The 57,163-nt window shown below is 73.7% G+C and carries 49 protein-coding genes (1 of these 49 cut by a window edge); 15 read left to right on the top strand and 34 right to left on the bottom strand.

Annotation, left to right across the window (positions count from 1 at the left end; genetic code table 11):
• Positions 1–1,126, top strand: partial view of a SpoIIE family protein phosphatase gene (locus ACZ34W_RS13420; RefSeq protein ID WP_465603730.1) — the final stretch only. 1,478 nt of this gene lie to the left of the window's left edge; only the last 1,126 of its 2,604 coding nucleotides appear in the window; its start codon lies beyond the left edge, outside the window; the stop codon is at positions 1,124–1,126.
• A gap of 121 nt (positions 1,127–1,247) precedes the next feature.
• Here ACZ34W_RS13420 and cobA read toward each other — a convergent pair whose 3' ends face one another.
• The 17 genes from cobA to ACZ34W_RS13335 all read right to left on the bottom strand — a co-directional run bounded on the left by cobA (position 1,248) and on the right by ACZ34W_RS13335 (position 23,089).
• Positions 1,248–2,525, bottom strand: coding sequence for a uroporphyrinogen-III C-methyltransferase (cobA, locus tag ACZ34W_RS13415; RefSeq protein WP_329486849.1), 1,278 nt, complete (start codon positions 2,523–2,525; stop codon positions 1,248–1,250).
• A gap of 107 nt (positions 2,526–2,632) precedes the next feature.
• Positions 2,633–6,412, bottom strand: coding sequence for a nicotinate-nucleotide--dimethylbenzimidazole phosphoribosyltransferase (gene cobT / locus ACZ34W_RS13410; protein WP_465603727.1), 3,780 nt, complete (start codon positions 6,410–6,412; stop codon positions 2,633–2,635).
• A 496-nt stretch (positions 6,413–6,908) separates the two neighbouring features.
• The gene (gene cbiE / locus ACZ34W_RS13405; protein WP_329486851.1) at positions 6,909–8,174 is read right to left on the bottom strand and encodes a precorrin-6y C5,15-methyltransferase (decarboxylating) subunit CbiE; all 1,266 of its coding nucleotides are present in this window, start codon (positions 8,172–8,174) and stop codon (positions 6,909–6,911) included.
• A 217-nt stretch (positions 8,175–8,391) separates the two neighbouring features.
• A complete protein-coding gene (locus ACZ34W_RS13400) occupies positions 8,392–9,075 on the bottom strand; it encodes a GNAT family N-acetyltransferase (protein ID WP_465603724.1) in 684 nt (227 codons plus the stop codon).
• A gap of 203 nt (positions 9,076–9,278) precedes the next feature.
• Positions 9,279–10,106, bottom strand: coding sequence for a MetQ/NlpA family ABC transporter substrate-binding protein (locus tag ACZ34W_RS13395; RefSeq protein WP_329486853.1), 828 nt, complete (start codon positions 10,104–10,106; stop codon positions 9,279–9,281).
• 58 nt (positions 10,107–10,164) lie between these two features.
• Positions 10,165–10,902: a methionine ABC transporter permease gene (locus ACZ34W_RS13390; protein ID WP_329486854.1), complete on the bottom strand. Its 738-nt coding sequence runs from the start codon at positions 10,900–10,902 to the stop codon at positions 10,165–10,167.
• Positions 10,899–11,939: a methionine ABC transporter ATP-binding protein gene (locus ACZ34W_RS13385; RefSeq protein ID WP_329486855.1), complete on the bottom strand. Its 1,041-nt coding sequence runs from the start codon at positions 11,937–11,939 to the stop codon at positions 10,899–10,901. Before ACZ34W_RS13385 ends, ACZ34W_RS13390 begins: the two co-directional genes overlap by 4 nt.
• Positions 11,940–12,497: 558 nt before the next feature.
• Positions 12,498–13,001 carry a GNAT family N-acetyltransferase gene (locus ACZ34W_RS13380; protein ID WP_329486856.1) on the bottom strand — a complete coding sequence of 168 codons (504 nt, stop codon included), beginning with the start codon at positions 12,999–13,001 and terminating at the stop codon, positions 12,498–12,500.
• A 311-nt stretch (positions 13,002–13,312) separates the two neighbouring features.
• A complete protein-coding gene (locus ACZ34W_RS13375; protein ID WP_329486857.1) occupies positions 13,313–13,570 on the bottom strand; it encodes a hypothetical protein in 258 nt (85 codons plus the stop codon).
• Between the two features lie 115 nt (positions 13,571–13,685).
• A complete protein-coding gene (gene argH / locus ACZ34W_RS13370) occupies positions 13,686–15,125 on the bottom strand; it encodes an argininosuccinate lyase (protein WP_329486858.1) in 1,440 nt (479 codons plus the stop codon).
• A 97-nt stretch (positions 15,126–15,222) separates the two neighbouring features.
• On the bottom strand, positions 15,223–16,416 hold the full coding sequence (locus ACZ34W_RS13365; protein ID WP_329486859.1) for an argininosuccinate synthase: 1,194 nt from the start codon (positions 16,414–16,416) through the stop codon (positions 15,223–15,225).
• A gap of 171 nt (positions 16,417–16,587) precedes the next feature.
• Positions 16,588–17,136 (bottom strand): arginine repressor, encoded by a 549-nt coding sequence (locus tag ACZ34W_RS13360; protein ID WP_329486860.1) that lies wholly within the window; start codon positions 17,134–17,136, stop codon positions 16,588–16,590.
• A 17-nt stretch (positions 17,137–17,153) separates the two neighbouring features.
• Positions 17,154–18,398 carry an acetylornithine transaminase gene (locus ACZ34W_RS13355; protein WP_465603719.1) on the bottom strand — a complete coding sequence of 415 codons (1,245 nt, stop codon included), beginning with the start codon at positions 18,396–18,398 and terminating at the stop codon, positions 17,154–17,156.
• Complete coding sequence (gene argB, locus ACZ34W_RS13350; RefSeq protein ID WP_329492049.1) at positions 18,395–19,270, bottom strand: acetylglutamate kinase; 876 nt, start codon at positions 19,268–19,270, stop codon at positions 18,395–18,397. Before argB ends, ACZ34W_RS13355 begins: the two co-directional genes overlap by 4 nt.
• 112 nt (positions 19,271–19,382) lie before the next feature.
• A complete protein-coding gene (argJ, locus tag ACZ34W_RS13345; RefSeq protein ID WP_465603717.1) occupies positions 19,383–20,552 on the bottom strand; it encodes a bifunctional glutamate N-acetyltransferase/amino-acid acetyltransferase ArgJ in 1,170 nt (389 codons plus the stop codon).
• Positions 20,549–21,577, bottom strand: coding sequence for an N-acetyl-gamma-glutamyl-phosphate reductase (gene argC / locus ACZ34W_RS13340; RefSeq protein WP_329486863.1), 1,029 nt, complete (start codon positions 21,575–21,577; stop codon positions 20,549–20,551). Before argC ends, argJ begins: the two co-directional genes overlap by 4 nt.
• A 240-nt stretch (positions 21,578–21,817) precedes the next feature.
• Positions 21,818–23,089 carry a methyltransferase gene (locus tag ACZ34W_RS13335; RefSeq protein ID WP_465603715.1) on the bottom strand — a complete coding sequence of 424 codons (1,272 nt, stop codon included), beginning with the start codon at positions 23,087–23,089 and terminating at the stop codon, positions 21,818–21,820.
• Between the two features lie 98 nt (positions 23,090–23,187).
• Here ACZ34W_RS13335 and ACZ34W_RS13330 point away from each other — a divergent pair, with 98 nt between their 5' ends.
• Positions 23,188–23,589: a VOC family protein gene (locus ACZ34W_RS13330; protein WP_329486865.1), complete on the top strand. Its 402-nt coding sequence runs from the start codon at positions 23,188–23,190 to the stop codon at positions 23,587–23,589.
• Positions 23,590–23,665: 76 nt separating this feature from the next.
• Positions 23,666–24,040: an RNA-binding S4 domain-containing protein gene (locus ACZ34W_RS13325; RefSeq protein ID WP_465603712.1), complete on the top strand. Its 375-nt coding sequence runs from the start codon at positions 23,666–23,668 to the stop codon at positions 24,038–24,040.
• Positions 24,041–24,080: 40 nt separating this feature from the next.
• Here ACZ34W_RS13325 and ACZ34W_RS13320 read toward each other — a convergent pair whose 3' ends face one another.
• A complete protein-coding gene (locus ACZ34W_RS13320; RefSeq protein ID WP_465603710.1) occupies positions 24,081–24,587 on the bottom strand; it encodes an FBP domain-containing protein in 507 nt (168 codons plus the stop codon).
• A 188-nt stretch (positions 24,588–24,775) separates the two neighbouring features.
• Entirely contained in the window at positions 24,776–25,654 is an 879-nt protein-coding gene (locus ACZ34W_RS13315; RefSeq protein WP_465603708.1) for an SAM-dependent methyltransferase, read from the bottom strand.
• 256 nt (positions 25,655–25,910) lie between these two features.
• Between ACZ34W_RS13315 and ACZ34W_RS13310 the strand changes: the two genes are divergently transcribed.
• Entirely contained in the window at positions 25,911–26,849 is a 939-nt protein-coding gene (locus ACZ34W_RS13310) for a polysaccharide deacetylase family protein (protein ID WP_465603706.1), read from the top strand.
• A gap of 247 nt (positions 26,850–27,096) precedes the next feature.
• Positions 27,097–27,966: a 3-hydroxybutyryl-CoA dehydrogenase gene (locus ACZ34W_RS13305; RefSeq protein WP_329486870.1), complete on the top strand. Its 870-nt coding sequence runs from the start codon at positions 27,097–27,099 to the stop codon at positions 27,964–27,966.
• Positions 27,967–28,370: 404 nt separating this feature from the next.
• Here ACZ34W_RS13305 and ACZ34W_RS13300 read toward each other — a convergent pair whose 3' ends face one another.
• The 9 genes from ACZ34W_RS13300 to infC all read right to left on the bottom strand — a co-directional run bounded on the left by ACZ34W_RS13300 (position 28,371) and on the right by infC (position 37,958).
• Entirely contained in the window at positions 28,371–29,102 is a 732-nt protein-coding gene (locus ACZ34W_RS13300) for a DUF7873 family protein (RefSeq protein WP_465603704.1), read from the bottom strand.
• 93 nt (positions 29,103–29,195) lie between these two features.
• The gene (locus ACZ34W_RS13295) at positions 29,196–30,035 is read right to left on the bottom strand and encodes a chitosanase (protein ID WP_380387938.1); all 840 of its coding nucleotides are present in this window, start codon (positions 30,033–30,035) and stop codon (positions 29,196–29,198) included.
• Between the two features lie 226 nt (positions 30,036–30,261).
• Positions 30,262–32,763, bottom strand: coding sequence for a phenylalanine--tRNA ligase subunit beta (pheT, locus tag ACZ34W_RS13290; protein WP_465603701.1), 2,502 nt, complete (start codon positions 32,761–32,763; stop codon positions 30,262–30,264).
• Positions 32,763–33,884: a phenylalanine--tRNA ligase subunit alpha gene (gene pheS, locus ACZ34W_RS13285; RefSeq protein WP_329486873.1), complete on the bottom strand. Its 1,122-nt coding sequence runs from the start codon at positions 33,882–33,884 to the stop codon at positions 32,763–32,765. The genes pheT and pheS overlap by 1 nt, the downstream gene beginning before the upstream one ends.
• Positions 33,885–34,161: 277 nt before the next feature.
• Positions 34,162–35,265 carry a sensor histidine kinase gene (locus ACZ34W_RS13280; protein ID WP_329486874.1) on the bottom strand — a complete coding sequence of 368 codons (1,104 nt, stop codon included), beginning with the start codon at positions 35,263–35,265 and terminating at the stop codon, positions 34,162–34,164.
• Positions 35,266–35,390: 125 nt separating this feature from the next.
• Positions 35,391–36,257, bottom strand: coding sequence for a TrmH family RNA methyltransferase (locus ACZ34W_RS13275; protein WP_329486875.1), 867 nt, complete (start codon positions 36,255–36,257; stop codon positions 35,391–35,393).
• Positions 36,258–36,396: 139 nt separating this feature from the next.
• Entirely contained in the window at positions 36,397–36,792 is a 396-nt protein-coding gene (gene rplT, locus ACZ34W_RS13270; protein ID WP_329486876.1) for a 50S ribosomal protein L20, read from the bottom strand.
• Positions 36,793–36,901: 109 nt separating this feature from the next.
• Positions 36,902–37,096 carry a 50S ribosomal protein L35 gene (rpmI, locus tag ACZ34W_RS13265; RefSeq protein ID WP_329486877.1) on the bottom strand — a complete coding sequence of 65 codons (195 nt, stop codon included), beginning with the start codon at positions 37,094–37,096 and terminating at the stop codon, positions 36,902–36,904.
• Between the two features lie 139 nt (positions 37,097–37,235).
• Complete coding sequence (gene infC, locus ACZ34W_RS13260) at positions 37,236–37,958, bottom strand: translation initiation factor IF-3 (protein ID WP_465603928.1); 723 nt, start codon at positions 37,956–37,958, stop codon at positions 37,236–37,238.
• A 483-nt stretch (positions 37,959–38,441) separates the two neighbouring features.
• On the opposite strand from infC, the gene ACZ34W_RS13255 reads away from it, so the two are divergent.
• Entirely contained in the window at positions 38,442–38,819 is a 378-nt protein-coding gene (locus ACZ34W_RS13255; protein WP_329486878.1) for a DUF1844 domain-containing protein, read from the top strand.
• Positions 38,820–38,902: 83 nt separating this feature from the next.
• On the opposite strand, the gene ACZ34W_RS13250 is transcribed toward ACZ34W_RS13255, so the two are convergent.
• Positions 38,903–39,646: an SseB family protein gene (locus ACZ34W_RS13250; RefSeq protein ID WP_465603697.1), complete on the bottom strand. Its 744-nt coding sequence runs from the start codon at positions 39,644–39,646 to the stop codon at positions 38,903–38,905.
• A gap of 117 nt (positions 39,647–39,763) precedes the next feature.
• Here ACZ34W_RS13250 and ACZ34W_RS13245 point away from each other — a divergent pair, with 117 nt between their 5' ends.
• The 3 genes from ACZ34W_RS13245 (at position 39,764) to ACZ34W_RS13235 (ending at position 42,725) form a co-directional block, all read left to right on the top strand.
• Positions 39,764–40,996 (top strand): amino acid deaminase/aldolase, encoded by a 1,233-nt coding sequence (locus ACZ34W_RS13245; RefSeq protein WP_465603695.1) that lies wholly within the window; start codon positions 39,764–39,766, stop codon positions 40,994–40,996.
• Between the two features lie 97 nt (positions 40,997–41,093).
• Positions 41,094–41,552, top strand: a complete 459-nt coding sequence (locus tag ACZ34W_RS13240; protein WP_465603693.1) for a hypothetical protein — start codon at positions 41,094–41,096, stop codon at positions 41,550–41,552.
• A gap of 249 nt (positions 41,553–41,801) precedes the next feature.
• The gene (locus tag ACZ34W_RS13235; RefSeq protein WP_329486882.1) at positions 41,802–42,725 is read left to right on the top strand and encodes a lytic polysaccharide monooxygenase auxiliary activity family 9 protein; all 924 of its coding nucleotides are present in this window, start codon (positions 41,802–41,804) and stop codon (positions 42,723–42,725) included.
• Positions 42,726–42,864: 139 nt separating this feature from the next.
• On the opposite strand, the gene ACZ34W_RS13230 is transcribed toward ACZ34W_RS13235, so the two are convergent.
• The 4 genes from ACZ34W_RS13230 to ACZ34W_RS13215 form a co-directional block, all read right to left on the bottom strand.
• Entirely contained in the window at positions 42,865–44,040 is a 1,176-nt protein-coding gene (locus tag ACZ34W_RS13230) for a DUF2510 domain-containing protein (RefSeq protein ID WP_465603691.1), read from the bottom strand.
• A gap of 121 nt (positions 44,041–44,161) precedes the next feature.
• Entirely contained in the window at positions 44,162–44,968 is an 807-nt protein-coding gene (locus tag ACZ34W_RS13225) for a 3-oxoacyl-ACP reductase (protein ID WP_329486885.1), read from the bottom strand.
• A gap of 9 nt (positions 44,969–44,977) precedes the next feature.
• A complete protein-coding gene (locus tag ACZ34W_RS13220) occupies positions 44,978–46,345 on the bottom strand; it encodes an aldehyde dehydrogenase family protein (protein ID WP_329486886.1) in 1,368 nt (455 codons plus the stop codon).
• A gap of 5 nt (positions 46,346–46,350) precedes the next feature.
• Positions 46,351–47,745: a glutamine synthetase family protein gene (locus ACZ34W_RS13215; RefSeq protein ID WP_329486887.1), complete on the bottom strand. Its 1,395-nt coding sequence runs from the start codon at positions 47,743–47,745 to the stop codon at positions 46,351–46,353.
• Between the two features lie 155 nt (positions 47,746–47,900).
• Here ACZ34W_RS13215 and ACZ34W_RS13210 point away from each other — a divergent pair, with 155 nt between their 5' ends.
• From ACZ34W_RS13210 to ACZ34W_RS13200, 3 genes are all read left to right on the top strand, one after another.
• On the top strand, positions 47,901–48,641 hold the full coding sequence (locus ACZ34W_RS13210) for a gamma-glutamyl-gamma-aminobutyrate hydrolase family protein (RefSeq protein WP_329486888.1): 741 nt from the start codon (positions 47,901–47,903) through the stop codon (positions 48,639–48,641).
• 282 nt (positions 48,642–48,923) lie between these two features.
• Positions 48,924–50,003 carry a cation diffusion facilitator family transporter gene (locus tag ACZ34W_RS13205; protein WP_465603687.1) on the top strand — a complete coding sequence of 360 codons (1,080 nt, stop codon included), beginning with the start codon at positions 48,924–48,926 and terminating at the stop codon, positions 50,001–50,003.
• A gap of 103 nt (positions 50,004–50,106) precedes the next feature.
• Positions 50,107–51,009 carry a 5'-3' exonuclease gene (locus ACZ34W_RS13200; RefSeq protein ID WP_329492052.1) on the top strand — a complete coding sequence of 301 codons (903 nt, stop codon included), beginning with the start codon at positions 50,107–50,109 and terminating at the stop codon, positions 51,007–51,009.
• A gap of 64 nt (positions 51,010–51,073) precedes the next feature.
• Here ACZ34W_RS13200 and ACZ34W_RS13195 read toward each other — a convergent pair whose 3' ends face one another.
• Positions 51,074–53,929: a DEAD/DEAH box helicase gene (locus ACZ34W_RS13195; protein WP_329486891.1), complete on the bottom strand. Its 2,856-nt coding sequence runs from the start codon at positions 53,927–53,929 to the stop codon at positions 51,074–51,076.
• 259 nt (positions 53,930–54,188) lie between these two features.
• Between ACZ34W_RS13195 and ACZ34W_RS13190 the strand changes: the two genes are divergently transcribed.
• From ACZ34W_RS13190 to ACZ34W_RS13180, 3 genes are all read left to right on the top strand, one after another.
• A complete protein-coding gene (locus ACZ34W_RS13190) occupies positions 54,189–54,563 on the top strand; it encodes a hypothetical protein (RefSeq protein ID WP_329486893.1) in 375 nt (124 codons plus the stop codon).
• Positions 54,564–54,591: 28 nt separating this feature from the next.
• Positions 54,592–54,924, top strand: a complete 333-nt coding sequence (locus ACZ34W_RS13185; RefSeq protein ID WP_329486894.1) for an ArsR/SmtB family transcription factor — start codon at positions 54,592–54,594, stop codon at positions 54,922–54,924.
• Positions 54,925–55,036: 112 nt separating this feature from the next.
• The gene (locus tag ACZ34W_RS13180) at positions 55,037–57,103 is read left to right on the top strand and encodes a S9 family peptidase (protein ID WP_465603685.1); all 2,067 of its coding nucleotides are present in this window, start codon (positions 55,037–55,039) and stop codon (positions 57,101–57,103) included.
• Positions 57,104–57,163 lie beyond the last annotated feature (60 nt).

The following is a 57,163-nucleotide window of genomic DNA, read 5'->3' as shown; positions in this document are numbered from 1 at the left end:
CAACGCGCGCCGGTACACCCGCGAGCACGCGATGGCGGTGACGCTGCAGCACAGCCTGCTGCCGCGCAACCTGCCCGCGCAGAACGCGCTGGACGTGGCGCACCGGTACCTGCCGGCGCAGGCGGGGGTGGGCGGCGACTGGTTCGACCTGATCCCGCTGCCGGGCGCGCGGGTCGCGCTGGTGGTCGGGGACGTGGTGGGTCACGGCCTGCACGCGGCGGCGACGATGGGCCGGCTGCGGACGGCGATCCACAACTTCTCGACACTGGACCTGCCGCCGGACGAGTTGCTCGGGCACCTGGACGAGCTGGTGAACCGGATCGACCAGGAGGAGTCGGCGACCGGCGGGGCGGCAGCGGTCACCGGCGCGACCTGCCTGTACGCGATCTACGACCCGGTGACGCGGCGCTGCACGCTGGCCAGCGCGGGGCACCCGCCGCCGGCGCTGGTCGGTCCGGACGGCCGGGTGGAGATCCCGGAGCTGCCGACCGGGCCGCCACTGGGACTGGGGGCGCTGCCGTTCACGACCGCCGAACTGGAGGTCGCCGAGGGCAGCCGACTGGTGCTCTACACCGACGGACTGGTGGAGGACCGCGACCGGGACATCGACGAGGGGCTGGAGATGCTGCGGGCCGCGCTCACCGGGCCGCCGCGCACTCCCGAGCAGACCTGCGCGGACGTGCTGGGCGCGATGCTGCCGGCACGGCCGCAGGACGACATCGCGCTGCTGGTGGCGCAGACCCGGGCGCTGGCGTCCGACCAGGTGGCGGAGTGGGAGGTGCCGTCCGACCCGGCCGCGGTCGGGGAGGTGCGGGCGGCGGTGGCGGAGCGGCTGGCGCAGTGGGGGCTGGACGAGGCCGCGTTCGTCACCGAGCTGATCCTGAGCGAGCTGGTGACCAACGCGATCCGGTACGGGCGCGGGCCGATCCGGGTCCGGCTGCTCCGCGACCGGGCGCTGATCTGCGAGGTGTCCGACGCCAGCAGTACGTCGCCGCATCTGAAGTACGCGGCCACCACGGACGAGGGCGGGCGCGGGCTCTTCCTGGTCGCGCAGTTCGCGGACCGCTGGGGCACCCGCTACACGGCCGGCGGCAAGGTGATCTGGACCGAGCAGCCGTTGGAGTGAGGCCGGGCGCGCGGGTCGCGGTGCGGGGTGGGAAGTCGGCCGGGCCGACTTCCCACTCCTCGGTCGATCAAGCGCGCAGGGTTGATCAGGCGTGCAGGGTTGATCAGGCGTGCAGGGTTGGTCAGGCGTGCACGGCGGGGGCCAGGACGTTGACCACGTCACCGATGACGATCACGGCGGGGGGCTTGATCCGCTCCGCCTCGACGGTGGCCGCGACCGTGGCGAGGGTGGCGTCCACCCGGCGCTGGGCCGAGGTGGTGCCCTCCTGGACGACCGCCACCGGGGTGTCGGCCGGGCGGCCGCACTCGATCAGCTTGTCGGCGATCGCGCCGATCTTGTCGACGGCCATCAGCAGCACCAGGGTGCCGGTCATCCGCGCGACGGCCTCCCAGTTGGTCAGCGAGCGCTCGTCGGCCGGGCCGACGTGCCCCGAGATCACGGTGAACTCGTGCGTCATCCCGCGGTGGGTCACCGGCACGCCGGCCGAGGCCGGCACGCTGATCGAGCTGGAGATGCCCGGCACCACGGTGACCGGCAGCCCGGCCTCCGCGCAGGCCAGCAGCTCCTCGCCGCCGCGCCCGAACACGTACGGGTCGCCGCCCTTGAGCCGGACGACGAACTTGCCGGCCTTGGCGTGCTCGATGAGCGTCCGGTTGATCGCCTCCTGGGCCATGAACCGGCCGTACGGGATCTTGGACGCGTCGATCACCTCGACGTGCTCGGGCAGCTCGGCGAGCAGCTCGCGCGGGGCGAGCCGGTCCGCGACCACCACGTCGGCGTCGGCGAGCAGCCGGCGCCCGCGCACGGTGATCAGGTCCGGGTCACCAGGACCGCCGCCGACCAGGGCGACGCTCCCCGTGCCCGGCCGCCCGGCGGCGCCCCCGACCCCGTGCGAGCGGTACTGGCGGGCGGCCAGCGAGCCGTCCCGCAGGCCGTCCACGATGGCGTCGCGCAGGGCGGCGGAGTGCCTCGGGTCGCCGGTGAGGACGGCGACGGTGGCACCCGCGTCGCGGCCGCTGGCCGGGGTCCAGGCGGTGGCGGCGGCCGCGTCGTCGCTGCGGGCGCAGAACACCCGCTCGCGCTCCGCCTCGGCGCTGACCGCGGCGTTGACCGCCGGGTCGTCGGTGGCGACCAGCGCGTACCAGCTGTCGGCCAGGTCGCCGTCCCGGTAGCGGCGCTCGTGCCAGGTGAACTCGCCGGCGTCGGCCATCGCCTGGACGGCGGGCGTGGTGGTCGGCGATATCAGGTGCAGGTCCGCGCCGGTGGCGATCAGCGCGGGGAGCCGGCGCTGGGCCACGTGGCCGCCGCCGACCACGACGACGCGGCGGCCGGCGAGCAGCAGGCCCACCGGGTACGGGGTCCGGCCCTCGGTGCCGGGGTGCGGGTTGGGCGCGGTCATGGGCAGGGCTCCTGAATCAACGTGAGGGTGCGGTGGGGGTACGGCGCGGCACCGCTCCGCGCGCCGGCGCGCCCTCGGGCCGGTTCACGGAGCGGTGCGGACGGTCGTCAGGCCTTCTCGGTGACCCCGGCGGAGTCGAACGTGGCTACATCGTGCATCGCCCGGGCCGCACTCTGCACCAGCGGCAGGGCCAGCAGGGCGCCGGTGCCCTCGCCGAGCCGCAGGTCGAGGTCGATCAGCGGACGCAGGCCGAGCTTGGCCAGCGCGGCCTGGTGGCCGGGCTCCGCCGAGCGGTGGCCGGCGATGCAGGCGGCGAGCACCTCGGGCGCGATCGCCTTGGCGGCCAGTGCGGCCGAGCCGGCGATGACGCCGTCCAGGACGACCGGGGTGCGCAGCGAGGCGGCGCCGAGCAGGAAGCCGGCGATGGCCGCGTGCTCCAGACCGCCGACGGCGGCGAGGACGCCGATCGGGTCGGCCGGGTCCGGCTGGTGCAGGGCGAGCGCGGCGCGGACGACCTCGACCTTGCGGGCGTGCGTCGCGTCGTCGATGCCGGTGCCGCGGCCGGTGACCTCGGCCGGGTCCAGCCCGGTGAAGACCGAGATCAGGGCGGCGGAGGCGGTGGTGTTGGCGATGCCCATGTCACCGGTGACCAGGGCCTTGTTGCCGGCGGCGACGAGGTCGCGGGCGGTCTCGATGCCGATCTCGACGGCCTTGAGGACCTCGTCCCGGGTCATCGCCGGGCCCTGGGTCATGTCCCCGGTGCCGGGCCTGACCTTGCGCGGCAGCAGGCCGGTGGTCCGGCCCTGCTGGATGGCGTCGGGGAGCTCGGCGGCGACGCCGACGTCGACCACGCAGACCTCGGTGCCGATCTGCTTGGCGAAGGCGTTGATCACCGCGCCGCCGGCCAGGAAGTTGCCGACCATCTGGGCGGTGACCTCCTGCGGCCAGGGGCTGACGCCCTGGGCGTGGACACCGTGGTCGCCCGCGAAGATCGCCACGCAGGCGGGCTCCGGGATCGGCGGCGGGCACTTGCGGGACAGCCCGGACAGCTGCGCGGAGATGATCTCCAGCATGCCGAGCGAGCCGGCCGGCTTGGTCATCCGCTTCTGGCGGTCCCAAGCCTCGCCGAGGGCCTTGGCATCGAGCGGGCGGATGCCGCGCAGGGTCTCGGAGAGCAGGCTGTGCGGCTCCTCGCCGGGCAGCGCGCGGTTGCCGTACTGCTCCTCGTGGACGACCCAGGAGAGCGGGCGCTTCTTGGCCCAGCCCTGCTGCTGGAGCTCCGGTTCGTCCGGGAACGCGTCGACGTAGCCGACGCAGAGGTAGGCGACGACCTCCAGGTGCTCGGGCAGGCCGAGCTCGCGGACCATCTCCTCCTCGTCGAAGAAGCTCACCCAGCCGACGCCGAGGCCTTCGGCGCGGGCGGCCAGCCAGAGGTTCTCGACGGCCAGGGCGGCCGAGTAGGGGGCCATCTGGGGCTGGGTGTGCCGGCCGAGGGTGTGGCGGCCGCCGCGGGTGCGGTCGGCGGTGACCACGATGTTGACGGGCGTTTCGAGGATCGCCTCGATCTTGATTTCCTTGAACTGCTTGGCCCGGCCCTTGGGGAGCGAGTCGGCGTAGGCCTCGCGCTGGCGCTCGGCCAGTTCGTGCATCTTGCGACGGGTCTTGGCCGAGCGGATCACGACGAAGTCCCAGGGCTGGGAGTAGCCGACGCTGGGCGCGGTGTGGGCGGCCTCCAGGACGCGGATCAGCACCTCGTGCGGAATCTGGTCCGGGCGGAAGCCGTTGCGGATGTCGCGGCGCTCGCGGATCACCTGGTGGACGGCCTCGCGGCCGGCGTCGTCGTAGCCGGGGGCAGCCGGGCCACGCGGCTCGGCGGGCTCCTCCGCGGGCTCCTCGGTGACGGGCTCGGCGGCTTCGGGCTCGGCGGCTTCGGCGGGGTCGGCCGCCTCGACGGGCTCCGCGGCCTCGACGGGCTCCGCGGCCTCGGCGGGCTCCGCGGCCTCGGCGCTTCCGGCCTCCGCGTCGGGGGCGGCGGCGTCGGCCCCGGCGGCCTCGGGCTCGGTCTCGGCGCCCGGCTGCTCCGCAGGGGCCTCGGGGGCCGCGGGGGCCTCCGCGGCAGCCTCGGGAGCCGCTTCGGGCTCCACCGGCTCCACCACGGCTGCGGCCTCGACGACAACCTCCTCCGGGCCCGGAGCCGGGGCGGCGGCCTCGGCCTCCGCCGGGGCCTCCTGCGGCTGCTCGGGCTCCGCGACGGCGACGGCGACGGCCTGGCCGGACGGCATCTCGCCGGTGCCGACGGCGGTCTCGGCGGACTCCTCGGCGGCGGCCTCGGCCGGGCTCCCGCCCTCGGCGGGGGCCTGGCCGTCGGTGACGACCGGCGCCTGCTCGACGGCGTCCGGCTCCTGGGCGGCCGGCACCGGCTCGGCCGCGGGCTGCTCGACAGCGGGCTGCTCAACGGCGACCGGCTCGGCGGCGACCAGCTCAACGGCGGGCTGCTCCGGGGCGGTGTCCGGCACCGGCTCGGCGGCGGGCGCCTGGGCCTGCTCGGCGACCGCTATGGGGACGGCGTGCCGGCCCTCGCCCTCCGCGACGGCCTGGACCGGCTCGGTGCCCTCGACCTGCGGGAGGCCGTGCGGGGTCGGTGCGGCGAGGAAGGCGGAGATCCGGCGGGGCTGACCGGCCTGGGCGGCCGGCTGCTGCGGCGCGGCCTGGGCGGCGTCGGGCGCCTGCGCCTCGACGGCCGCGGGCTCGGCGGCCACGGGCTCGGCGACGGCGGGCGCGACGGCAGTGACCTGCTCGACGGCGACCGGCTCGGCGGCGACGGCCTCGGCGGGCAGGGCTTCGGTCTGCTCGGCGACCGGCACCTGCGCCGGCACCTGCTCCACGACGGCCGCGGGCTCCACGACGGCGTCGGCGGCCGGCGCCGCGACGGGCGCCTCGGCGATCAGCCCGGCGTCGGCGACCGGAGCGGCCACCTCCACCGCGCCCACCGGCTGCGCGGCCGGTTCGGCGTACTGCGGGGCCTGCGGGGCCTCCTGGGCCGGCGGCACGGCCTGCGGCGGCTGGACCGGGGCCATCGGCTGCTGCGCCGGCTGGGCCTGCACGGGCGCGGTGGCCTGCGGCTCCGGCTGCCCGGCGAAGACCGGGATGCCGTGCGCGGGCGTGCCGCCCTGCGACGGGCCGCGGTCGGCGAGCGAGCGCACCGGGACCTGGCCGGTCATCAGCGAGGGGTCCGGGATCGGGGGCCCGGCGTGCAGCGGGCGGCGGGGCTGCTGAGCCGCCGTCAGCTGGTCCTGGCCCTGCGCCTGGAGCGGCGGCTGGACCTGCTGCGGCACCGCGGCCTGGAGCGGCACCGGCTGGACCTGCTGGGCGGCCGGGTCGGCCGCGCCGAGGACAGGCGGCTCCAGCGGCGGCCAGGACGGCTCGACCGGCGTACCGGGAGCGACCTGCTGCTCGGCGCTCTGCTCACCGGGAGCGGCCGCCAGCGGCTCGCCCCAGGAACCCTGCGGACCGGGCATCAGCAGGACGTCGTCCTCGTCGTCGAGGGGGTCCGGCTGGTCCGGCTGGTCCAGGAAGTGGAACGCGGGGCGCGGGGCGCCCTGGTCGACCCCCCAGCCCTCGCCGGGCGCCTGCACGCCGTAGCCGGGCACGCCGAGCGGCTGCGGCTGACCGCCGGGGCCCTGCGCGGGAAACATACCGATGCCCTGCCCCACCGCTCCGGGCAGGCCGTTCCCCGGCGCCGCCGGGTTCGGGATCAGGCCGCCGTCCGGTGCGACGCCCGGCCCCGGCGCGACAGTGGAGACGCCCTCCGGGCCACCGAGAGGATCGGGCCCGGCGAGCAGGTGCTCCGGCAGTCCCTCGTTCGGAACGTGGCCGCCATCGGTCATGTCAAAGCTCCTTCCAGGCCGCTGCCGCGCCCTTGGCGACGCGATCACCGACCGCAGCGCCCATCCGCACGGGCCGGGCCCTGGAACCGGACCCGCCCCTCAACCACATGCGGCCGCCGCGCCGAGGCGCTGCGGCCGAATTCCTTCCGGCGCGCTGCGGCACCCCGGCCCGCGCACCACCCGGGTGGGGAGGCGCGCCATCTGAGACAACGACAAGGCGGGGCAACCGGCAACGACCGCACCGGACCCTACGGCATTCTCCAGGTCCGGCACGCGGCCCGTCGAATTGCCCACACTCCGAGCCGTTCCGGGTTGCACCGCGTCAAAAAGGCGACAAACCGACCGGATCGGGCGGGCCCCCGGACGCCGCAGCCGTCCCGGACGCCACACTACCGGCCCGGCGCCGCCACCTCTCGAATCGGTGTCCGGATGCGACCTGGATCACCGCCGGCCCCCGCAATCGCCACCGGGGCGGCCGGGCGACGGCACTCGGTCTTCACACGATCTGCTCACCCCAGAGCAGGAGCACGCCGGGCTCGCCCGCCGCGAGCCCCAGGCCGCCGTCCGCCCCGACCGGGCGCAGCGGCGCGGACTGGAGCAACGCGCCGTCGGCGCGGTAGCCGGCCCCGGTGACGGCGCGGCGGATCTCCTCGGCCTCGGCGAGGGTGCGGGCCACCGCCGCGAAGCGCTCGGGCCGGCGGGCCAGGACGGCGCGCACCACGGCGATGCCGCCGGCCTCGACGACGGCCGCGTCGGGCTCCGGCAGGCCGCCGAGCACCTCGGGGCCGGAGCCGTGGACGGTCTCCACCTCGACGCCGAAGCGGCGGGCGTTGACCGTCAGCCGGGCGCAGGCGGAGCGGGAGGCCTCGACCGCGACGACGGCCGCGCCGAACCGGGCGGCCTCCACGGCGAGGGCGCCGCTGCCCGCGCCGACCGACCAGACCAAGTCCCCCGGACGGACACCCAGACGGGCCAGTACGAGGGCGCGCGCGTGCGCGGGCAGCGCCTCCGGCGCGCCGGGCGCGTCGTCCGCGCGCCCGGCGCCCGTGTAGGCGTCGCCGGGGAGCGCCCAGCCGCGGTCCGGGCCGGGGTAGCCGACCGGGCGGCCGGCCAGCCAGCCGGCCGCCTCGCCCACCGCGCCCGCCTGCGGACCGCCGCCGTTGCCGCCGATGACCAGCACCACGTTGGGGTCGCGCCAGATGTGGTCGGCGACCCGGTCGGAGGTGAGGACGGTGACGTCCTCCTCGGGGGTGCCGAGGGCCTCGCAGACCACGAAGGTGCGGTGCACCCCGCGCAGCATCAGGGCGAGTTCGCTCGGTCCGGCGCCGGGTGCGGTGAGCACGGCGACCTTGGCGTTGGCCCGGCAGATGTTGGCGGCCCGGCGCAGCCGTCCGCCGTGGGCGCTGACCACCTGGGCGTCCTCCCAGGGCATGCCGGCCCGGGCGAAGGCGACGGCGACCGAGGAGACGGCGGGCAGGACTTCGAGTTCGAGGCCGTACTCGGGGCGGCGCAGGGTGCGCACGACGCCGAAGAAGCCCGGGTCGCCCTCGGCCACCACCACGGCGGCGCCGCGGTGTTCGGCGATCCGGCGGGCCGCCAGCCCGACGTTGCCGAGCACGAGCCGCTCCGCGCTCGGGGGCACCGGGAGGGCGTTGAGCTGGTAGGGGGCGCCGGCCACCAGGGTGGCCGCGGCGAGTGCCGCGCCGGCGGCCTCGGTCAGCGGGGTGCCGTCCCACCCGATGACCGTGATCCGGTCAGCCATCTGCGGCCGTTCTCCCTCGCCTCGGTGCGCCGACATGCCGCGCCCGCTTACGGCGCCGAGGGAGAGGCTACCGGGTGCGTTCCCCTCGGCGCCGACTTCTCGCACACATGTCCGCCGTTCGTCGGCCGCCGCTCCCCCGCCGGTCACCGCGCGGCCCACCGGTCACCGTGCGCCGGCTGGTCACCGTGCGGCCCGCCCGGGCCCGGACGGCGGCGGGTCAGTCGCGCAGGACGTAGCGGTGGTCGTCGTGCCAGGCGCTCTCCGGCTCCGCCGGGTTCTCCATGTCCTCGGGGAGCAGGCTCCACAGGATGAGGTCGCTGCGGCTCTCGGCCGCGCTCCGGTGGCCGGACGGCGCCGCCGCGGTGTGCGTACCGGCTCCGACGGACTCGGCCGGTTCGCCGCGCACTATCCAGGCGCTGCGCAGCACGCCCTCGCTGATGGCGCCGACCTTCTGGGCGACCTGCTGGGCGGCGGTGTTGCCGGCGGCGGTGCGCATCTCCAGGCGCAGGAAACCGCGGTCCTCGAACAGCCACTGGGCGGTGCCCAGGACGGCCTCGGGCGCGTAGCCCTCGCCGCGCGCCCAGGGGGCGGTGACGTAGGCGATCTCGGTGGAGCGCAGCCGCCAGTCGGTGTTGCGCAGCTCGACCAGGCCGACCAGGCGCTGGGTGAGGTGTTCGGTGACGGCGAAGACGATGCCGCGGCCGGCCGCCCGGTGGGCGGGGGCGAGGGTGCGGGCGAGTTCGGCGGCGTAGGCCTCGGTGAAGGGGTACGGGAGGTCGGTCCAGGCGAGGACGAGTTCGTCGGCCGTCATCGCGGCGAGGCCGGGGGCGTCGTTCTCCGCAAGGGGGCGCAGCAGCAGCCGCTCGGTGCTGATGGCGGTCTCGGGGAAGCTCGCTGCCATGCCGTCTCTCCTCGCCGGTCGTGGACACACCGTACGCCTCACCGGTACCCCGGATGTCGCGCGGTGCGCGGACCGCACGACGGTACGTCAGAACGCGGTCTGTCAGGGCGTCACTGGTGCATACTGCCCGACCGGGCCCCCGCCGAGGTGCGGCGGGGGCCCGGTCGTGGACGTGCGGTTGGCGGTGCCGGTGGTTCCGCCGGTCAGAACGCCGGGATGACGGAACCCTTGAAGGTGTCGTCGATGTACTTCTTGACCTCGGCGGAGTGGAGCAGCTCGGCGAGCTTCTTGACCCGGGGGTCGTTCTCCTTGCCCTGCTTGACCGCGAGGATGTTGGCGTAGGGGTTGCCCTCGGCCTTCTCCAGCAGCAGCGAGTCGCCGGCGGGCTTGAGGCCGGCGTCGAGGGCGTAGTTGCCGTTGATCACGGCGGCGTCGAGGTCGTCGATGGAGCGGGGCAGCTGGGCGGCCTCCAGCTCCTTCCACTTGAGGTTCTTCGGGTTGCCGGTGATGTCCTGCGGGGTCGCGGCGGTGCCGACGCCGGCCTTGAGGGTGATCACGTTGTTGTCGGCGAGCAGCTTGAGCGCGCGGCCCTCGTTGGTGGCGTCGTTGGGCAGGCCGACGGTGGCGCCGTCCTTGAGGTCGCCGATGGCCTTGACCTTCTTCGAGTACACGCCCAGCGGCTCCAGGTGGACCGGCTCGACGGAGACGATCTGGGTGCCGTGCTTCTTGTTGAAGTCCTCCAGGTACGGCACGTGCTGGAAGTAGTTCGCGTCGGCCGAGCCGTCCTGCACCGCGGTGTTGGGGGTCACGTAGTCGGTGACCTCCTTGATGGTGAGCTTGAGGCCGGCCTTGTCCGCGAGGTTGTCCTTGACGAACTTCAGGATCTGCCCGTGCGGGGTGGGGCTGGCGACCACGGTGAGCGGGGCGTTCGGGTCGGAGGAGCCGGACGAGCCGGAGCTTCCGCAGGCGGCCAGCGAGAGGGCGATGCCGGCCGTGGCGAGGACGCTGGTGAACTTCAGGGCGTTGCGCACGAAAAGTGCCTTTCTGCGTGATACGGGGAGCCGGGTCCGGAATCGGACGCCGGGAGGTCTAGAGGGCGACGAGGTCCTCGTCGGGGGCGGCCGGGGTCGTGCCGCGCGGGCGGAGCAGGCGGGTCCGGCCGCCGGTGCGCCCGCGGTTGGCGAGCCGGCCCACGGCCCAGTCGCCGAGCAGCTGCACCAGGGTCACGATGATCACCAGCTCCGCGACGATGATCCACATGAAGGCGGTCTCGAAGCGGAAGTACCCGTAGTTGATGGCAAGGGTGCCGAGGCCCCCGCCGCCGACCACGCCGGCCATCGCGGAGTAGCTGATCAGCGTGATGACCGTGGTGGTGACGGAGGCGGTCAGGCCGGGCAGCGACTCCGGGAGCAGCGCCTTGCGGACGATGGTCCAGGTGGAGGCGCCCATGGCCTGCAGCGCTTCGACCAGGCCGCGGTCGACCTCGCGCAGGGAGGTCTCGACCAGCCGGGCGAAGAAGGGGATCGCGCCGATGGTGAGCGGCACGGTCGCGGCCTCCCAGCCGATGGAGGTGCCGACCAGCCAGCGGGTGAAGGAGATCAGGGCGATCATCAGGATGATGAACGGCACCGAGCGGACGATGTTCACGATCGCGCCGAGCACCTTGTTGACCGGCCGGTTCTGCAGCAGCCCGCCCTTGTCGGTGAGCACCAGCAGGACGCCGAGCGGCAGGCCGAGCAGGACGGTGCCGGCGGTGGCGACGCCGACCATCTGGAGGGTCTCCCAGGTGGCGGGCCACATCAGTTCCTGCATCTGGTCCCAGGTCATGCCACCGCTCCGCTCGCCTTGTCGATGCCGGTCGTGTCGAGCACGTCCACCTGCAGGCCCTGCTCGCGCAGGAACCCGATCGGCACCACGTTGTCCTGGTGGCCGCCGGGGAGTTCGACCCGCATCCGGCCGACCATGCGGCCGGCGATGGTCTCGACGGCGGCGCCGAGGATGTTGATGTCGATCTGGTACGTGCGGGCGAGCTGGGAGACGAAGGGCTGGGCGGAGCTGTCGCCCTGGAAGGTGATCTCCAGCACGGTGCGGCCGGGGTGGCCGGTACCGAACTCGCTGAGCGGGAAGAGCTCGCGGGCGAGTTCCGAGCCGGGCTTGGCCAGCAGGTCGGTGAGCTCGCCGGACTCGACCACCCGGCCGCCGCGCATCAGGGCGGCGGAGTCGCAGACGGACTTGATGACGTCCATCTCGTGGGTGATCAGCAGGACGGTCAGGCCGAGCTGCTGGTTGAGGTCGCGCAGCAGCTTGAGGATCGAGCGGGTGGTCTCCGGGTCGAGGGCCGAGGTGGCCTCGTCGGAGAGCAGCACCTTGGGGTCGCCGGCGAGGGCGCGGGCGATGCCGACGCGCTGCTTCTGGCCGCCGGAGAGCTGGCCGGGGTAGCTGCGGGCCTTGTCGCCGAGGCCGACCAGGTCGAGCAGTTCGGCGGCCTTGCGGCGGCGCTCGGTGCGGTCCAGGCCGACGATCTCCAGCGGGAGCTCGACGTTCTGCTGCACGGTGCGGGAGGCGAGCAGGTTGAAGTGCTGAAAGACCATGCCGATCCGGCGGCGTGCCTCGCGCAGTTCCTTGCCGGCCCGGTTCTCACCGCCCGCGAGCGCGGTGAGCTCGACGCCGTCCACGGTGACGGTGCCGGAGCTGGGGCGCTCCAGCATGTTGACGCAGCGGATGAGGGTGGACTTGCCGGCGCCGCTGGTGCCGACGACTCCGTAGACCTCGCCGGGGCGCACGTGCAGGTCGACGCCGGCGAGGGCGGTCACCTCGCGGCCGCGGGAGCGGTAGACCTTGGTGAGGTCCGTGGTGGTGATCACAGCTGCTTCCGTGGGTCGGGGGCGGACGGCGTGGAGCCGCCGGACCGGGTTGCGGTCGGCGGGACGGACGGCGTCGCACCGGGGGGATCCGGACCTGCCACCCCTTGATCGTCGCCGCTGGGCGGCCGGGCCGCGCGACGGCGTGGCCCTAACGAGTCATCAGGGACGACCGCCGGCCCGTGGCCGGGCAGGCGGACGGAGCGGGTGGTGCTCCACAGGCTGGGGCGTGCTCGCACTGACGGGAGCAGGCCGGGTCTCGCTTCGGGGCGCGAGGGGGAGGGCCCCGGCCGACGGCCGGGGAGGGGACGGTGGCCCTCAGCGGTGACACATTCGACGACACATGGCGCGCTCACCTGCCGGCAGGGTGCCGGTGGGGGTCCATTTCGTCGTCGCAGTCATGTGAGCCAGTAAATCAGAAGGTTCGACTTCGTCCCAACTATTCGGATTCGCTGTCCGCAATACGGACAGCAACCCCTGTGAGCTGCTTCGATGCACCTCGGCGCCGCCCCCGGATCGTCCGGATGATGGCGGCGCCGGGCAACGGCGACGGCGCGGGGCTCAGGCGGTCGCGGCGAGCGGCGCCACCGCGGGCTTCTCCAGGTGGACCAGGCCCGGCCCGCCGTCGACCTGCTCGACGGCGGTCTGGCGGTAGCCCTGACGGGTGTAGAGGCGCAGGTTGCCCAAGCTGCGGTGGCCGGTGAACAGGCGGTACGCCGTCACCGGGCGGCCGTCGGCGGCGAGGCGGCGCTCCAGGGCCTCCAGCAGGCGGCCGCCGAGGCCGTGGCGCTGCATCCGGGGGTGGACGACCAGGCGCCCTATCCGGCCGATGCCGTCGGGGCCGATCCGGCCGCGGACGGTGCCGACCACCTCGTCACCGAGCCGGGCGACCAGGACGTACTGCTCGGTGAGCTCCTCGCGCAGGCTCTCCAGGGTCTGCGTCAGCGGCTCCAGGCTCCAGTCGCCGTACAGCTCGGCCTCGCTCTGGTAGCCGAGGTACTGCAGCTTGAGGATCTGCTCCGCGTCCTCGGTGTCCGCCACCGAGATGATCACGCTCATGCCCATGTGCTGGGGCCTCCCCATCGTCGTGCCCGGCGCGCAGAGTGAGGGTGTCGCACCGGATGCCCTGCCGGAGATGTCCCGGCCGGGGATCGGTCCTGGCCGGGGGTGGCGCACGAACGCGCCCGTCGGGCGGCCCGGTGGGGCCACGGCGACGGCGGCGCGCTCACGCTCAGTATCCGAGTGATCGCGCCGCCGTCAAGAGCCGCGTTCGCCAGCGCTCTACCCGCGCGTCAGCTGCTCTCAACCTTCCGGCCGTACGACGTGGCGAGGGTCACGTCGCACCGCCCGGGCCGACGGCCGCGGGCCCGGGCCGGCTACGGATAGCGCTCGGCGTGCAGAACGGCCCGCAGGCAGGCGAGGCAGCGGGACCGGGTGGGGCCGATCGAGCCGCGCGGCATGCCGAGCCGCGCGGAGAGCTCGCGGTAGGTCGGCGGCGGGTCCTCGGCGAGGGCGGCGACGAGCTGCGGGCAGCGGCCCGGCAGGGCGGCCACCGCCGCCCGGACGGCGCGGCGCCGCAGCGCGGCGAGGACCTCGTCCTCGGCGGACGGGACGACGGGAAGGATGGTGCACATACCGTGCATGACCTGCTCCGGGCCGGGCCGGTTACGGCCGACCGGGCGTGAGCACCCGAAGGGGGCGCGGCGCTCGATCCGCCACGCCCCTTCGAGGGGTACCGCTTCGGGGGTGTCAGCCCTGGACCCACTCCTCCTGGAGCGCCAGGTCGTCCTTCACCTCGGCGAGCTGGACGGCCACCGCCGAGGGGGCCGTGCCGCCGCGGCCGTTGCGCGAGGCGATCGCGCCGTGGACGCTGAGCACCGAGCGGACGTCGGGCGTCAGGTGCTCGGAGATCCGCGCGAACTGCTCGTCCGTCAGATCGGAGAGCTCGATGCCCTGCTGCTCGCAGACCTTGACGCAGGCACCGGCGACCTCGTGCGCGACCCGGAACGGCACGCCCTGCTTGACCAGCCACTCGGCGATGTCGGTGGCGAGCGAGAAGCCCGCCGGGGCGAGCTCCTCCAGCCGGTCCCGGTGCACGGTGAGGGTGGCCATCATGCCGGTGAAGGCCGGCAGCAGCACCTCCAGCGTGTCGCAGGAGTCGAAGACCGGCTCCTTGTCCTCCTGGAGGTCCCGGTTGTAGGCGAGCGGCAGCGCCTTCAGCGTCGCCAGCAGGCCGGTCAGGTTGCCGATCAGCCGGCCGGACTTGCCGCGGGCCAGCTCGGCGATGTCCGGGTTCTTCTTCTGCGGCATGATCGAGGAGCCGGTGGAGAAGGCGTCGTGCAGGGTGATGAAGCCGAACTCCTTGGTGTTCCAGATGATCACCTCCTCCGCGATCCGGGAGAGGTTGATCCCGATCATCGCGGTGACGAAGGCGAACTCGGCGACGAAGTCGCGCGAGGCCGTCCCGTCGATGGAGTTGCCGACCGAGCCCCGCTCGAAGCCGAGGTCGGCGGCGACCGCCTGCGGGTCGAGGCCGAGCGAGGAACCGGCCAGCGCACCGGAGCCGTACGGGGAGACGGCGGTGCGCACGTCCCACTGGCGCAGCCGCTCGGCGTCCCGGCCGAGGGCGTGCACGTGCGCGAGGACGTGGTGGGCGAAGAGCACCGGCTGCGCGTGCTGGAGGTGGGTGCGCCCCGGCATGGCGGTGTGCGGGTGCTCCTCGGCCAGGCCGACCAGGGCGTGCTGGAGGTCCAGGATCAGCCCGCCGATGATCCGGGCGTGGTCGCGCAGGTACATCCGGAACAGCGTGGCGATCTGGTCGTTGCGCGAGCGGCCGGCCCGCAGCTTGCCGCCCAGGTCGGCGCCGAGCCGCTCCAGCAGGCCGCGCTCCAGCGCGGTGTGGACGTCCTCGTCGGCGACGGTGCCGGTGAAGGTGCCGGCCTCGACGTCGGCGAGCAGCTGGTCCAGCCCGGCGAGCATGCCGTCGAGTTCCTCGGCACTGAGCAGCCCGGCCTTGTGCAGGACGCGGGCGTGGGCCTTCGAGCCGGCGATGTCGTACGGCGCGAGGCGCCAGTCGAAGTGCACCGAGGCGGAGAGCCTGGCGAGCGCCTCGGACGGGCCGTCGGCGAAGCGCGCGCCCCAGAGGCGCAGCTCAGGAGAGTTACTGGCGGCGGTCTGGTCGGCAGGCATCGCTGGGCTCCTTACAAGGTGGCGGGTCGGGGGCGGCCCCGGCCGCGAGGGGGCGCGGCCGGGGCCCGGCAGGTGGTCGGACGACCGGGCGGTCGGCTCAGCCGAGGTCGCGGCGGGCGGCGATCTTCGAGGACATCCCGAAGATCTCGATGAAGCCCTTGGACATCGACTGGTCGAAGGTGTCGCCGGTGTCGTAGGTGGCGAGGTTGAAGTCGTAGAGGGACTGGTCGGACTTGCGGCCGTCGACGACGGCCCGGCCGGCGTGCAGCACCATCCGGATCTCGCCGGTGACGTGCTGGTTGGCCTCGTTGACGAAGCCGTCCAGCGCCCGCTTCAGCGGGGAGAACCAGAGGCCGTCGTAGACCAGCTCGGCCCAGCGCTGCTCCACCTGCCGCTTGTAGCGGGCGAGTTCGCGCTCGACGGTGACGTTCTCCAGGGCCTGGTGGGCGGTGATCAGGGCGATCGCGCCGGGGGCCTCGTAGATCTCCCGGGACTTGATGCCGACCAGTCGGTCCTCGACCATGTCGAGCCGGCCGATGCCCTGGGCCCCGGCCCGCTTGTTGAGCTCCTCGATGGCCTGCAGGACGGTCACCTTGCGGCCGTCGATGGCGACCGGGACGCCGGCGTCGAAGGTGATGACCACCTGGTCGGCCTCGCGCGGGGTGGCCGGGTTCTGGGTGTACTCGTAGACGTCCTCGATCGGGGCGTTCCAGATGTCCTCCAGGAAGCCGGTCTCGACGGCGCGACCGAAGACGTTCTGGTCGATCGAGTACGGGGACTTCTTGGTGGTGGCGATCGGCAGGCCCTTGGCCTCGGCGAAGGCGATCGCCTTGTCCCGGGTCATCGCGTAGTCGCGGACCGGGGCGATGCACTTCAGCTGGGGGGCCAGCGACTGGATGCCGACCTCGAAGCGGACCTGGTCGTTGCCCTTGCCGGTGCAGCCGTGGGCGACGGTGGTGGCGCCGTGCTTCTGCGCGGCGGCGACCAGGTGCTTGACGATGGCCGGCCGGGAGAGGGCCGACACCAGCGGGTACTGGCCCTGGTACAGGGCGTTGGCCTTGATGGCCGGGAGGCAGTACTCGTCGGCGAACTCGTCGCGGGCGTCCGCGACCTCGGCCTCGACGGCGCCGCAGTCCAGCGCCCGCTGGCGGATGACCTCCAGGTCCTCGCCGCCCTGGCCGACGTCGACGGCGACGGCGATGACCTCGGCGCCCGTCTCCTCGGCGATCCAGCCGATGCAGACGGACGTGTCCAGACCGCCCGAGTAGGCGAGTACGACGCGCTCGGTCACGGCTTTCTCCTTCACAACAGTGCGAACAGGCTTACGGCGATAGGCATAAGTATGCACTACACCGTATGGATTTCAAAACCCCTGCCGAGGAACGGGCGAACCGGGGTCACGGGGCGGTGCGTCGGGCGGGCGGAACGGGGCGGGCCCGGGTCGGCCGGGCCCGGCCGGGGGCTACTGGGCCTTGGCCTGGGCGAGCTGCATCAGGTGGTCGGCGAGGGCCTGGCCGCCGGAGGGATCGCGGCTGATCAGCAGGACGGTGTCGTCCCCGGCGATGGTGCCGATGATCTCGAAGACCTCAGCCTGGTCGATCGAGGAGGCCAGGAACTGGGCCGCGCCCGGCGGGGTCCGCAGGACGACGAGGTTGCCGGAGGCAGTGGCGGAGACCATGAGCTCGCCGGCCAGCCGGGCCATCCGGCCCTCGCTGGCCGACTCCCCCATCGGTGCGCGCGGCGTGCGGTCGCCGCCCTCGGCCGGGACGGCGTAGATGAGCGCGCCGTCCCGGTTGCGGATCTTCACCGCTCCCAGCTCGTCCAGGTCCCGGGAGAGGGTGGCCTGGGTGACCACCAGTCCGTCGTCGGCGAGCAGCTTGGCGAGCTGGCTCTGCGAGCGCACGGGCTGGCGGGTGAGCAGGTCCACGATTCGCCGGTGGCGCGCGGTGCGGGTCTGCGGGACCTGCGGCGTCGGACCGGCGGCGGGCTGGTCGGCGTGGGGAACGGTCATGTGATTATTCTCCCGGACTACGCTCGGCTCGCATCGGCCGGGGCGTTCTCCCGCACCGTCCGGAGGATCTCCGGCAGCGCGGCCAGGAAGGCGTCCGCGTCCTGCTCGGTGAGCACCAGCGGCGGCGCGAGCCGGACGGCGTCCGGGACGGCGGCGTTGACCAGGAAGCCGGCCTCCTGGGCGGCGGCCTGGACCTTCGCGGCCACCGGCGCGGTCAGCACGATGCCGAGCAGCAGGCCGGCCCCGCGCACGTGCGAGACCAGCGGGTCGCCGATCGCCTCGACCCCGTGCCGCAGCCGCTCGCCGATCTTGCGGACGTGCTCCAGCAGGCCCTCGGACTCGATGGTGTCGAGCACCGCGAGAGCCGCCGCCGCGACCACCGGATTGCCGCCGAAGGTGGTGCCGTGCTGGCCCGGGGTGAGCAGCTCGGCGGCCTCGCCGAACGCGAGCACGGCGCCGATCGGCAGCCCGCCGCCGAGTGCCTTGGCGAGGGTGACCACGTCCGGCTCGACGCCCTCGACGGCCTGGTGGGCGAACCAGTACCCGGTGCGGCCGATGCCGGTCTGGATCTCGTCCAGGACGAGCAGGGTGCCGGTGGCCCGGGTGATCTCGCGGGCGGCCCGCAGGTAGCCGTCGGGCAGCGGGATCGCGCCGTTCTCGCCCTGGATCGGCTCCAGGAAGACGGCCGCGGTCTCCGCGGTCACGGCCGCGCGCAGCGCCTCGACGTCACCGAAGGGGACGTGGGTGACCTCGCCGGGCAGCGGCAGGAACGGCTCCTGCTTGGCGGGCTGGCCGGTGAGCGCGAGGGCGCCCATCGTCCGGCCGTGGAAGCCGCCCTGGAGGGCGACCACATGGGTGCGGCCGGTCCGTCGGCTGATCTTGAACGCGGCCTCGTTGGCCTCGGCGCCGGAGTTGCAGAAGAACACCCGGCCGCCCCGGCCCGAGAGCGTCAGCAGCCGCTCGGCCAGCGCGATGGTCGGCTCGGCCATGAAGAGGTTGGAGACGTGGCCGAGGGTCGAGATCTGCCGGGTGACGGCCTCGACGACCGCCGGGTGGCCGGTGCCGAGGGCGTTGACGGCGATGCCGCCGAGCAGGTCGGTGTACTCCTTGCCGTCGGCGTCCCACAGCTTGGCGCCCTCGCCGCGGACCAGCGGGATCCGCGGGGTGCCGTAGTTGTCGGTGAAGGCGTGCTGCCAGCGGTCGGTGAGCCGCTCGTTGCCGGTCGGCTGCGCGCTGCCGCTGTGCTGTGCGTCGGTCGTCATGCCAGTCCCCCGGTCACGGTCGCTTCGTCGTCCGGCACGACCATCGTGCCGATGCCCTCGTCGGTGAAGATCTCCAGCAACAGGCTGTGCTGCACCCGGCCGTCCAGGACGCGGGCGGTGCCCACCCCGGAGCGGACGGCCCGCAGGCAGCCCTCCATCTTGGGGAGCATGCCGCTGGCCAGCTCGGGCAGCAGCTCCTCCAGCTCGGTCGCGCTGAGCTGGCTGATCACGTCGTCGGAGTGCGGCCAGTCGGCGTACAGGCCCTCGACGTCGGTGAGGACGACGAGCATCTCGGCGCCGAGCGCCACCGCGAGGGCGGAGGCGGCGGTGTCGGCGTTGATGTTGTAGACGTGCCCGTCGGTGCCCCGGGCGATCGAGGAGATCACCGGGATCCGGCCGTCGGCGATCAGCGCCTTCACCGCGCCGGCCTCGATGTTGACGATGTCGCCGACCAGGCCGATGTCGACCTGCTCGCCGTCGACCACCGCGTACCGCTTGACGGCGGTCATGGTGTGGGCGTCCTCGCCGGTCATGCCGACCGCGAACGGGCCGTGGCCGTTGAGCAGCCCGACCAGTTCGCGCTGGACCTGGCCGGCCAGCACCATCCGGACCACGTCCATGGTCTCGGGAGTGGTGACCCGCAGGCCGTTGGTGAACGAGGACTCCAGGCCGAGCTTGTCGAGCTGGGCGCTGATCTGCGGGCCGCCGCCGTGGACCACGACGGGGTGCAGACCGGCGTAGCGCAGGAAGACGACGTCCTGGGCGAACGCCGCCTTGAGGCTCTCGTCCACCATGGCGTTGCCGCCGAACTTCACGACGACGGTCTTGCCGTGGAAGCGCTCCAGCCAGGGCAGCGCCTCGATCAGCGTCATGGCCTTGGGCAACGCGGTGTTGTTGCGGGCCTGTTCGCCCTTGGGTGCGATCTGCACGTGTGTGGTCCCCGGCTCGGTCGGCAGGTGCGGCTGTGGCGGCTGTCAGCGGCTGTCAGGTGGAGTAGGCGCTGTTCTCGTGCACGTAGTCGGCGGTGAGGTCGTTGGTCCACACCGTCGCGGCGGCCTCGCCGGCGTTCAGGCGGGCGGTGATGACGATCTCCCGGCCGGTCATGTCGACGAGGTCGCGGTCCTCCCCGACGCTGCCGTCCCGGCAGACCCAGACGCCGTTGATGGCGACGTCGAGGCGGTCCGGGTCGAAGGCGGCGTCGGTGGTGCCGATCGCGGCCAGCACCCGGCCCCAGTTCGGGTCCTCGCCGTGGAGGGCGCACTTGAGCAGGTTGTTGCGGCTGATGACCCGGGCGACGCCGACGGCCTCCGCCTCGGTGGCGGCGTCGGTGACGTCGATCCGGATGTCCTTGCTCGCGCCCTCGGCGTCACCGATCAGCTGCCGCGCGAGGTCGGCGCAGACGGTGCGGACGGCCTCGTCGAACCCGGCCTGCTCCGGGGTGATGCCGGAGGCGCCGGAGGCGAGCAGCAGCACCGTGTCGTTGGTCGACATGCAGCCGTCGGAGTCGATCCGGTCGAAGGTGGTGCGGGTGGCGGCGCGCAGCGAGACGTCCAGGGCGGCGGCGTCGAGCGCGGCGTCGGTGGTCAGGACGACCAGCATGGTGGCGAGGCCGGGGGCGAGCATGCCGGCGCCCTTGGCCATGCCGCCGACCGTCCAGCCGTCCTTCGTCACCTGGGCGGTCTTGTGGACGGTGTCGGTCGTCTTGATGGCGATCGCGGCGGCCTCGCCACCGGCGGCGTCGAGCTGCCCGGCGGCGAGGGCGACACCGGGCAGCAGGAGGTCCATCGGCAGGCGCAGGCCGATCAGGCCGGTGGAGGCGACGGCGATCTCGCCGGCGTTGAGCCCCAGCTCCTCGGCGGCCCTCTCGGCGGTGGCGTGGGTGTCCTGGAAGCCGAGCGGGCCGGTGCAGGCGTTGGCGCCACCGGAGTTGAGGACGACGGCGGAGACCTGACCGCCCTTGAGGACCTGCTCCGACCAGAGCACGGGCGCGGCCTTGACCCGGTTGCTGGTGAAGACTCCGGCGGCGGCCAGCGACGGGCCGTCGTTGACGACGAGGGCGAGGTCGGGGGTGCCGGAGTCCTTGATCCCGGCGGTGACGCCGGCGGCCCGGAAGCCCTTGGCGGCGGTCACGCCGACGTTGACGTTCTTGGTCACGGTGCGACTCCGATCAGGGGAAGGCCGAGCTCCTCGGGCAGGCCGAGGGCGATGTTCATGCTCTGCACCGCGCCGCCGGCGGTGCCCTTGACCAGGTTGTCGATCGCGCTGATCGCGATGATCCGCCCGGCGCTCTCGTCCAGGGCGACCTGGACCAGGGCGGCGTTGGAGCCGTAGACGCTGCTGGTCTGCGGCCACTGGCCCTCGGCCAGCAGGTGGACGAAGGGCTCGTCGGCGAACGCCTCGGTGTAGGCGGCGCGCAGGGCCTCGCCGGTCACCCCGGGCTTCGCCTTGGCGGAGCAGGTGGCGAGGATGCCGCGCGGCATCGGCACCAGGGTGGGCGTGAAGGAGACGGTGACCGGCTCGCCCGCGACCGGGGTGAGGTTCTGCGACATCTCCGGGGTGTGCCGGTGCTGCCCGCCGACGCCGTAGGCGCTGACGTTGCCCATCACCTCGCTGCCGAGCAGGTGGGTCTTGGCGGCCTTGCCGGCGCCCGAGGTGCCGGAGGCGGCGACGATCACGGCCTCGGGCTCGGCGAGCCCGGCCGCGTACGCCGGGAAGAGCGCCAGCGAGACGGCGGTCGGGTAGCAGCCGGGGACGGCGATGCGGTTGCCGCCCTTGAGCGCGGCGCGGTGGCCGGGCAGCTCGGGGAGGCCGTAGGGCCAGGTGCCGGCGTGCGCGGATCCGTAGAACTGCTCCCAGTCGGCGGCGGCCTTCAGCCGGAAGTCGGCGCCGCAGTCGACGACCAGGACGTTCTGGCCGAGGGCCTCGGCGACGGCGGCGGACTGGCCGTGCGGCAGTGCCAGGAACACCACGTCGTGGTCGGCCAGCACCTCGGGGGTGGTGGGCTCCAGGATCCGGTCGGCGAGCGGGATCAGGTGCGGCTGCAGGGTGCCGAGCCTGGTACCCGCGTTCGAGCCGCCGGTCAGCGCCCCGATCTCCACCTCGGGGTGGCCGAGCAGCAGGCGCAGCACCTCACCGCCCGCGTATCCGCTCGCACCGGCGACGGCAACTCGCAATGCCATGGCAGTTCCCTCCTTGGTCGGAGCATGAATATACGCATCACGGAACATTCATGCAAGGGAGTGCGCGGCGGACCGGCAGGCGGCCCGCTCCACACCCGGGCGGCGGGGTGCGCCGTCCATCGCGGACGGCTCGCCACCCGTCGGCGCCATGAGCTTAGGTTACCCTTAGTTGATCGTCGGGCGGCGCGCTCCCGCCGCCGTCGACCCGGCCCCCGCCCGGGTCACCGGCGGACGCCCGGGTCACCGGCGGACGGCCCGCAGCACCACGAACTTCGGGTTGCCCGCGACGACTTCGCAGTTCCCGAAGAGGCGGCGCAGCTTGACGTGGTAGCCGAGATGACGGTTGCCGACCACCCAGAGTTCGCCACCCGGGCGCAGCGCCCGGCGGGCACCGGTGAACATCCGCCAGGCGGTGGCGTCGGTGGTGGCCTGGTGGGAGTGGAACGGCGGGTTGTTCAGCACCAGGTCGACCGAGCCGGCCGGGACGGCGTCCGTGCCGAGGGCGTCGGCGGTGAGGAACTCGGCGGGCGCCCGCGGGCCGAGGTTCTCCCGGAAGGTCGCCTCGGCCGAGGCGACGGCCTGGTGGGACTCGTCGACGAAGACCAGCTCGGCGCCGGGACTGGCGAGCGCCGCCGCGGTGCCGACCACGCCGTTGCCGCAGCCGAGGTCGACGACCCGGGCCCCGGGGGCGGCCACCGGCAGGTGACCGAGCAGGAAGCGGGTGCCGATGTCGAGCCGCTCGGCGCAGAAGGTACCGGCGTGGTTGACCACCGTGCGCCCGGAGGCCGGGCCGATGTCGCCGGGCAGCGCGTAGCGGTGCGGCCAGGGGTTGGGGCCGGGGTCGAGCGCCGGGTCGGGGGTGCAGAAGATCAGCCGGGCCTTGCGGGCCGCGAGCGAGGTGCGGGTCGGGCCGAGGATCCGCTCGAAGAGCTGGAGGGTGGAGGTGTGGATCTCGGTGACCATGCCGGTGCCGATCACCACCGTGCCGGGGTGCACGGCGGGCGCGAGGCGGTGCAGCTGGTCCTCCAGCAGCGCGAGGCTCTTGGGGACGCGGACCAGCAGGACGTCGACCCGCCCGGGCGGGGTGTCGCGGGTGGTGAGCAGCCGCGCCGCGTCGGGGGCGGCGCCGGCCCGGGCGAGGTTGGTCAGGGTGGCCTGCCGGCCGAGGTGGGAGTCGCTGATCTGGACCGGGGCGGTACTCGGGGCGGGGGCCGGCACGGGGGCCGGCGCCGAGGCCGTCCCGGCGGTCGGCGCCGAGGACAGCGCGGTGGTCAGGGCCGTGGTCAGCGCGCCCCAGCGGTCGCCGAGGACGACGACGGTGCGGCCGGTGAGCTCGGTGACCGCCCCCTGGGCGCTGTCCGCCTCCCCGGCGAGATGGCGCAGCAGGTACTCGTCGGCGGCGTCCCAGGCGCGCAGCCGCTCGCGCGGGTCCTCCGGGAAGCGGATGAGGTCGAAGGTGCCCCACGGGGTGGTGAAGGGGGTCGCGGCGGTGGGCGTGCTGAGGCGGTTCATCGTGATCTCAGGCTAGCCGACCACCGGGCGCCGACCGTCCGGTCGGCCGATACTGGAGGGGCCCGACCGGAAGGTCCTGACCGGAAGGGGATTGGGCCATGGACTGGAAGCTCGAAGTGGTGGTGGTCCCGGTGTCGGACGTGGCCCGGGCCAAGATCTTCTACGAGGAACAGGCCGGTTTCACCGTCGACCACGACACCCGGATCCGGGACGGGGTCCGGGTGGTGCAGCTGACGCCGCCGGGCTCCGGCTGTTCGATCGTGGTGGGCACCGGGGTCACGGACGCGCCGCCCGGCTCGGTGAAGGGCCTGCAGCTGGTGGTGCCGGACATCGTCAAGGCGCACGGCGAGCTGGTGGCGCGGGGCGTGGAGGTGAGCCCGGTCCAGCACTTCGAGGACGGCGCCCGGGTGGACGGCCGCGGCGGGGCGTGGAACTCGTTCGTCTTCTTCAACGACCCGGACGGCAACGGCTGGGCGGTCCAGGAGTCGCCGCCCGGCTGACCCCGGCGCCCTCGCCGGCCCGGAGCCCGCGCGGACCCCGGCGCGGCGCCGGGCCGGCCGTGGGTAGGCTCGGAGGATGGTCGAAGACGAGGGAAGCGTCCGGGTGGACAGCTGGATCTGGTCGGTGCGGCTCACCAAGACGCGCGCGCTGGCGGCGGCCGCCTGCCGGGCCGGACACGTCCGGGTGAACGGCGAGCGGGTCAAGCCCGCGCAGGCACTGAACGCCGGCGACGAGGTGCGGGTGCGCCAGGAGGGCTTCGAGCGGATCGTCGTGGTGAAGCGGCTGGTCCGCAAGCGGGTCGGGGCGGTCGTCGCGGCCGAGTGCCTGGTGGACAACAGCCCGCCGAGGCCGCCGCGCGAACTGCTGGCGGCGGCCGGCGAGCGCGACCGGGGCGCCGGCCGGCCCACCAAGCGGGACCGCCGCGAGCTCGACCAGCTGCGGCACGGCTAGCGGACGGCACGGCCGGCGGACCGCCCCTGGCCCGGCGGTCTCAGGCCGGGGTGTCGGTGAGGACCTTCGCCAGGAAGGCGTCCAGGTTCGCCACCGTGCGGGCCACCAGCTCCTCCTGCGACAGCGACTCCTCGGGTCGGCTGACCAGGGCGGACTTCTTCAGCCCGCGCAGGTAGAGCGAACAGGCCAGGTCGGCGCAGATGTAGGTGCCGACGGTGTTGCCCTCGCGGCCGGAGACGCCGGCCCGGCGGGCGGCCAGCAGCGCCACGCCCGAGCCCGCGTGGGCGGAGAGGCAGAGCGAGCAGACGTTCGTCTTGGTCAAGCTGCGGCGCACGGACGGCACCCGCAGTGCGACGCCGACCAGCTCGCCGCCGTGCTCGGCGACCAGGTAGCCGCGGTCGGGTGCGCCCTGGTCCCGCCAGCCGAGGAAGTCCAGGTGCTCCCACGGGAGTTCGGCCAGACCCCGGGGCAGGTTGAGCCGACGGGCCTCGCCCTTGGAACAGTTGACGAAGGAGCCGCGGATCTCGTTCTCGCTCAGGGGATTCATGATTCGCAACGTAACACCGAGCGCGCCGGGCGGTCGCGGCATTTTCCACCGAAGCGTCCCGCTGTGCGCCACCCGATGCGCCCGCCCGCGGCCCGGAACGGGTCGGGGCCGGCGCCCGGCACGGGCACCGGGGCCGGCCGCCCGCACGGTGGTCGGGGCCGCACGGCGCGGGCCCCGACGGGTGGGGTTCAGGCCTTGAAGGCGACACCCGCGTAGGCGGAGACGTCCTGCCAGCCGGCGGGCAGCTCGTCGGTCGGGACGTGGCCGGCCCCGGCGCGCCAGAGCGGGAGCTGGACCAGACCGGGCCCGGCGAACCCGAAGTCGCCGAAGAAGGGCTCGACGGCGGCGCGCGGACGCAGCACCAGCGGCGCGCTGGCGCTCCGGTAGATGCGGGTGCCCTCGGCCGCGCTCTCCCGGGAGGCGAAGTCGGGGCTGCCGTGCGAGAGGATCAGCGCGCTGCCGGGCGCGAGCGCGTCGCGCAGGGTGCGGACGATCTCCTGGGCGCCGTCCTCGTCGCGGATGAAGTGCAGCACCGCGACCAGCATCAGGGCCACCGGCCGGTCCAGGTGGACGGCGGCGCGCAGGCCGGGGTGGTCGAGGATGGTCGCCGGCTCGCGGAGGTCGGCCTCGATGACGGAGGTGTGGCCGGCCTTGTGGCTCGCCAGCAGGGCGCGGGCGTGGGTGGCCACGATCGGGTCGTTGTCGACGTACACCACGCGGGCGTCCGGGGCCGCCCGGCGGGCCACCTCGCTGGTGGAGCCGACGGCGGGGATGCCGGTACCGATGTCGACGAACTGGCGGATGCCCTGGCCGGCCACGAACTCGACGGCGCGGCCGAGGAATTCGCGGTTGGTGCGGGCCAGCAGCGGCAGCGCGGGGTAGGCCGCTATCGCGGCCTCGGCGGCCTTGCGGTCCGCCTCGAAGTTGTCCTTGCCGCCGAGGTAGTAGTCGTACATCCGGGCGGTGTGCGGAACGCCGGTGTCCAGCTCGGTCGGCGGCTGCCAGTCCTCGGCCTTCACCCAGTCCCAGTCCGTACCGACGTCGGTCGTCGCGGTGTCCTCGTGCATCCTGCTTTCCGCCCCCTCAAGCCCACTGCCGGAATGCCTGCCCGTCACGGCGCCGGAGCGCCGCGCTGCGCGGGCGGCCCGGCCCGCCGGGCCCACCACGCGGCGCGCGGTGATCGTATCCGACGACACGCCGTGGAGACAGCGGGAGTTCAGGATTCCGCAGCTCCCCGGCCGTGGTGCGGGCACGTCCTCCCGGCGGGTCGGGTCGGCGCGCTCGAATCGCCCCGGGGTTTCACCGTCTCTATGCTGGCTGCCGATGACTGCCGACCGGATGACCGCCGACCGCCGCACCGTCCTGCGCGCCACCGCCAGGTACGCCGCCCTGACCGCCCTCGGCGGCCCGCTCGCGGCCTGCGCCGGGACCTCCCCGCGCCGGGCCGACCCGGGGGCGCTCGCCGTCCACCCCGGCACCGTGGACCCGGCCGGCGGCGACCCGGCGGCGGTCGACCCGGCCTGGGCGGCCGGCGAGGGCGCCGCCTCCCCCGCCCCGGACCCCGCCGCCCCGGCCGGACCGCAGGGGGCGGCCTCCCCCACCGCGGCCGCCACCACCGTGGCGCCGCCGGTCCCGCCCACCCTCACGCCGCTCGCCCCGGGCACCCCCGTCGAGGTCGCGTACGGACCGCGGACCGGCCGCAACGTCGCCCTGACCTTCCACGGCAGCGGCGACCCGAGGATCGCCACCGCCCTGCTGGAGATCGCCGAACAGCGCGGCGCCGCGCTCACCGTGATGGCCGTCGGCAGCTGGCTGGACCAGCAGCCGCAGATGGCCCGCCGGATCCTGGACGGCGGGCACGAGCTGGGCAACCACACCCAGAACCACCAGAACATCTCCGCGATGGGCCCCGGCCAGGCGCGCGCCGAGATCGCCCAGTGCGCGGAGCGGCTGCAACGGCTCACCGGCTCGATCGGCCGCTGGTTCCGGCCCTCCGCCGCCCAGTACGCCACGCCGATGGTGCGCGAGCAGGCCCGGGCGGTCGGGTACGAGCACGTGCTCTCCTTCGACGTCGACCCGCGCGACTACAGCGATCCGAGCGCCGCGGAACTCCAGCGCCGGGTGCTCGCCTCGGTGAAGGGCGGCTCGGTGGTCGCCCTGCACATGGGCCACCAGTGCACGGTGGACGCGCTGCCGGGCATCCTGGACGGACTCACCAGGGCGGGGCTCGCGCCGGTCACCGCCAGCCGGCTCTGCGCCTGAGCCCTCCGGGCGGCGGGTGCGCCGGCAACCCGGGCGCACGGGTCCCGCGACCCGGGCGCACCCCTTCGGAGCGGCGCCCGCGGACCCGGTTCAGCCTGGGAGGGGATGACCTACCGACGGGTACGGAGTAGTAACGTCGTCGGGGCGGTGCACCGGTGCACACCTATCGGTGCGCCCGCCCGCTGAACAGCAGCTTGCTGGGACACCTGTCGCTGGGAGACCCCCGGCACCACCGAAGGGCAACTGAGTGAGTGACATCGCGCGCGTCGGAGTGATCGGCTGCGGTCTGATGGGGTCGGGCATCGCGGAGGTGTTCGCCCGGGCGGGGCTGGACGTCCTGGTGTCGGAGGCGAGCGGGGAGGCCCTGGAGTTCGGTCGCACCCGGCTGACCAACTCCCTGGAGACGGCGGTCAAGCGGGGCAAGCTGAGCCCCGAGGACCGCGACGGGGCGATGGCCCGGCTGTCCTTCACCACCGACCTGGCCGACTTCGCCGACCGCGACCTGGTGGTCGAGGCGGTCGCCGAGCGCGAGGACATCAAGGTCCAGATCTTCCAGACGCTGGACCAGGTGGTCGAGCGCCGGGACGCCATCCTGGCCTCCAACACCTCGTCGATCCCGATCGTGAAGCTGGCCGCCGCCACCTCGCGCCCGGAGCAGGTGATCGGCCTGCACTTCTTCAACCCGGCGCCGGTGCAGAAGCTGGTCGAGGTGATCCCGACGCTGACCACCTCGGCGACCACCACCGAGCGGGTCGAGACCTTCGCCTCCGAGGTGCTGGGCAAGGAGCCGATCCGCGCCCGCGACCGGGCCGGCTTCGTGGTGAACGCGCTCCTGGTGCCGTACCTGCTGTCGGCGGTGCGGATGTTCGAGTCGGGCGTGGCGACCGCCTCCGACATCGACAAGGGCATGGAGGCCGGCTGCGCCCACCCGATGGGCCCGCTGCGGCTGTGCGACCTGATCGGTCTGGACACCATCGTGTCGATCGCCGAGTCGATGTACGACGAGTACAAGGAGCCGCTGTTCGCCGCTCCCCCGCTGCTCTCCCGGATGGTCGACGCGGGCCTGCTGGGCCGCAAGTCCGGCCGCGGTTTCTACGACTACACCGCGAGCGTCTGAACCCGGGAACGGTGACGGGGCCCGGGAGCGGTATCCAGCTACCCGGGCCCCTGAGGTGCCACCCAATTGCTTGCACCGGCACGTTTAAGGGTGTGGGTCATTCTCACAGCATCGCGCTTTGCCATTGAAGCTACCGCGCCACGATAGAGGCGCAGACGGGAGTCGAACCCGCATCCGACGCTTACAGCACACACCCGGTCGATCCGGCGCTCGGCGGCGAATGCTGAGCCTGGAGCGAGAGTCTGAGTCTTACAGGGGCGCCTCTGCCATGTTGGGCCACTCCGGCGCGAAATGCCGGAGGGAGGACTCGAACCTCCACATTCTCCCCTGATATCAGCTTCAACCTCAGTATCAGCTTGCGCTCTTCGCGCCACCCCCGCTCTCATACGGGGGCGATCTGGGGGCTACCCGAACAGGTAGCCGAACACCGCCTCACCGACCCGGCGGTCGGTGACCTCCGAGCCGTTGGCCTCCTCGCGGGCGAACTGGACGGCCTGCTGGAGCTTCTCGACCCGCTCCAGGAGCTCGTTCACCCGCCGGGCCGGAAGGGCCCCGGAGAACTTGACCGTCGTCCAGTAGCCGACCGCGATGTCCTCGTAGTACACCTCGACCTGCGCCGGGTGCTTCTCCGTGGCCTCCGCCTTCACGTGGTTGCGCGGCACCTTCTTGGTGCGGATCGTGCGCACCGCCTCGGTCTTCCAGGAGTCCGTCGAGGCGTCGTGGTTCCAGGCCTCGGCGGCGTCCAGCACCGGCAGCTTCCGCACGAAGGTGCGCAGGTCGGTGAGCTGCTTCTCCAGGAAGAGCAGGTAGGTGACCGGCACCTGGGCCACCAGCGTCCGGCCGTCGACCACGACGTCGGCGCGGGCCTCGGTGTTGGCCCAGTCCTTCGTCGCGGTGACGTCGAACAGCCGGGACAGCGTCGCGGACATGGTCCGCAGGACGTCCTCGGCCTTCACCTGGACGCGGGTGGACTCCGGGGGGAGCTGCTCGCCCTCCTCGTCCTTGGGCTGGTACGTCCGGGAGATGCCGGCCAGCAGCGCGGGCTTCTGCAAGTCCTGGTGGGACTGCGTCAGCTCCTGGAAGGACTTGGACTTGACGCCCTTTTCGACGGCGATGATCTGGTTCAGCTTTGCCACGTCGTCGAACGTATCAGCGATCGTGGCGGGGTGTCACCCGATAAACGGGGCGACCGCGGAGGCCGGGCGAACGGCCTCCGCGGTCGGCGCGGGTCAGCTGTTGATGCTGTAGCTGTCGCCGTAGACCTTCCACTTGAGCGGGGGGTTGAGGTCGAAGTTCTTGGCGTTGAGGAAGACCAGCTGCTCGGTGTCGACGCGGCTGGTGTCGGAGTGCGCCTCCTCGGTCTTCATGGCGGCCCGGCGGGCGTCCAGGAAGGCCTTGAGGTAGGTGGCCTCGTCGCCGCCCTGGGCCGGGGTCTTGGCCTTCTTCATGGCGGTCTTGCGGATCCCGCCGAAGCTGGTCGAGCTGGTGCCCGGGCCGTGCATGACGATGGCGTCGTAGTAGGCGAACTGGCCGAGCGCGCGCAGGCCGTCGGACTTGGCCTGGCTGACGGCGGGGTTGAAGTAGACGCGGTCGCGCTCGTCGTTCTGCGCCTGCTGGAAGACGCCGTCCTTGGCCGCGGTGGCCCAGTCCTTCTCGAAGGCGCTGCCCAGGCCCGCGTGCGACTCGGTGCCGTTCACCTTGCGCAGCGCCGGCAGGTACTTGGCGAGGACGTTGCCCGGCTTGAGGTCGGTGTAGTGCTCGACCAGGTCGAGCATGTCGCCGGTGCCCGAGCAGAAGCCGATGATGCCGGCGGTGTAGCCGCGGCCGTCACCGATGTCCTCGATGTACTTGTACTGCGACTTCCAGTCCAGCGAGGAGTTCTCGGCGCTGGACACCAGCTGCATCGCGATGTCCTTCTTGTGCGGGTCGTCCAGGCCGACGGCCTTGGCCTGGACGACGGCCGCGGTCGGCGCCGCGTGGGCTGCGCCGGCGGCCGCGACCGTGGCGGGCGCGGCCATCAGCAGGGCGGCGAGGGCTATCCGGACGGTGCGGTGCTGGGGACGGTGCATCTGACGCTCCGTGTTCCGTGGGGGGACGGCGGGGGGATGCCGTCGACCGGGAGTTAGGAAACTTTCCTAACCAAGGAATAGCGCCCACGATCCCTGCTCCGCAAGGGCTTTGACGGAAACTCCTCAAAGAGCCAGGTCAGCCGCACCGGCCGGACCGCCACCGCCGGGACGACGAAGGGCCCCGCCGCCGGAAACCGGCGACGGGGCCCTCCCCCCGGGATGCGCGTCAGGCGCCGCGGAGCACCGCGCCGGTCCGGGCGACGGCCTCGGCCACGGCCGCCTCGCGGGCCGCGCTGGCCTCGTCGGCGGTCAGCGTGCGGTCGGCCGCGCGGAAGCGCAGCGCGTAGGCCAGCGACTTCTTGCCCTCGCCGACCTGCTCGCCGGTGAAGACGTCGAACAGCCGGATGGCCTCCAGCAGTTCGCCGGCGCCGGCCCGCAGCGCGGCCTCGACCTCGGCGGCCGGGACGGCGCCGTCGACGATCAGCGCCACGTCCTGGGTCGCGACCGGGAACGCGGAGACGGCCGGGCCGGAGACCCGGACGGCGCCGTCGGCGGTCAGCAGGTCGAGGTCGACCTCCATCGCGCTGGTGCGCTCGGGCAGGCCGAGCGCCTTGACGACGCGCGGGTGCAGCTCACCGGCGTGACCGACCACCCGATCGGTCCCCGCGACCACCAGCTCGGCGCAGCGGCCCGGGTGCCACGGGGCCAGCCGGCCCTGGCGGACGGCCAGTTCGACGCCGGCCGCACGGGCCACCGCACGGGCGGCCTCGATCGCGTCGGCCCAGGAGGCCGGGGCACCCTTGCCCCACCAGCCGGACGGCACCCGCTCGCCCGCGAGGGCGGCGGCGATCCGACGCGGCTGGTCCGGCAGGGCGGCGTCGAGGGCGGCGAGCTCCTCGTCGCTCGGACGGCGGTCGACGGCCGGACGCGGCGCGACGGACTGCTCGTCCTTGGGCAGGAAGACGGTACCCGTCTCGAAGATCGCCAGATCGGTGTTGCCGCGGCCGACGTTGCGGCGCAGCGCCCCGAGCAGGCCCGGCAGCAGCGTGGTGCGCAGCGCCGGCTCCTCGTCGTTGAGCGGGTTGACCAGCTTCACCGTGCGGCGGCGCCGGTCGTCCTTCTCCAGGCCGAGCCTGTCGAAGGCGGCCTCGCCGACGAACGGGTAGTTGTTGACCTCGACGTAGCCGGCGCCGGCCAGCGCGACACCGGCCCGGCGGTGGGTGCGCTGGGCCTCGGTCAGGCCCTTGCCCGGCGGCACGGTGGGCATCCGGGCGGGGACGTTGTCGTACCCCTCCAGGCGGATGACCTCCTCCGCGAGGTCGTACGGGTCGGTGAGGTCGGGGCGCCAGGTCGGCGGGGTGACCTCCAGGACGTCGGCGCCCGCGACGGAGCAGCCGATCTCCTGCAGCCGCCGGGTGACGGTCTCCCGGCCGTAGGCGGTGCCGGCGACGCGGTCGGGCAGGTCCGCGGCGATGGTGATGGTGCGCACCGGGTGCGGGGCCGCGATGTCGGTGACCCCGGCCTCGGCGGTGCCGCCGGCGATCAGGACCAGCAGGTCGACGGCGCGCTGCGCGGCGGCGCGGGCGGCCTCCGGGTCGACGCCGCGCTCGAAGCGCTTCGACGCCTCGGAGGGCAGCTTGTGCCGCTTGGCACCGCGGGCGATCACGACCGGGTCGAAGTGCGCCGCCTCGATGATCACCTCGGTGGTGCCCGGACCGGCGGCCGGGTCGAGGATCTCGGTGGAGGCACCGCCCATGACACCGGCCAGGCCGATCGGGCCGCTGTTGTCGCAGATCAGCAGGTCCTCGGCGGAGAGCTTGCGCGCGACGCCGTCGAGGGTGGTCAGGGTCTCGCCCTGCTCCGCCCGGCGGACCACGATGGGGCCGTCCACGCGCTGCTTGTCGTAGGCGTGCAGCGGCTGGCCGACCTCCAGCATCACGTAGTTGGTGATGTCCACGGCCAGCGAGATCGGCCGGATGCCGGCCTTCTGCAGGCGGCGCTGGAGCCAGATCGGCGACTTGGCGGTCGGGTCGAGGCCGATCACCGTGCGGGCCACGAAGCGGTCGCAGCCGGCCGGGTCGGCGACCTTGACCAGGTAGCCGTAGGAGTTCGCCGGCGGCACGTCGAGCAGCGCCGGGTCGGCCAGCGGCAGCCCGTACGCGGCGGCGGCCTCGCGGGCCACCCCGCGCATCGAGAGGCAGTAGCCGCGGTCCGGGGTGACGGCGATGTCCAGCACCTCGTCGACGAGCTGGAGCAGCTCGACGGCGTCGGTGCCGGGCTCGTACTCCGGCGGGAGGACGATGATGCCGTCGTGGTCGTCGCCCATGCCCAGCTCGCGGGCCGAGCAGATCATGCCGGCCGAGGTGTGGCCGTAGGTCTGGCGGGCCGCGATCGGGAACGGGCCGGGCAGCACGGCGCCCGGCAGGACGACGACGACCTTGTCGCCGACGGCGAAGTTGGTCGCGCCGCAGACGATCTCCTGCGGCTCGCCGGTGCCGTTGGCGTCGCCGACGTTGACGAAGCAGTGCCGGATCGGCTTCTTGAAGCCGGAGAGCTCCTCGATGGAGAGGACCTGGCCGACCACCAGCGGGCCCTTGAGGTCGCCGCCGATCTGCTCGACCGTCTCGACCTCCAGCCCGGCCCGGACCAGTCGCTCCGCCACGTCGCGGCCGGTCTCGCCGGCCGGCAGGTCGACGTACTCGCGCAGCCAGGAAAGCGGGACGCGCATCAGATCTCCATCCCGAACGGGAGGGTGAAGCGCACGTCACCCTCGACCATGTCGCGCATGTCGGCGACGTTGTGACGGTTCATCAGGATTCGCTCCAGGCCCAGGCCGAAGGCGAACCCGCTGTAGCGGCTCGGGTCGATGCCGCAGGCGACCAGCACCCGCGGGTTGACCACGCCGCAGCCGCCGAGCTCGATCCAGCCCTCGGAGGAGCAGGTGCGGCAGGGCCGGTCCGGGTTGCCGACGCTCTCGCCGCGGCAGACGAAGCACTGCAGGTCGATCTCGGCGCTCGGCTCGGTGAACGGGAAGTACGAGGGCCGCCAGCGCAGCTCCAGGCCGTCCCCGATCAGCTTGGACACCAGCAGCTCGATGGTGCCCTTGAGGTCGGCGAAGGTGATGCCCTCGTCCACGGCCAGGCCCTCGACCTGGCGGAAGACCGGGGTGTGGGTGGCGTCCAGCTCGTCGGTCCGGTAGACCCGGCCGGGGCAGACCACGTAGATGGGGGGCTCGCGGTCGAGCATGGTGCGGGCCTGGACCGGGGAGGTCTGGGTCCGCAGCACCACGCCGGAGTCGGCGGAGCCGTCCGGGGCCTGGACGAAGAAGGTGTCCTGCATCGAGCGGGCCGGGTGGTCCGGTCCCAGGTTGAGGGCGTCGAAGTTCAGCCACTCGGCCTCGACCTCGGGGCCCTCGGCGACCTGGTAGCCCATCGCGACGAAGGTGTCCTCGATGCGCTCGGCCAGCGTGGTCAGCGGGTGGCGGGCGCCGCGCGGGGTCCGGTCGTAGGGCAGCGTGACGTCCACCGCCTCCTCGACCAGGACGCGGGCGTCGCGCTCCGCCTCCAGCTCGGCCTGGCGCCGGGCGAGGGCCTGGTTGACGGCGCCGCGGGCCTGGCCGATCAGCTTGCCGGCGGCGGCCTTGGCGTGCGGGGGCAGAGCGCCGATCTCGCGGTTGGCGAGGGAGAGCGCGGAGCGGTCGCCGGTGTGGGCGACCTTGGCCTGCTTCAGCTCGTCGAGGCTGGTGGCGGCGGCGAAGGCCCGGACGGCCTCGTCCCGCGCCTGCTCCACCACCTCGGGCTTGAGGGCCTCGACCTCGACCGGGTCGTACGACTTGTTGGGTGCCGACATCTCTATCTTCCCGTGCTCCTGCTCGTCCGTGCTCAGGTAAGGGCTCGTGCCTTCGCGTGACGCCCGGCGTGGCCGGGGCACGGGCAGCCCCCGCCGCAGGTGCTCGGAAGGGGTGTCCGCGGCACGGCCGCGCAGGGCGTCCCACAACGCCAAAGGTCGAGTGTAGTCGCAGCGCATGGTGCGGCTGCCGTCAAGCCCGTCCGGCCTCCCGAGCCGCGCCGGGCTCCGGGGGTGGCGGCGCCGCCCCGGAGCCCGGCGCGGCTGCCTCCAGGCTCCGTCAGAGCATGAAGTCGGGCACGCCGGCGGGCAGGATAAATCGGAACCGGGCGCCGCCGCCGGGTGCGCGGTCGACGCGGATCGAGCCGCCGTGGGCCTCCACGATGCCCTTGACGATGTAGAGGCCCAGACCCGTGCCGCCGCGCTTGGAACCGCGCCAGAAGCGGGTGAACACGCGCGGCATCGAGTCCTCGGGGATGCCGGTGCCTTCATCGCTCACGGTGACCGCGGTGCCTTCCACAGTTCGGGGCGGAGTGCCGGAGCGCTCCCAGACGGGTGCCTCGACGACCTCCTTGGCCGGTGCCACCTCGATCGTGACAGTTCCCTCACCGTGGCGCACCGCATTTTCCAGCAGGTTGGCCAGCACCTGGTCCACCTTGTCCGGGTCGGCCCAGAGCACGGTGAGCGGCTCGCTGATCCGGATGTCGAAGCGGTCCTCGGGGATGCCGGTGGCGACCTTGCGGTCCACGTGCCGGCGCACCGAGGCGGCCAGGTCGACCACCTGCTTGCGCAGTTCCAGCCGCCCGGCGTCGATCCGGGAGATGTCCAGCAGCTCGGCGATCAGCCGGGTGACCCGGTCGGCGTCGGCGTCGACGGTCTCCAGCATCAGCCGCTTCTGCCCGTCGGTGAACCGCTCCCACTTCGCCAGCAGGGTCGCGGTGAAGCCCTTGACGCTGGTGAGCGGCGAGCGCAGCTCGTGCGCGACGGTGGCGATCAGCTCGGCGTGGCTGCGCTCGGTCCGCCGGCGGGCCTCGGTGCCGCGCAGCGCGATCACCAGCCGCTCCAGCGGAGCCTGCGGGCGCGTCCGGACGTAGCGGGCGGACACCAGCACCTCGCGGCCGCCGGGGAGCAGCAGATTGCGCTCGGGTTGGCTGGTCCGGGTCGCCAGACCGCCGTACGGGTCGGTCAGCTGCCACCAGCGGCGGCCGTCCAGGTCCTCCAGCGGGAGGGCGTGCTCCAGCGGGCTGCCGAGCGCGGCCTCCTGGAGGATGCCGGTCAGCCGGGCGGCGGTGCGGTTGAAGCAGACCACCCGGCCCAGGGCGTCGGCGACCACCAGGCCGTCCGGCAGGTCGTCCGGGTCGAGCTCTGGCCCGCTGCCGACCATGGGTGTCCTCCCCGATTACCCACCGTGTCTTTCCCCCCACCGAGGCAGACCCTAGCGTCTCGCGGCCCCCCGCAGTAGGGCCCGCGGCGTCGCGATGACGACTTCCGGGAGCGTCCGGGTACGGCCTACGCCCGCGCCCGGCAGCCGCCGGGCGAGCGCTGCGCCCGGGCGGAGGCGTAGAGGCAGACGGCGGCGGCCGTCGCGAGGTTGAGGCTCTCGGCGTGTCCGTGGATCGGTACGCGCACCACCTCGTCGGTGAGGGCGCGGGTCTCCTCCGGGAGCCCCCAGGCCTCGTTGCCGAACACCCATGCGCCGGGCGCGCCCAGCGTGCCCTCGTCCAGCTCCTGGTCGAGGTCGCGCTCCCCCGCGCCGTCGGCGGCCAGCACCCGCACGCCGGCCTCGCGCAGCCGGCCGACCGCCTCCTCCACCGGCACGCCGACGGCGACCGGCAGGTGGAACAGGCTGCCGACGGAGGCGCGCACGGCCTTCGGGTTGTACAGGTCCACCGAGGCGTCGGTCAGCACCACCGCGTCCGCGCCGGCCGCGTCGGCGGTCCGCAGCACGGTGCCGGCGTTGCCGGGGTCGCGCACGTGGGCGAGCACCGCGACCAGCTTGGGACGGGCCGCCAGCACCTCGGCGAACGGGGTGTCGATGAACCGGCAGAGCGCCACGATGCCCTGCGGGGTCACGGTGTCGCAGATGTCCGCGATGACCTCGTCGGTGGCGGTGAGCACCGGCAGCCCCTCGGCGCGGGCGGCGGCGACGATGCCGGCGTGCCGTTCGGCGGCCTCGGGGGTCGTGTAGACCTCGACCACGGCGTGGTCGGCCGTGCCCGGCAGCGTCCCGAACGCGACGGCCTCCCGGACGGCCTGCGGGCCCTCGACGAGGAAGCGGCGCTCCTTGGTGCGCTGGTTCCGCTTGGCGAGCCGGCGGGCGGCGACGACGCGGGGCGAGCGCAGGGAGGTCAGCAGGGGGGTGTCGGTGCTCGACATGGTCTCGTCTCTGAGGCGGGGCGCCGGTGGCGTGCAGGGACTGTGGCGGGGAAACGCAAAACCGGACCCGCAGGGAGAGCCTGCGGGTCCGGTCGGTGCGACGAACCGATCCCGGGGGGATCAGGCCGATCCAGGAGGATCAGGCGGCGTCGGCGGCGGCCCTCGGGGCGTTGACGTCGGCCGGCAGCGCCTTCTGCGCGACCTCGACGAGCGAGGCGAACGCGCCCGGGTCGTTGACCGCGAGGTCGGCCAGCATCTTGCGGTCGATCTCGACGCTGGCGGCCTTCAGGCCCTGCACGAAGCGGTTGTAGGTGATGCCGTTGGCACGGGCCGCAGCGTTGATGCGCTGGATCCACAGCTGACGGAAGTCGCCCTTGCGCTTCTTGCGGTCGTTGAAGTTGTAGACCAGCGAGTGGGTGACCTGCTCCTTGGCCTTGCGGTACAGGCGCGAGCGCTGGCCCCGGTAGCCGCTGGCGCGCTCCAGGATGACCCGGCGCTTCTTGTGGGCGTTGACTGCCCGCTTGACGCGTGCCACTTGATTACTCCTTGGGTTGGACCACGGACTACTTCACGCGGTCCGTCATTCGAATGGGTCGGGAAGGATCAGCTGCCCCGCTCACGGCTCGCGCCGGGCGGGAGGGCGATCACTTGCCGAGAAGCTTCTTGATCTTCTTGGCGTCGGCGGGGGCCACCACGACGGTGCCGGCCAGCTTGCGGGTCAGCGTGGAGGGCTTGTGCTCCAGGAGGTGGCGGCGGCCGGCGCGCTCGCGCAGCACCTTGCCAGAGCCACTGATCTTGAAGCGCTTGCTGGCGCCACTGTGCGTCTTCTGCTTCGGCATTTCGCCGTATCTCCTCGTCGGTCCGTCCACGCCCGCGCGGTGTGCGCCGCGCGGGCGTGAAGGATGGATCTGCGATGACCGGGCGGACGCCCGTTCACCTTGGTGGCCGGTCTCCCGAACCGCCCTGGCCGGTGAAGGCTCAGGCGTCCTGGGAGGCCTCGGCCGGCTGCTCGACCTCGGCGTCGTCGTCCTCGGCGGCGGCCTCGTCGGCCTCCGCCTCGGCCGCGGCGTTCTCGGCCTCAAGCGCTGCGTCCTCGTCGGCCTCGGCGGCGTCGGAGCCGGGGGTGCGGCCCTGACGCTCGGCCTTGCGGGCGTCCGCGATCGCGCGGGCCTCGGCCATCGCCTCGGTCTTCTTCTTGTGCGGGCCGAGAACCATGATCATGTTTCGGCCGTCCTGCTTGGCCGAGGACTCGACGAAGCCCAGGTCCTGGACGTCGTTGGCCAGCCGCTGCAGCAGTCGGAAGCCCAGCTCGGGGCGCGACTGCTCGCGACCGCGGAACATGATCGTGATCTTGACCTTGTCGCCCTGCTTGAGGAACCGAACGACGTGACCCTTCTTGGTGTCATAGTCGTGCGGGTCGATCTTCGGCCGGAGCTTCATCTCCTTGATGACCGTGTGCGCCTGGTTCTTGCGCGCCTCACGGGCCTTCATGGCCGACTCGTACTTGAACTTGCCGTAGTCCATGAGCTTGCACACCGGCGGCCGGGCGGTCGCCGCGACCTCGACGAGGTCGAGGTCGTACTCCTGCGCGAGCTCCAGCGCCTTGGCAAGCGGCACGATGCCGACCTGCTCGCCGCTGGGACCGACGAGTCGCACCTCGGGGACGCGAATCCGGTCGTTGATGCGGGGCTCGGTGCTGATGGGGCCTCCTAGGTTGCACCTTCTGCGATGCGGCCGTCGGACGGCGGTCGCACGTAGTGGACTCGACCACTGGGCGGGGCTTCATTCGTGCTGCGCTGCCTACCTTGCTGATTGGCACTGCATGCACCGCGACACGAAAAAAGCCCCGCTCGGTACAAGCGGGGCTCCACACAACCGGGGGCTGCACCCGGTGAGGGGTGCGGCGGGCGACTCGGCGCCTGGGCGCCCGTCGCGGACCGGGACCCGTCGACCGTGAGGCCGATCGGGTGGGAGACTTTCGCGGTTGCCCTCTCGGGCCTCCTGGGTGGAGCCTCCTCTTGCTGGCCGGGCGCTCCTCAGGAACTCCTGGCCGGTCAGTCTCGAAGCATACAGCGTTTCGGCCGCGCCCGGTATTCCGCCCCTCGCTCCCCACGGCCCGACCCCCGGCCGGCCCCCTTGTACGCTCCTTGGGTACGGACACCGGCACGACGGAACGAGCCCCCCTTGAGCAGCGAGCCCACCCAGAACCCCGCCGCGGACGACGAGGCGATCGGTTTCGACGACCTCACCCGGGACATCGCCGAGGTCCCCGCCGTCGAGGTGATCACGACCGTCGCGGTGCACCTGATGAGCGCCGCCGCCGTGAAGTGCGGCCTGGCCGAGGGCGGCGAGGCCGACAAGGACCTCGACGAGGCGCGCAAGCTGATCACCGCGCTGGCCGGGCTGGTCACCGCCGGTGCCCCCGAGATCAGCAACTTCCACGCCGCCCCGCTGCGGGACGGCCTGAAGTCGCTCCAGCTGGCCTTCCGCGAGGCGTCCATCGTGCCGGACGCGCCGGGCACCGGGCCGGGCGAGAAGTTCACCGGGCCGGTCTACGCCTGAACCCACCGGGACACCGGCGGTGCCCGGCCACCGGGCGAGGGGGCACCGCCGGTGTCCGGGCACCGCGCGTGGGCCGGGCGCCGCTAGCGGCGGTACAGCGGCTCGCCGGGCAGCGCGGCGTCGGCCGGCAGCACGGCCAGGTTCAGGCCCCGGTCGAGCCGGACCCGCAGCACCGGGTCGGCCGCGACCGCCTGCCCGATCCGCCGGGCGGCCGCCTGGACGGCCTCCTGGTCCAGCGCCCGGTCCAGCACCACCGCGAGCAGGCCGTCCCCCTCCTGGTAGGGCGCCAGCAGACCGCTCACCACCTGCGACTCGGCCGCCAGCAGCGCCCGGACGGCCTCGCGCACCTCGGGGTCGCGCACCGGCGGCAGGTACGGCCGGTTCTCCGCCAGCGCGCGCAGCCGGGCCCCGGACAGCCGGTACGGCACCGGGCCGGCCGGGTCGATCAGCAGGGTGTCCGCGCGCTCGGAGTAGGCGACCATCGCGGCCTGCGGGGCGGCGACCGGGGCCGGGCGGGCGTCGGCGCGCCAGCGGGTCAGCGCCTCCATCGAGGTGAAGGCCGGCAGCGCCCGCCGGCCGTCCGCGGCCTCGATCACCGGGACGGCCATGTCACTGGTCTTCTCGTGCTTGTGCCCGTGCTCGTCCAGCTCCACCTCGCCGAGGACGGCGACGATCGGGACCATCAGCCGGGTCGGCGTCAGCGCCGCGAGCACCTCCGGCTCGGCCCCGGGCTCCTGCGACCAGCGCGCGAGCGCCTCGGCGAGCGCCGGGTCGGCGGTGCCGTCGTCGGCGGCGAATCCTGGGTTCGGAATGTTCTTGCGGTCCACCCGGCCGACCCTATGCCACCTCACACCCGTCGCCGGGGCGAGGCGGATCCGCGCCGTCGGGGTGGATCGTCCGCCGCAGGCCTACCCACCGGTAGCGGGGTGTGGCACTCTGCGCCCATGGCCACGCTCGAAGCTGCTGCCCGTACCGCCGCCGTGCCCTCGCCGGCCGCCGACCGAGCCCGGTACGACCGGGCCACCGCCCATCTCGACGGCCCGGTGGCCGTCGTCGACCTCGCGGCCTTCGACGCCAACGCGGCCGACCTGGTCCGCCGGGCGGCCGGCAAGCCGGTCCGGGTGGCCAGCAAGTCGGTGCGCTGCCGCGCCCTGCTGGAGCGGGTGCTGACCATGGACGGCTTCGCCGGGGTGATGAGCTTCACCCTCGGCGAGTCGCTCTGGCTGGCCCGCACGGGCGCCCGCGACGTCCTGCTGGCCTACCCCTCGACGGACCGCTCCGGCTTCGCCGAACTGACCGGCGATCCGGAGCTGGCCGCCGCCGTCACCGTGCTGGTCGACGACCCGGCCCAGCTCGACCTGATCGACGCGGCCCGGACCGGCCCCGCCGAGGTCCGGGTCTGCCTGGAGCTGGACACCGCGCTGCAGCTGTTCGGCGGGCGGGTGCGGGTCGGCGCCCGGCGATCGCCGATGCGCACGCCCGAGGACCTCGGAGCCTTCGCCGAGCTGGTGCAGCGCCGCCGCGGGTTCCGGGTGGTCGGGCTGATGGCCTACGAGGGACACATCGCCGGGGTGGGCGACAGCGTGCCCGGGCGGCCGGTGCGCTCCCGGATGATCCGGCTGATGCAGGCGAAGGCCCGGGCCGAGCTGGCCGAGCGGCGCGCGGCGACGGTCCGGCGGCTGCGCCGGGTGACCGAGCTGGAGTTCGTCAACGGCGGCGGCACCGGCAGCGTCGAGTCGACCGTGGCGGAGCGGGCGGTCACCGAGGTCGCGGCGGGCTCGGGGCTGTACCTGCCGCGGCTGTTCGACAACTACCGCTCGTTCCGGGGCCGGCCGGCCGCGCTGTTCGGTCAGCCGGTGGTGCGCCGGCCCGGCTTCGGGGTGGTGACGGTGCTCGGCGGCGGCTACCCGGCCTCCGGCGCGGCCGGGCCGGACCGCTCGCCGGTGCCCCACCTGCCGCCGGGGCTGCGCTACGACCCGATGGAGGGGGCCGGCGAGGTGCAGACCCCGCTGCTCGGCGCGGCCGCCGACGACCTGCTGATCGGGGACCGGGTCTGGTTCCGGCACGCCAAGGCGGGCGAGCTGTGCGAGCGCTTCGCCGAGCTGCACCTGATCGAGGGCGACCGGGTGGTGCGCACCGTCCCGACCTACCGGGGCGAGCAGCGGACCTTCCTCTGACCACCGGGTACGCCACCACGGCCGAACGGGCCGCCGCGGCACCCTCGTTGCCCTACCGTGGTGCTCGACAGGACCGGACGCGACGTCAGGGGGCGCCATGGAGGCCGAGATCGTGCAGGGGCTGGTGACCTCGGGTGCCACCACCCTGGTCGGGCTGATGGCCACCGAGGCCTGGACCCAGGCGCGTTCCCGCTTCGCGGCGCTGTTCGGGCGGGGCGAGACCGACGAGGCGGAGGCCGCGGCCCTGGAGCGCTCGCGGACGGTCATCGCCCGCGCCCGGGAGACCGGTGACACCGGGGCCGTCGACGACCTGACCGGCACCTGGCGCGGCCGGCTCCGCCAGGCACTCCTGGAGAACCCCGAGGTGGCCGACGAACTCCGCGCCATCCTAGCGGAGTTCGAGCCGCGAATGCCCGCACCGGGCGGCGAGTCCCTGGAGAACACCTTCAACGGCGGAACGACATACGGCATGGTGATCCAGGCCAAGAACGTGCACGGGGGCGCGCACTTCCACCAGTACGGGCAGGGCCCGGGCCGGCCTTCCGGCGGCCGCTGACCTTTTCCCGGCCTTTCCCCCACCTTAAGAAGGCCCGAGGGGCGCCCGAACTCCGGCGCCCCTCGGGCCTCTGTGCTGCGCCTACGGCTACAGTCCGTCAAAAAGTACGCCACAACGGGCTATTGCCAGTTGGTCTAGTCCAATCATACGCTCAGCCCGGGCCCCGCGCGCCGGGCCGGCGGGCCCCGGGCAGACGTGCCCACTCCCCCACACTCTCGGCCCGGAACACGGTCAAGGAGTCCCCACCCCATGTCCATCAAGAGAAGCGCTCTGTCCCTCGGCGTCATAGGCGCCGCGGTCCTCGCCGTTTCGACGACCGCCGCCGGCACCGCCAGCGCCCACGGTGCCATGACCAACCCGGTCAGCCGCATCGCGGCCTGCTACGCCGAAGGGCCGGAGACTCCCAAGTCCCAGGTCTGCAAGGACCTCGTGGCGATGAGCGGCACCCAGCCGCTGTACGACTGGAACGAGGTCAACATCGCCAACGCGAACGGCAACCACCAGGCGCTGATCCCGGACGGCAAGCTCTGCTCGGCCAACCGCGACAAGTACAAGGCGCTCGACATGCCCCGCACCGACTGGCCGGCCACCCCGGTCAGCGCCGGTTCGTTCGCCTTCAAGTTCCGCGTCACCGCGGCGCACGTCGGCACCCAGACCGTCTACATCACCAAGGCCGGCTACGACCCGACCAAGCCGCTGAAGTGGTCCGACCTGGAGTCGGCCCCGGTCGCCCAGGTGCAGGTCACCCGCACCGCCACCGACGGCTACTACACCTACACGGGGACGCTGCCGCAGCGCACCGGCCGCCAGCTGCTGTACATGGTCTGGCAGCGCAGCGACAGCCCGGAGGCGTTCTACAGCTGCTCCGACGTCGACTTCGGCAAGACGGCGGCCGCCGTCGACCAGCCCGTGTCGGCGCTCGCCGCACAGGCCCCGGCCGCGCCGAGCGAGGCGCAGATCGCCGCCGGCCAGTCCAAGTCCACCGTTTCCCACAACGGGCACGGCGGCAACGCGAACGAGCCGGCGGGCGCGGTGGTGCCGACCGCCAGCGCGGCCGTCGGCGGCTCGCCCACCGGTCCGCTGCTGCTGGCCGGCGCCGCCGCGATCAGCGTCGGCTGGGCCGGCATGGTGCTCCGGCGCCGTCGCTTCGAGGCTGTTCGACGCGACTCCTGACCGCCGGAGGCCTGGGCCGGACCGCACACCGCCCCCCGTGCGGTCCGGCCCAGGCGATCCCCAGCTCGGCGTGTGAACACGGCGGCGGCCCACCCGGACGTGTCCGGGTGGGCCGCCGTACGTGAGCGGAGCGGTGCGATCAGGTGGTGGCGGTACCGGTGCCCCCGCCGGGGCCGGGGCCGCCGCCCGGGAAGGCGGGCAGCTTGCCGGTGTAGGCGGCGATGCCCTTGACGATGGTGTCCATCACGGCGACGTCGGGCGCCTTGTCGGCGATGTCGAAGCCGAGGTGGACGGAGATCAGCGACTTGCCGTCGGCGGACGGGAAGACGACGGTCTGCACGTAGCCGTCGTTGCCCTTCGCCGCGTCGACCTTCCAGCGGACCAGGTAGCCGTCCCGGCCGTCGACCTTGACCGCCTCGGACTTCAGCTCCTGGTGCGAGTTGAGGTCGTTGTACGAGTCCTTGGCGGCCTTCTCGATGTCGGCCTTGGCCGCCGCCTGGACGTCGGTGCCGCCGGCGACCACACCCGTGTTGGCACCGCCCAGCGAGCAGCTGCCGCCCCCGTCACAGGTGTAGGCGCCGACGCTCAGCGCGGCGAAGCCGTCCGGGGTGGTACCGCCCTGCCAGCCGGAGGGGACGGGCAGGGTGATCCGGTTCACCAGGTCGGCGGCGGTGTCACTGCCCTGGGAGGTGCCGTCGTTCCCGCCGTTGCCCTGGCCACCGTTGCCCTGGCCGCTGCCGCCGTTGCCCCGGCCCTGGCCGTTGCCCTTGCCGCCGTTGCCGTTGCCGTTGCCCTGACCGCTGCCGCCGTTGCCGCCCTGGCCGCCGTCGCTACCGGGGCCGCCCAGGTCGGGCAGACCGCCCCACGGGCCTTCCTCGCCGATCGGCGGGGCCTGCCGCGGGGTGCGGTGCGTGGCACGCGGCTCGCCGTGGCCGTCCATCGCCAGGTAGGTGATCCCGGAGCCGGCGCCGAGGCCCAGCAGGGCCGCGACGGTGGCCGCGATCACCACCTTGGACGGCCTGCGCCTGGTCTTGGGCGCCGGGGGTGCGATGGCGCCGTAGGCGGCGCCGAAGGGGGGCGGCTCCGGGTAGCGGACCGTCGGCCCGCTCCCCAGCACCTCCCCCTCCAGCACCCGGGTCTCGGCGGTCTCGTCCGGCCCCGGGGCCGCGGGAGCCACCGGCTCCGGCGGGGCGTCCGAGGGTGCGGGCCGGGTGTCGGCCGTCCAGCCCTTACCGTCCCACCAGCGCTGCGGTCGCGGATCGCTGGTGGTGTCCTTCGGGTCCGGGTACCACCCGGCGGGAATCTGCTCGCTCACGTCAGAGAATCTAAAGGCAGCCGGATAAACGCGATATCAGCGCGACCGCCGATTCCCGGCATTCTCCATGAGATTACGGTGAGAAGGCCGAACGAAGGCCCCGATCGGCCCCGGATCGACTCTAGACCGGGGTCACATAGGCACCGGCGATGCCTCCGTCGACCAGGAACTCGCTCGCCGTGATGAAGGACGAATCGTCGCTGGCGAGGAAGGCGACCGCGGCCGCGATCTCCTCGGGCCGGGCGAAGCGGCCGAGCGGAATGTGCACCAGCCGGCGGGCCGCGCGATCCGGGTCCGCGGCGAACAGCTCGCGCAGCAGCGGGGTGTCCACCGGCCCCGGTGAGAGCGCGTTGACACGGATGCCCTCGCGGGCGAACTGCACGCCCAGCTCGCGCGACATCGCCAGCACCCCGCCCTTGGAAGCGGTGTAGGAGATCTGCGAGGTGGCCGCGCCCATCCGGGCCACGAAGCTGGCGGTGTTGATGATCGAACCGCGCCCGTGCCGCCGCATGTACGGCAGCGCCGCCTTGCAGCAGAGGTAGACCGAGGTCAGGTTGACCTCCTGGACCCTGTGCCAGGCGGCCGGCTCCGTGGTCAGGATGGAGCCGTCCTCGGGCGGCGAGATGCCCGCGTTGTTGAAGGCGACGTCCACGCTGCCGTACGTCTCGTAGGCCTGGTCGAAGAGCGCCTCGACCATGTACGGGTCGGTCACGTCGGTGTGCACGAAGAGGCCGCCGACCTCCTGGGCGGCCGCCTCGCCGGTCGCCTCGTCGACGTCGGCGCACACGACCTTCGCCCCCTCGGAGGCGAGCCGGCGGGCGGCGGCCAGGCCGATGCCGCTGCCCGCGCCGGTGATCACGGCGGTCCGGCCGACCAGGCGCCGGCAGACCGGGCCGTCCTTCCCGGCCGCGGCAGGCTTCTCGCTCATGGCTGGCTCCTACTCCTCGCTCTGGATGAACACGTTCTTGGTCTCGGTGAAGGGGACCAGCGCGTCCGGCCCGAGCTCCCGGCCGATGCCGGACTCGCCGAACCCGCCGAAGGGCGTCCAGTACCGCACCGAGGAGTGCGAGTTGACCGAGAGGCTGCCCGCCGCGACGCCCCGGGCCAGGCGCAGCGCGCGGCCGACGTCCCGCGTCCAGATGGACCCGGAGAGTCCGTAGCGAGTCCCGTTGGCCAGCCGCAGGGCGTCCGCCTCGCCGTCGAAGGGGAGCACCACCGCGACCGGGCCGAAGATCTCCTCCGTCGCCGCGGGCACGGTCGGGTCGGTGGGCGCGAGCACGGTCGGCGGGTACCAGAAGCCGGGGCCGTCGGGGACCGCGCCGCGGGCCAGCACCGGCAGCTCGGGGGTGACGTAGGAGGCGACCCGGCGGACCTGGGCGGCGGAGATCAGCGGGCCGAGCTCGGTGGCCGGGTCGGCCGGGTCCCCGGTGCGGACGGCCTCGACGGCGGGCAGCAGCAGGGCGAGGAAGTCGTCGAGGGCCTCGCGCTGGACCAGGATGCGGCTGCGCGCGCAGCAGTCCTGGCCGCTGTTGTCGAGGAAGGACATCGGGTCGGCGGCGCGGGCGAGGTCGGCGTCCGCGAAGACGATGTTGGGGCTCTTGCCGCCGAGTTCGAGGGTGACCCGCTTGGCCTGGGCGGCGCACCGGGCGGCGACCTCCTTGCCGACCAGGGTCGAGCCGGTGAAGACGATCTTGCGGACGGCAGGGTGGTCGACCAGTGCCCGACCGGTGGTGGCGCCGGCCCCGGGGACGACCTGGAACAGGCCCTCCGGGAGCCCGGCGGCGAGGGCGAGTTCGGCCAGCCGCAGCGCGGTGAGCGGGGTGGCCTCGGCGGGTTTGAGGAGGACGGCGTTGCCCGCGGCCAGGGCCGGGGCGAAGCCCCAGGCGGCGATCGGCATCGGGAAGTTCCACGGGGCGATCACCCCGACCACGCCGATCGGCTCGTGGAAGGTGACGTCCAGGCCGCCGGCCACCGGGATCTGGCGGCCGGTCAGCCGCTCCACCCCGCCGGCGGCGTACTCCAGCAGGTCGCGGACGTTGCCGGCCTCCCAGCGGGCGTTGCCCACGGTGTGCCCGGCCTCGCTCACCTCCAGGGCGGCCAGCTCGGGGATGTGCACCTCGACCTGGTCGGCGAAGCGGCGCAGCAGCCGGGCGCGCTCACCGGGGGCGAGCGCGGCCCAGCCCTGCTGGGCCTTGAGGGCGAGCTGGACGGCGGCGTCCAGCCGCGCCGGGGTGGTGTCCGGGACGGTGCCGAGCACCTCCCCGGTGGCCGGGTTGAGGACGGTGCTGACGGCGGGACTCCCCACGCGGCTCACATCCGCTCGAAGGATCGGTAGCGCTCCCAGTCGGTGACGGCGCTGTCGTACGCGGACTGCTCGACCCGGGCCATGTGCAGGTAGTGCTCCACGACGTCGTTGCCGAAGGCGGCGCGGGCGAGCTCGCTCTGCGACCAGCGGTCGGCGGCCTCGCGCAGCGAGCCGGGCACCCGGGTGTACTCGTCGGCGGCGTAGGCGTTGCCGAGGCAGGGCGTGGGCAGTTCGAGCTTCTGCTGGAGGCCGTGCAGACCGGCGGCGATCATGCCCGCCACGGCGAGGTACGGGTTGACGTCGCCCCCGGGGACGCGGTTCTCCATCCGCAGGCTCGGACCGCGGCCGACCACCCGGTAGGCGCACGTGCGGTTGTCGCGGCCCCAGGCGACGGCGGTCGGGGCGAAGGAGCCGGGCCGGTAGCGCTTGTAGGAGTTGATGTTGGGCGCGTAGAGCACGCTGAACTCGCGCAGGGCGACGAGCTGGCCGGCGAGGAAGTGCCGCATGGTGTCGGTCATCCGGCCGTCGCGGTCGGCGAAGGCCGGGGCGCCGCCCGGGACGCGGAGGTCCCGCAGCGAGAGGTGGATGTGGCAGCTGTTGCCCTCGCGCTCGTCGTACTTGGCCATGAAGGTGAGTGCGCAGCCCTGCTGGGCGGCGATCTCCTTGGCGCCGGTCTTGTAGACGCTGTGCTGGTCGCAGGTGGTGAGGGCGTCGGCGTAGCGGAAGGCGATCTCGTGCTGGCCGAGGTTGCACTCGCCCTTGGCCGACTCGACGACGAGGCCGGCGCCGGCCATCTCGTTGCGGATCCGGGCGAGCAGCGGCTCGACCCGGGCGGTGCCGAGCAGCGAGTAGTCGACGTTGTACTGGTTGGCCGGGGTGAGGCCGCGGTAGCCGCCGAGCCAGGCCTGTTCGTAGGTGTCGCGGAAGACCAGGAACTCCAGCTCGGTGCCGATGTCGGCCGCCAGGCCGTACTCGGCGAGGCGCTCGATCTGACGCCGCAGCACCTGCCGGGGCGCGGTGTCGACGGGGTGGCCGCCGTGCCGGGCGAGGTCGGCGGTGACCTGGGCGGTGCCGGGCTGCCAGGGGGTGAGCCGGAGCGTGCCGAGGTCGGGGCGCATGGCGAAGTCGCCGTAGCCCGTCTCCCAGGAGGACTGGGCGTAGCCGTCGACGGTGTTGAGGTCGATGTCGACGGCGAGCAGGTAGTCGCAGGCCTCGGCGCCGTGCTCGGCGACCTCGTCGAGGAAGAACCGGGCGGCGAAGCGCTTGCCCTGGAGCCGGCCCTGCATGTCGGTGAAGGCGAGCGCGACGGTGTGGATCTCGCCGGCGTCGACCAGCGTGCGCAGCTCGCCGAGGGTGAGCGGCGCGCGCGGCCGCGCGGTCGCGGCGGTGTTGTCGGGCATGACGGGACCCTCCCCTTCGCTCACTCAGCGAGATCACACGGTCACAGCGAACCGTACGGCCTGCCACGGACAGCGCGGAAGAGGGCGGACGGGTGTGGCGCGCCGATACGCGTGGTTGACGGGGTATCAGGCGGGGCTGGAGGAGAATGCCCGCCATGGATCGCAGGCCTTTCATCGGCGTCAGCACCTACCAGGTGGACGTGAGTTGGAGCGACTGGCGGAACCGCCCGGTGGCACTGGTGCCCGAGCGGTACACCGCGTACGTGCGGGATTCGGGCGGGATCGCGCTCCTGCTGCCGCCGGACTCCCCGGAGCGCGCGCCGGAGGTGCTCGCCCGGCTGGACGCCCTGGTCATCACGGGCGGACCGGACATCGACCCGGCGTACTACGGGCAGCCGCCGCACCCGCTGACCGAGGCGGACTCGCCGGAGCGGGACCAGTGGGAGTCGGCGCTGCTGCGGGCGGCCCTGGCGGCGGGCATGCCGCTGCTGGGCATCTGCCGGGGCATGCAGGTGCTGAACGTGGTCTGCGGCGGCTCGCTCGTCCAGCACCTCCCGGACGTGGTGCACCCCGACGTGCACGCCGGGACGCCCGGCACGTACGGGGAGCACACGGTGCGGCCGGTGCCCGGGACGCTCCTCGGCGGACTGCTGCCGGAGAGCGAACTGACCGTGCCGACCTTCCACCACCAGGCGGTGGACCGGCTCGGCGCGGGGCTGCGGGTGAGCGCGCACGCGCCGGACGGCACCGTGGAGGCGGTGGAGGGACCCGGGTTCACCCTCGGGGTGCAGTGGCACCCCGAGCAGGGGGACGACCTGCGGGTGATGCAGGCCCTGGTCCGGGCTGCGACGGCGGCCCGGACGGTCCCGCTGGAGCCGGTCGGCGCGCTCGGTTAGACCCGCCCGGCCCGCCGGGCGGTCACGGCCACCGGTCCGGCGGGCCGCACGGTCACCGCGTCGGCCGCCACGGCGGTCGGGGCGGGGCCGAGCCGTCCGACCTGCCCGATTCGCGTCTTCCCTGCTCAGCGGTGGCGCGGCGGCACCGGGCGGGGGTCGCGCCGCGGCAATGACAACGGTCTCCAGTGCAGCCTTTGGATCTTCCTTCGATCTGCGGTTCACTTCGACTGCGGGGCGTTCGCCTCCCTGCCTCCACCCCCGCGCGTCCAGGAGAGGACTTCGATGGCCGGGCACGACCACTCCCACGATGATCATGCGCATGACCACCGGCGCGGCGACGGGCCCGCGCGGAGCGGGCACGGCGGGCACGGTCACGGCGGGCACGGTCACGGCGGGCACTCGCACGGCGTGGCCGCCGACGCCGACCGCCGCTGGCTGGTGAGCGCCCTCGCGCTGATCGTGGTGTTCATGGCCGGCGAGGTGGTGGTCGGCTTCGCCGCCGGGTCGCTGGCGCTGATCTCCGACGCGGCGCACATGCTCACCGACGCCGCCTCGATCGTGCTGGCCCTGGTGGCGATGCGGCTGTCCGCCCGCCCGGCCCGCGGCGGCTACACCTACGGGCTCAAGCGCGCCGAGATCCTCTCCGCCCAGGCGAACGGCGTCACCCTGCTGGTCCTCTCGGCCTGGCTGGGCTACGAGGCCGTCACCCGGCTGATCGACCCGCCGGACGTGACCGGCTCGCTGGTGCTGGTCACCGCGCTGATCGGGATCGTGGTCAACCTGGCCGCCGCCTGGTGCATGTCCAAGGCCAACCGCAGCTCGCTCAACGTCGAGGGTGCCTTCCAGCACGTGGTCACCGACCTCTACGCGTTCATCGCCACCGCCGTCGCCGGCGCGGTGATGCTGACCACCGGGTTCGCCCGGGCGGACGCGATCGCCTCGCTGATCGTGGTGGCGCTGATGCTGAAGGCCGGCATCGGCCTGGTCCGCGCCTCCGGGCGGATCTTCCTGGAGGCCGCCCCGGCCGGCGTCGACCCGGACGCGGTGGCGGACCGGCTGGTCGCCCAGCCGCTGGTGGAGGAGATCCACGACCTGCACATCTGGGAGATCACCTCCGGCCAGCCGGCCCTGTCGGCGCACATCCTGGTCACCCCGGGCGGTGACTGCCACGCCGTCCGCCGGGAGCTGCAGCGCCGGCTGGCGGGCGAGTACGGGATCACCCACAGCACCCTCCAGGTCGACCACGTCGGCGAGGACGAGGCGGGCGCGCTGCTGCAGATCACCACCCCCGCCGGCGACCTCCCCGAGCACTGCGCCGACTCGCACGGCCCGGTCCACCGCGCCGGACCGCACGAGCACTGAGCCCGGGGCGCCGAAGCCGGGACAGAGGGACCCCGGGAGCGCCGGAACCGGCGGGCTGTCGGCCGGGTACGGCATGATCTGAGACGTGACCGCACCGCGACTGATGCTGCTCGACTCCGCCAGCCTGTACTTCCGGGCCTACTACGGCGTGCCGGACTCCCTGCGCTCCCCGCAGGGCGAACCGGTCAACGCCGTCCGGGGCCTGCTGGACTTCATCGCCCGACTGGTCCAGGACCACCGGCCCGACCAGCTGGTCGCCTGCATGGACGCCGACTGGCGCCCCCAGTGGCGGGTCGACCTCGTGCCCTCCTACAAGACCCACCGGGTCGCCGAGGCGGCCGTCGACGGCGAGGAGGAGGTGCCGGACACGCTCGCCCCGCAGGTACCGGTGATCGAGCAGGTGCTGGACGCGCTCGGCATCGCCCGGGTCGGCTCCCCCGGCTACGAGGCGGACGACGTGATCGGCACCCTCACCGCCCGGGCCGAGGGCCCGGTGCAGATCGTCACCGGGGACCGCGACCTCTTCCAGCTGGTCGACGACGCCCGCGGGATCACCGTGCTCTACCCGGTCAAGGGGATGGGGAACCTCCAGGTCACCGACGACGCGCTGCTGCTGGAGAAGTACGGCGTGCGCGGCGCCCGGTACGCCGACATGGCCGCCCTGCGCGGCGATCCCAGCGACGGCCTGCCCGGTGTCAAGGGGATCGGCGAGAAGACGGCCGCCCAGCTGATCAACGAGTACGGCGACCTCCCGGCGATCCGGGCCGCCGCCCTCGACATCCGCTCGAAGCTCACCCCGGCCCGCCGGCGCAACATCGTCGAGGGCGCGGCCTACCTGGACGTCGCCCCGACCGTGGTCCGGGTCGCCGCCGACGCGCCGCTGCCGCCCTTCGACCCGGCCCTGCCGCGCGAGCCGCTGGACCCGATGACCCTGGAGGAGCTCTCCGCCCGCTGGGGCCTCGGCACCTCCCTGGAGCGCGTCCTGGCCGTACTCGCGGCGCGCTGACACCCCGGCAGCACGAAGGGGGCCCGTCGTCGATGACGACGGGCCCCCCTTCGGCGTGCGACGGTCAGCCCACCGAGGAGTAGGCGATGATGCCGCGGCGGAGGCCGTCGACGGCCTTGCGGGCCGTCCGGCGGAGCTCGGCGTCCTCGCCGGCGGCGTCCTGGATCTGGCCGAGCACGTCGATCAGCTGCTTGGTCCAGCGGACGAAGTCACCGGCCGGCATGTCGGCGTCGCGCAGCACCGAGTCCAGGTTGTGGCCGAGGGCCCAGCGGTACGCGGCCCAGGCGAAGCCGACGTCCGGCTCGCGCTGCCCGACGCCCTCGGCGGTGTTGATCCGGTGCTGCTCCTCCAGGGCGTCCAGGTGGCCCCAGATCCGGATCATCTGGCCGAGTGCCTCCTTGGTGCCGCCCTCGGGCACCCGGGGGGCGGCGGCGTCGTCGGACTGCCGGGACTCGTAGACCAGCGCCGAGGCGCAGGCCGCCAGCTCGGCGGCGGCCAGACCGCTCCAGACGCCCTCGCGGATGCACTCGGAGGCGAGCAGGTCCAGCTCGCCGTAGAGCCGGCCGAGCCGCTTGCCGTCGTCGGTGACGGTGTCGCCCCGGAGGTAGCCGAGGTCGGTGAGCAGGCCGCAGACCCGGTCGAAGGTGCGGGCGATGGTGTGGGTGCGGGAGCGCATCCGGCGCTCCAGCTGCTCGGTGTCGCGGTGCAGCCGGTGGTAGCGCTCGGCCCAGCGCGCGTGGTCCTCGCGCTCGTCGCAGCCGTGGCACGGGTGCTGGCGCAGGGCGGCGCGCAGCCGGCTGATCTCCGCGTCGTCGGCGGCGGCCGCGCGGCCCTTGCGGAACCGCTCGGGCTCCAGGTGGCCGGCCTTGGTGCGCAGCGCGGAGGCGAGGTCGCGCCGGGACTGCGGGCTGCGCGGGTTGAAGGACTTGGGGATGCGCACCCGCTCCAGGGCGGCGACCGGGTGCGGGAAGTCGATCATGGCGAGCCGCTTGACCTGCCGCTCGGCGGTGAGCACCACCGGGCGCGGGCCGTCCTGGAAGTCGGGGTGGCGCGAGCCGACCCGGCCGTTGCGGCTGACCGGCGGCAGGCCCGGGTCGAGGACGAGCGCGAGACCGGCGAACTTGCCGGTGGGGACGTGGATGACGTCGCCCGGCTTGAGCTGCTCGATGGACTCGACGGCGGCCGCGCGGCGCTGGCTGCTGCCCTCGCGGGCCAGCTCGTTCTCGCGGTCCTTGAGCTGGTGGCGCAGGCCCATGTACTCGTCGAAGTCGCCCAGGTGGCAGGTCATGGACGCGCGGTAGCCGTCCAGGCCCTCCTCGTTGCGCTGGACCTGGCGGGCGATGCCGACCACCGAGCGGTCCGCCTGGAACTGCGCGAAGGACGTCTCCAGCAGCTCGCGGGAGCGGTGCCGGCCGAACTGCGAGACCAGGTTGACGGCCATGTTGTACGAGGGCCGGAAGGACGACTTCAGCGGGTAGGTGCGGGTGCCGGCCAGGCCGGCCAGCGCCTCCGGGTCGAGCCCGCGCTGCCAGAGCACCACGGCGTGGCCCTCGATGTCGATCCCGCGGCGGCCGGCCCGGCCGGTGAGCTGGGTGTACTCGCCGGGGGTGATGTCGGCGTGCGTCTCGCCGTTCCACTTGACCAGCTTCTCCATGACCACCGAGCGGGCGGGCATGTTGATGCCGAGGGCCAGTGTCTCGGTCGCGAAGACGGCCTTGACCAGACCCTTCACGAAGAGCTCCTCGACCACCTCCTTGAACCGCGGCAGCATCCCCGCGTGGTGGGCGGCGATGCCGCGCTCCAGCCCGTCGAGCCACTCGAAGTAGCCGAGGACGTGCAGGTCCTCGTCGGGGATGTCGGCGCAGCGCTCCTCGACGATGGCCCGCACCCGGCCCCGGTCCTCCTCCTTGTTGAGGCGCAGCCCGGAGCTGAGGCACTGCTGGACGGCGGCCTCGCAGCCGGCCCGGCTGAAGATGAAGGTGATCGCGGGGAGCAGGCCCTCGGCGTCGAGCCGGTCGATGACGTCGACCCGGCCGGGCGTCCAGACCTTGCCCGGGCGGCCGTTGGGCATCGAGCGGCCCCGGCCGCGGCCGAACCGGTCGCGCGGGTTGCGGTCCAGCTCGGAGCGGGCGAGCCGGACCAGCTCGGGGTTGACGGCCTTGGCCGGGTTGCGCGGGGCGTCCTTGGGGCGGCCGTCGCGGTCCGGGTTGGCGAACAGGTCGTACATCCGGTTGCCGGCCATGACGTGCTGCCACAGCGGCACCGGGCGGTGTTCGGAGACGATCACCTTGGTGCCGCCGCGCACGGTGTCCAGCCAGTCGCCGAACTCCTCGGCGTTGGAGACGGTCGCGGAGAGCGAGGCCAGCACCACCGACTCGGGGAGGTGGATGATGACCTCCTCCCAGACGGCGCCGCGGAAGCGGTCGGCGAGGTAGTGCACCTCGTCCATCACCACGTAACCGAGGCCGTTGAGCGAGGAGGAGCCGGCGTAGAGCATGTTGCGCAGCACTTCGGTGGTCATGACCACTACGGGGGCGTCCCCGTTGACGCTGTTGTCACCGGTCAGCAGGCCGACCTTGGCCGCGCCGTAGCGCTTGACCAGGTCCCCGTACTTCTGGTTCGAGAGCGCCTTGATGGGCGTGGTGTAGAAGCACTTGCGCCCGGACTGGAGGGCGAGGTGCACGGCGAACTCGCCGACGATCGTCTTGCCGGAGCCGGTGGGCGCGGCGACCAGCACGCCGTCGCCGCCCTCCAGCGCCCGGCAGGCCTCCAGCTGGAAGTCGTCCAGCGGGAAGTCGTAGAGCTGCTGGAAGCCGTACAGGGCGCTGGCCTGCTCCTTGGCCCGGCGGCGGAAGGCCGCGTACGCCTCGGCGGGGCTGAGCTCCCGGTCTTCGGGCTGCTCGGGCTCAGGGGTGTTCATCGCCGTCCGGGTGTGATTGGTGTGATCTCGCATCTCAGCGAGAGGTTACCCGGGAGGACTGACATCGATAGCACTGATTTTTTCGCGCTACCGGATCGGTTCTCTCTCACATCCATAGTTGCAAATGTCTTCAAGCAGCGACGAAGCGGCCATCTTCGAACGTCTCCGGTCATTCCCGGTGCCACGCCGTCCCCTCTCCCTACATTCGGTCCCAGAGCCACCACGCAGGGGAGTCCCCCGCTCACAGGAGGAGAAGACGATGGCGAACCTGGAGACCTCGCTCAAGGAGGCCATGGCGATCGAGGGCGCGATCGGCGTGGCCCTGGTCGACTACGGCAGCGGCATGGCGCTCGGCACCCTCGGCGAGGGCGGCGAGCTGGACCTCAACGTCGCCGCCGCCGGCAACACCGACGTGGTCCGGGCCAAGATGCGGGCCATGGAGCTGCTCAACCTCCATGACAACGAGATCGAGGACATCCTGGTCAGCCTCACCAGCCAGTACCACCTGCTCCGGCCGCTCACCATGCCGAACGGCCGGGGGCTCTTCCTGTTCCTGGCGCTCAACCGCAGCCGCGCCAACCTGGCGATGGCCCGCCACCACCTCAAGCGGATCGAGGTCGGACTGGAGATCTGACCGGGCCGGGCACCAGGAAAGGAGCGCCGTGGCGGTCGCGCTGTACCAGGCCAAGGCCGAGTTCTTCCGGATGCTCGGCCACCCCGTCCGGATCCGGGTGCTGGAATTACTGCAGGCCGGACCGACGCCCGTCCGCGACCTGCTGGCCGAGCTGGCGATCGAACCGTCCAGCCTCTCCCAGCAACTCGCCGTGCTGCGCCGGTCCGGCATCGTCACCGCCACCCGGGAGGGCAGCACGGTGGTGTACGCGCTGTCCGGGACCGAGGTCGCCGACCTGCTGCTCACCGCCCGGCGGATCCTCACCGGGCTGATCGCCGAGCAGAGCGTCCTGCTCGCCGAACTCCGCGCCGGCGCCGACTGACGCCCGGCCCGACGGCCCCTGGACGCCGCATCACCTCACAGGCGGGTGATGTGTGACATTTCACATGGCGCCCTACTGGTCCGGGAAGGTACCTCGCGGCGACCATCGGGCCGTGACCCTCACCGATCCCTTCCTCGACCTCAGCGCCCGCACCGGCCGCTTCGGCCACGGCGCCCCGCGCGCGATCACCCTCAGCGAGGACGGCACCCGACTGCTGCTGCTCCGCTCGGCCGGCCCGCAGGACCGGGTCGACCGGCTCCACCTCCTCGACCTCGCCACCGGCGAGGAACGCCTGGTCGCCGACCCCGCCGTGCTCGCTCCGGGCCGCGGCGGTGACCGCGACGACCTGCCCGCCGTCGAGCGGCGGCTGCGCGAACGGACCAGGCTGACCGCCGCCGGCATCGGCACCTTCGCCGCCACCGCCGACCTCGCGGTCGCCGTGTTCACCCTGGACGGGCGGCTGTTCCGCGCCGACACCACCGCCGGCACCTGCGCCGAACTCCCGGTGACCGGACCGGCCTTCGACCCGCGCCCCGACCCGGCCGGCCACCGCGTCGCCTACGTCGCCGACGACGCCCTCCACGTCACCCCGGCGCCCGCGCCGCTGAGTCCCGCCGACGGCGCCCGCTGGGGCGTCGCCGAGTTCGCCGCCGCCGAGGAGCTGGGCCGCGCCCGGGGCCACTGGTGGCGCCCGGACGGCGGCGCGCTGCTGGCCACCCGGGTGGACGAAGCCGCCCTGCCCCGGCGCTACTTCGCCGACCCGGCCCACCCGGACGAGCGGCCCGAGGACTTCGCCTACCCGCAGGCCGGCGGGCCCAACGCGGACGTCCAGCTCTGGATCCTCGACCTGGACGGCGCCCGGACCCGGCTGCGCTGGGACGCCGAGGCGTTCCCCTACCTCTGCGCGGCCGAGTGGGCCGGCACCGGGGAGGTCCTGCTCACCGTCGCCGACCGCCTCCAGCAGAACGTGCTGCTGCTCACCGCCGACGCGGCCACCGGCACCACCCGTGAACTCTCCCGCACCACCGACGAGTTCTGGGTGGACGACCTGCCCGGCACCCCCGCCCGGCTGGACGGCGGCCGGCTGCTCACCGCCCACGACACCCCCGCCGCCCGCGGCCTGGCCGTGGACGGCAGGCCGCTGGACACCACCGGCCTGCAGATCCGCCGGGTGGTCGGGCGGCTGCGCGGCAGGCTGCTCTGCGAGACCGGCCAGGGCGACCCCGCCGACCAGTACGTCCACCTGGTCGACCCGGACGGCGGCGCCCCCGAGCCGGTCAGCTCCGGCCCCGGCGTGCACTCCGCGCTGGCCGCCGCCGACACCCTGCTGCTCGTCTCGGCCGGCCCCGACGGCGTCCGCCGCCGGCTGACCGGCCCCTGGGGCGAGGCGGCGCCCACCGACCTGTCCGCCGTCCTGCCGTACCGGGTCGAACCGCGGCTCGCCCGGGTCACCGAACACGGCCTGCCCACCGCCGTGGTGTACCCGCGCAGCCATCTGCCCGGCCGGCGGCTGCCCGTCCTGCTCGACGTCTACGGCGGCCCGGGCTACCAGGCGGTGGCCAACGAACCGCGCCGCTGGCAGCTCCGCCAGTGGTGGGCCGACCAGGGCTTCGCGGTGGTCACCACCGACAACCGGGGCACCCCGTTCGTCTCCCCCGCCTTCACCCGGGCGATCTTCCGCCGCTTCTCCGCGGCCGCGCTGGAGGACCAGGTCGCCGCGCTGCACGCGCTCGCCGCGGACCACCCCGACCTCGACCTGGGCCGGGTGGGCGTGCGCGGCTGGTCCTACGGCGGGTACTTCGCCGCTCTCGCCGTGCTGCGCCGCCCGGACGTCTTCCACGCCGCCTGCGCGGGCGCGCCGCCCACCGACTTCCGCCGGTACGACACCGCGTACACCGAGCGCTACCTCGACCTGCCGCAGCACAACCCCGAGGGCTACGCGGCGGACTGCCTGATCGACGACGCGCCGTCGCTCACCCGGCCACTGCTGCTGATCCACGGCCTGGCCGACGACAACGTGCACCCCTCGCACACCCTGCTGCTCTCCCAGGCGCTCACCCGGGCGGGCCGCCCGCACAGCGTGCTGCCGCTGCCGGGCGTCACCCACATGACCCCGGACGGGGTGGGCGAGCAGGTCACGGCGGCCGAACTCGCCTTCCTGCGGGGCGCCCTGGGGTAGCGGTGGCGGGGGCCCCGGCGGAGAAGGACCGGGTGCAGCCCCCCCCAGGAACCGCACCGC

The organism is Kitasatospora sp. NPDC022856 (assembly GCF_055561235.1).
This window is presented reverse-complemented; position numbering and strand designations above follow the sequence as displayed.

Coding starts and splice junctions, on each gene's coding strand:
- ACZ34W_RS13315 (WP_465603708.1), bottom strand. CDS start 25,654: ATGCACGAGGACACCGCGACGACCGACGTCGGTACGGACTGGGACTGG.
- argC (WP_329486863.1), bottom strand. CDS start 21,577: ATGGCATTGCGAGTTGCCGTCGCCGGTGCGAGCGGATACGCGGGCGGT.
- ACZ34W_RS13390 (WP_329486854.1), bottom strand. CDS start 10,902: ATGACCTGGGACCAGATGCAGGAACTGATGTGGCCCGCCACCTGGGAG.
- ACZ34W_RS13195 (WP_329486891.1), bottom strand. CDS start 53,929: ATGAACACCCCTGAGCCCGAGCAGCCCGAAGACCGGGAGCTCAGCCCC.
- cobA (WP_329486849.1), bottom strand. CDS start 2,525: ATGACCGCGCCCAACCCGCACCCCGGCACCGAGGGCCGGACCCCGTAC.
- ACZ34W_RS13400 (WP_465603724.1), bottom strand. CDS start 9,075: ATGGCAGCGAGCTTCCCCGAGACCGCCATCAGCACCGAGCGGCTGCTG.
- ACZ34W_RS13225 (WP_329486885.1), bottom strand. CDS start 44,968: ATGAGCGAGAAGCCTGCCGCGGCCGGGAAGGACGGCCCGGTCTGCCGG.
- ACZ34W_RS13200 (WP_329492052.1), top strand. CDS start 50,107: ATGCTGCTCGACTCCGCCAGCCTGTACTTCCGGGCCTACTACGGCGTG.
- ACZ34W_RS13205 (WP_465603687.1), top strand. CDS start 48,924: ATGGCCGGGCACGACCACTCCCACGATGATCATGCGCATGACCACCGG.
- ACZ34W_RS13215 (WP_329486887.1), bottom strand. CDS start 47,745: ATGCCCGACAACACCGCCGCGACCGCGCGGCCGCGCGCGCCGCTCACC.
- rpmI (WP_329486877.1), bottom strand. CDS start 37,096: ATGCCGAAGCAGAAGACGCACAGTGGCGCCAGCAAGCGCTTCAAGATC.
- ACZ34W_RS13245 (WP_465603695.1), top strand. CDS start 39,764: ATGGCCACGCTCGAAGCTGCTGCCCGTACCGCCGCCGTGCCCTCGCCG.
- ACZ34W_RS13280 (WP_329486874.1), bottom strand. CDS start 35,265: ATGGTCGGCAGCGGGCCAGAGCTCGACCCGGACGACCTGCCGGACGGC.
- ACZ34W_RS13320 (WP_465603710.1), bottom strand. CDS start 24,587: ATGAATCCCCTGAGCGAGAACGAGATCCGCGGCTCCTTCGTCAACTGT.
- ACZ34W_RS13190 (WP_329486893.1), top strand. CDS start 54,189: ATGGCGAACCTGGAGACCTCGCTCAAGGAGGCCATGGCGATCGAGGGC.
- ACZ34W_RS13330 (WP_329486865.1), top strand. CDS start 23,188: ATGGACTGGAAGCTCGAAGTGGTGGTGGTCCCGGTGTCGGACGTGGCC.
- ACZ34W_RS13275 (WP_329486875.1), bottom strand. CDS start 36,257: ATGTCGAGCACCGACACCCCCCTGCTGACCTCCCTGCGCTCGCCCCGC.
- ACZ34W_RS13335 (WP_465603715.1), bottom strand. CDS start 23,089: ATGAACCGCCTCAGCACGCCCACCGCCGCGACCCCCTTCACCACCCCG.
- ACZ34W_RS13380 (WP_329486856.1), bottom strand. CDS start 13,001: ATGGGCATGAGCGTGATCATCTCGGTGGCGGACACCGAGGACGCGGAG.
- pheT (WP_465603701.1), bottom strand. CDS start 32,763: ATGCGCGTCCCGCTTTCCTGGCTGCGCGAGTACGTCGACCTGCCGGCC.
- argB (WP_329492049.1), bottom strand. CDS start 19,270: ATGACGCTGATCGAGGCGCTGCCCTGGCTGGAGCGCTTCCACGGCAAG.
- ACZ34W_RS13310 (WP_465603706.1), top strand. CDS start 25,911: ATGACTGCCGACCGGATGACCGCCGACCGCCGCACCGTCCTGCGCGCC.
- cobT (WP_465603727.1), bottom strand. CDS start 6,412: ATGACCGATGGCGGCCACGTTCCGAACGAGGGACTGCCGGAGCACCTG.
- ACZ34W_RS13210 (WP_329486888.1), top strand. CDS start 47,901: ATGGATCGCAGGCCTTTCATCGGCGTCAGCACCTACCAGGTGGACGTG.
- pheS (WP_329486873.1), bottom strand. CDS start 33,884: ATGTCGGCACCCAACAAGTCGTACGACCCGGTCGAGGTCGAGGCCCTC.
- ACZ34W_RS13295 (WP_380387938.1), bottom strand. CDS start 30,035: ATGCACCGTCCCCAGCACCGCACCGTCCGGATAGCCCTCGCCGCCCTG.
- ACZ34W_RS13240 (WP_465603693.1), top strand. CDS start 41,094: ATGGAGGCCGAGATCGTGCAGGGGCTGGTGACCTCGGGTGCCACCACC.
- ACZ34W_RS13325 (WP_465603712.1), top strand. CDS start 23,666: ATGGTCGAAGACGAGGGAAGCGTCCGGGTGGACAGCTGGATCTGGTCG.
- argH (WP_329486858.1), bottom strand. CDS start 15,125: ATGCCTGCCGACCAGACCGCCGCCAGTAACTCTCCTGAGCTGCGCCTC.
- ACZ34W_RS13375 (WP_329486857.1), bottom strand. CDS start 13,570: ATGTGCACCATCCTTCCCGTCGTCCCGTCCGCCGAGGACGAGGTCCTC.
- ACZ34W_RS13235 (WP_329486882.1), top strand. CDS start 41,802: ATGTCCATCAAGAGAAGCGCTCTGTCCCTCGGCGTCATAGGCGCCGCG.
- ACZ34W_RS13355 (WP_465603719.1), bottom strand. CDS start 18,398: ATGACGACCGACGCACAGCACAGCGGCAGCGCGCAGCCGACCGGCAAC.
- cbiE (WP_329486851.1), bottom strand. CDS start 8,174: ATGGCTGACCGGATCACGGTCATCGGGTGGGACGGCACCCCGCTGACC.
- ACZ34W_RS13360 (WP_329486860.1), bottom strand. CDS start 17,136: ATGACCGTTCCCCACGCCGACCAGCCCGCCGCCGGTCCGACGCCGCAG.